48 protein-coding genes (1 of these 48 running past the window's edge) are annotated in these 57,671 nt (G+C 52.9%); 14 read left to right on the top strand and 34 right to left on the bottom strand.

Annotated elements, in window-relative coordinates; translation table 11 throughout:
• Positions 1–1,153: the 3' portion of a CapA family protein gene (locus AC0YOB_RS25815; RefSeq protein ID WP_475795206.1), read on the top strand. Its footprint begins 182 nt before the window's first position; only the last 1,153 of its 1,335 coding nucleotides appear in the window; its start codon lies beyond the left edge, outside the window; it ends in the stop codon at positions 1,151–1,153.
• A 137-nt stretch (positions 1,154–1,290) separates the two neighbouring features.
• On the opposite strand, the gene AC0YOB_RS25810 is transcribed toward AC0YOB_RS25815, so the two are convergent.
• Positions 1,291–1,698 (bottom strand): MarR family winged helix-turn-helix transcriptional regulator, encoded by a 408-nt coding sequence (locus AC0YOB_RS25810; protein ID WP_210040398.1) that lies wholly within the window; start codon positions 1,696–1,698, stop codon positions 1,291–1,293.
• Between the two features lie 193 nt (positions 1,699–1,891).
• Between AC0YOB_RS25810 and AC0YOB_RS25805 the strand changes: the two genes are divergently transcribed.
• The gene (locus tag AC0YOB_RS25805) at positions 1,892–2,062 is read left to right on the top strand and encodes a hypothetical protein (RefSeq protein WP_210040396.1); all 171 of its coding nucleotides are present in this window, start codon (positions 1,892–1,894) and stop codon (positions 2,060–2,062) included.
• A gap of 6 nt (positions 2,063–2,068) precedes the next feature.
• Here the strand turns inward: AC0YOB_RS25805 and gyrA are convergent, their stop codons facing one another.
• The 16 genes from gyrA to leuC all read right to left on the bottom strand — a co-directional run bounded on the left by gyrA (position 2,069) and on the right by leuC (position 27,776).
• Positions 2,069–4,504 (bottom strand): DNA gyrase subunit A, encoded by a 2,436-nt coding sequence (gyrA, locus tag AC0YOB_RS25800; protein ID WP_475795205.1) that lies wholly within the window; start codon positions 4,502–4,504, stop codon positions 2,069–2,071.
• A gap of 89 nt (positions 4,505–4,593) precedes the next feature.
• Positions 4,594–6,570, bottom strand: a complete 1,977-nt coding sequence (gene parE, locus AC0YOB_RS25795) for a DNA topoisomerase IV subunit B (protein ID WP_210040392.1) — start codon at positions 6,568–6,570, stop codon at positions 4,594–4,596.
• A 514-nt stretch (positions 6,571–7,084) separates the two neighbouring features.
• A complete protein-coding gene (locus AC0YOB_RS25790) occupies positions 7,085–8,071 on the bottom strand; it encodes an ABC transporter permease (RefSeq protein ID WP_475795204.1) in 987 nt (328 codons plus the stop codon).
• A complete protein-coding gene (locus AC0YOB_RS25785) occupies positions 8,064–9,080 on the bottom strand; it encodes an ABC transporter ATP-binding protein (RefSeq protein ID WP_475795341.1) in 1,017 nt (338 codons plus the stop codon). Before AC0YOB_RS25785 ends, AC0YOB_RS25790 begins: the two co-directional genes overlap by 8 nt.
• A gap of 22 nt (positions 9,081–9,102) precedes the next feature.
• Complete coding sequence (locus AC0YOB_RS25780) at positions 9,103–9,927, bottom strand: GDSL-type esterase/lipase family protein (RefSeq protein WP_475795203.1); 825 nt, start codon at positions 9,925–9,927, stop codon at positions 9,103–9,105.
• 228 nt (positions 9,928–10,155) lie between these two features.
• Positions 10,156–11,337 carry a formate-dependent phosphoribosylglycinamide formyltransferase gene (gene purT / locus AC0YOB_RS25775; RefSeq protein ID WP_475795202.1) on the bottom strand — a complete coding sequence of 394 codons (1,182 nt, stop codon included), beginning with the start codon at positions 11,335–11,337 and terminating at the stop codon, positions 10,156–10,158.
• A gap of 128 nt (positions 11,338–11,465) precedes the next feature.
• On the bottom strand, positions 11,466–13,295 hold the full coding sequence (locus AC0YOB_RS25770; protein ID WP_475795201.1) for an ABC transporter ATP-binding protein: 1,830 nt from the start codon (positions 13,293–13,295) through the stop codon (positions 11,466–11,468).
• Positions 13,292–15,073 (bottom strand): ABC transporter ATP-binding protein, encoded by a 1,782-nt coding sequence (locus AC0YOB_RS25765; RefSeq protein ID WP_475795200.1) that lies wholly within the window; start codon positions 15,071–15,073, stop codon positions 13,292–13,294. The genes AC0YOB_RS25770 and AC0YOB_RS25765 overlap by 4 nt, the downstream gene beginning before the upstream one ends.
• A 306-nt stretch (positions 15,074–15,379) precedes the next feature.
• A complete protein-coding gene (locus tag AC0YOB_RS25760; RefSeq protein ID WP_475795199.1) occupies positions 15,380–19,321 on the bottom strand; it encodes a dynamin family protein in 3,942 nt (1,313 codons plus the stop codon).
• A 56-nt stretch (positions 19,322–19,377) separates the two neighbouring features.
• A complete protein-coding gene (locus tag AC0YOB_RS25755) occupies positions 19,378–19,644 on the bottom strand; it encodes an NAD/NADP transhydrogenase alpha subunit (RefSeq protein WP_210040377.1) in 267 nt (88 codons plus the stop codon).
• Between the two features lie 25 nt (positions 19,645–19,669).
• A complete protein-coding gene (gene nth, locus AC0YOB_RS25750) occupies positions 19,670–20,323 on the bottom strand; it encodes an endonuclease III (RefSeq protein WP_210040982.1) in 654 nt (217 codons plus the stop codon).
• Positions 20,324–20,644: 321 nt separating this feature from the next.
• Complete coding sequence (locus tag AC0YOB_RS25745) at positions 20,645–23,344, bottom strand: S-layer homology domain-containing protein (RefSeq protein ID WP_475795198.1); 2,700 nt, start codon at positions 23,342–23,344, stop codon at positions 20,645–20,647.
• A gap of 22 nt (positions 23,345–23,366) precedes the next feature.
• Positions 23,367–23,915, bottom strand: a complete 549-nt coding sequence (locus AC0YOB_RS25740) for a GerMN domain-containing protein (protein WP_475795197.1) — start codon at positions 23,913–23,915, stop codon at positions 23,367–23,369.
• A gap of 10 nt (positions 23,916–23,925) precedes the next feature.
• Positions 23,926–25,452 (bottom strand): N-acetylmuramoyl-L-alanine amidase, encoded by a 1,527-nt coding sequence (locus AC0YOB_RS25735; protein ID WP_475795196.1) that lies wholly within the window; start codon positions 25,450–25,452, stop codon positions 23,926–23,928.
• A 258-nt stretch (positions 25,453–25,710) separates the two neighbouring features.
• The gene (leuD, locus tag AC0YOB_RS25730) at positions 25,711–26,304 is read right to left on the bottom strand and encodes a 3-isopropylmalate dehydratase small subunit (protein ID WP_475795195.1); all 594 of its coding nucleotides are present in this window, start codon (positions 26,302–26,304) and stop codon (positions 25,711–25,713) included.
• A gap of 50 nt (positions 26,305–26,354) precedes the next feature.
• Positions 26,355–27,776 carry a 3-isopropylmalate dehydratase large subunit gene (gene leuC, locus AC0YOB_RS25725; RefSeq protein ID WP_475795194.1) on the bottom strand — a complete coding sequence of 474 codons (1,422 nt, stop codon included), beginning with the start codon at positions 27,774–27,776 and terminating at the stop codon, positions 26,355–26,357.
• 160 nt (positions 27,777–27,936) lie between these two features.
• On the opposite strand from leuC, the gene AC0YOB_RS25720 reads away from it, so the two are divergent.
• Entirely contained in the window at positions 27,937–28,839 is a 903-nt protein-coding gene (locus AC0YOB_RS25720) for a LysR family transcriptional regulator (RefSeq protein WP_475795193.1), read from the top strand.
• 7 nt (positions 28,840–28,846) lie between these two features.
• Here AC0YOB_RS25720 and AC0YOB_RS25715 read toward each other — a convergent pair whose 3' ends face one another.
• Positions 28,847–29,647: a carbon-nitrogen family hydrolase gene (locus AC0YOB_RS25715; protein ID WP_475795192.1), complete on the bottom strand. Its 801-nt coding sequence runs from the start codon at positions 29,645–29,647 to the stop codon at positions 28,847–28,849.
• 128 nt (positions 29,648–29,775) lie between these two features.
• Here AC0YOB_RS25715 and AC0YOB_RS25710 point away from each other — a divergent pair, with 128 nt between their 5' ends.
• From AC0YOB_RS25710 to AC0YOB_RS25670, 9 genes are all read left to right on the top strand, one after another.
• On the top strand, positions 29,776–30,219 hold the full coding sequence (locus AC0YOB_RS25710) for a hypothetical protein (protein WP_475795191.1): 444 nt from the start codon (positions 29,776–29,778) through the stop codon (positions 30,217–30,219).
• A 123-nt stretch (positions 30,220–30,342) separates the two neighbouring features.
• Positions 30,343–31,533 (top strand): aminotransferase class I/II-fold pyridoxal phosphate-dependent enzyme, encoded by a 1,191-nt coding sequence (locus tag AC0YOB_RS25705; protein WP_475795190.1) that lies wholly within the window; start codon positions 30,343–30,345, stop codon positions 31,531–31,533.
• Positions 31,534–31,939: 406 nt separating this feature from the next.
• The gene (gene proB, locus AC0YOB_RS25700; protein WP_475795189.1) at positions 31,940–33,055 is read left to right on the top strand and encodes a glutamate 5-kinase; all 1,116 of its coding nucleotides are present in this window, start codon (positions 31,940–31,942) and stop codon (positions 33,053–33,055) included.
• A gap of 479 nt (positions 33,056–33,534) precedes the next feature.
• The gene (locus tag AC0YOB_RS25695) at positions 33,535–34,782 is read left to right on the top strand and encodes a glutamate-5-semialdehyde dehydrogenase (protein WP_475795188.1); all 1,248 of its coding nucleotides are present in this window, start codon (positions 33,535–33,537) and stop codon (positions 34,780–34,782) included.
• 19 nt (positions 34,783–34,801) lie between these two features.
• Positions 34,802–35,686, top strand: coding sequence for a pyrroline-5-carboxylate reductase (gene proC, locus AC0YOB_RS25690; RefSeq protein ID WP_475795187.1), 885 nt, complete (start codon positions 34,802–34,804; stop codon positions 35,684–35,686).
• Positions 35,679–36,911 carry a 2,3-diketo-5-methylthiopentyl-1-phosphate enolase gene (locus AC0YOB_RS25685; protein ID WP_475795186.1) on the top strand — a complete coding sequence of 411 codons (1,233 nt, stop codon included), beginning with the start codon at positions 35,679–35,681 and terminating at the stop codon, positions 36,909–36,911. The genes proC and AC0YOB_RS25685 overlap by 8 nt, the downstream gene beginning before the upstream one ends.
• The gene (locus AC0YOB_RS25680; protein WP_475795185.1) at positions 36,908–37,606 is read left to right on the top strand and encodes a 2-hydroxy-3-keto-5-methylthiopentenyl-1-phosphate phosphatase; all 699 of its coding nucleotides are present in this window, start codon (positions 36,908–36,910) and stop codon (positions 37,604–37,606) included. The genes AC0YOB_RS25685 and AC0YOB_RS25680 overlap by 4 nt, the downstream gene beginning before the upstream one ends.
• A gap of 1 nt (position 37,607) precedes the next feature.
• Positions 37,608–38,255 carry a methylthioribulose 1-phosphate dehydratase gene (mtnB, locus tag AC0YOB_RS25675; protein ID WP_210047087.1) on the top strand — a complete coding sequence of 216 codons (648 nt, stop codon included), beginning with the start codon at positions 37,608–37,610 and terminating at the stop codon, positions 38,253–38,255.
• 107 nt (positions 38,256–38,362) lie between these two features.
• On the top strand, positions 38,363–39,493 hold the full coding sequence (locus tag AC0YOB_RS25670; RefSeq protein ID WP_475795184.1) for a MerR family transcriptional regulator: 1,131 nt from the start codon (positions 38,363–38,365) through the stop codon (positions 39,491–39,493).
• Between the two features lie 27 nt (positions 39,494–39,520).
• Here AC0YOB_RS25670 and AC0YOB_RS25665 read toward each other — a convergent pair whose 3' ends face one another.
• Positions 39,521–40,756, bottom strand: coding sequence for a DUF2515 family protein (locus AC0YOB_RS25665; RefSeq protein ID WP_475795183.1), 1,236 nt, complete (start codon positions 40,754–40,756; stop codon positions 39,521–39,523).
• A 244-nt stretch (positions 40,757–41,000) separates the two neighbouring features.
• On the opposite strand from AC0YOB_RS25665, the gene AC0YOB_RS25660 reads away from it, so the two are divergent.
• Complete coding sequence (locus AC0YOB_RS25660; RefSeq protein WP_475795182.1) at positions 41,001–41,687, top strand: SOS response-associated peptidase; 687 nt, start codon at positions 41,001–41,003, stop codon at positions 41,685–41,687.
• Between the two features lie 209 nt (positions 41,688–41,896).
• Here the strand turns inward: AC0YOB_RS25660 and AC0YOB_RS25655 are convergent, their stop codons facing one another.
• The 5 genes from AC0YOB_RS25655 to AC0YOB_RS25635 form a co-directional block, all read right to left on the bottom strand.
• Entirely contained in the window at positions 41,897–42,184 is a 288-nt protein-coding gene (locus tag AC0YOB_RS25655; protein WP_210047083.1) for a stage VI sporulation protein F, read from the bottom strand.
• A gap of 74 nt (positions 42,185–42,258) precedes the next feature.
• Positions 42,259–44,307: an ATP-dependent DNA helicase RecG gene (recG, locus tag AC0YOB_RS25650; RefSeq protein ID WP_475795340.1), complete on the bottom strand. Its 2,049-nt coding sequence runs from the start codon at positions 44,305–44,307 to the stop codon at positions 42,259–42,261.
• Positions 44,308–44,317: 10 nt separating this feature from the next.
• The gene (locus AC0YOB_RS25645) at positions 44,318–45,172 is read right to left on the bottom strand and encodes a DegV family protein (RefSeq protein WP_475795181.1); all 855 of its coding nucleotides are present in this window, start codon (positions 45,170–45,172) and stop codon (positions 44,318–44,320) included.
• 15 nt (positions 45,173–45,187) lie between these two features.
• The gene (locus AC0YOB_RS25640; RefSeq protein ID WP_475795339.1) at positions 45,188–46,960 is read right to left on the bottom strand and encodes a DAK2 domain-containing protein; all 1,773 of its coding nucleotides are present in this window, start codon (positions 46,958–46,960) and stop codon (positions 45,188–45,190) included.
• Positions 46,961–47,015: 55 nt separating this feature from the next.
• On the bottom strand, positions 47,016–47,375 hold the full coding sequence (locus AC0YOB_RS25635) for an Asp23/Gls24 family envelope stress response protein (RefSeq protein ID WP_475795180.1): 360 nt from the start codon (positions 47,373–47,375) through the stop codon (positions 47,016–47,018).
• Between the two features lie 290 nt (positions 47,376–47,665).
• Here AC0YOB_RS25635 and rpmB point away from each other — a divergent pair, with 290 nt between their 5' ends.
• Positions 47,666–47,854 (top strand): 50S ribosomal protein L28, encoded by a 189-nt coding sequence (gene rpmB / locus AC0YOB_RS25630; RefSeq protein WP_210047080.1) that lies wholly within the window; start codon positions 47,666–47,668, stop codon positions 47,852–47,854.
• A gap of 335 nt (positions 47,855–48,189) precedes the next feature.
• On the opposite strand, the gene spoVM is transcribed toward rpmB, so the two are convergent.
• From spoVM to def, 10 genes are all read right to left on the bottom strand, one after another.
• Positions 48,190–48,270 carry a stage V sporulation protein SpoVM gene (gene spoVM, locus AC0YOB_RS25625; protein WP_010345573.1) on the bottom strand — a complete coding sequence of 27 codons (81 nt, stop codon included), beginning with the start codon at positions 48,268–48,270 and terminating at the stop codon, positions 48,190–48,192.
• A gap of 269 nt (positions 48,271–48,539) precedes the next feature.
• Positions 48,540–48,806, bottom strand: a complete 267-nt coding sequence (locus tag AC0YOB_RS25620) for a hypothetical protein (protein WP_210047079.1) — start codon at positions 48,804–48,806, stop codon at positions 48,540–48,542.
• Between the two features lie 14 nt (positions 48,807–48,820).
• The gene (rpe, locus tag AC0YOB_RS25615) at positions 48,821–49,465 is read right to left on the bottom strand and encodes a ribulose-phosphate 3-epimerase (RefSeq protein WP_475795179.1); all 645 of its coding nucleotides are present in this window, start codon (positions 49,463–49,465) and stop codon (positions 48,821–48,823) included.
• A gap of 2 nt (positions 49,466–49,467) precedes the next feature.
• Positions 49,468–50,427, bottom strand: a complete 960-nt coding sequence (gene rsgA, locus AC0YOB_RS25610) for a ribosome small subunit-dependent GTPase A (protein WP_475795178.1) — start codon at positions 50,425–50,427, stop codon at positions 49,468–49,470.
• On the bottom strand, positions 50,387–52,513 hold the full coding sequence (pknB, locus tag AC0YOB_RS25605) for a Stk1 family PASTA domain-containing Ser/Thr kinase (protein WP_475795177.1): 2,127 nt from the start codon (positions 52,511–52,513) through the stop codon (positions 50,387–50,389). The genes rsgA and pknB overlap by 41 nt, the downstream gene beginning before the upstream one ends.
• 5 nt (positions 52,514–52,518) lie before the next feature.
• Positions 52,519–53,274 (bottom strand): Stp1/IreP family PP2C-type Ser/Thr phosphatase, encoded by a 756-nt coding sequence (locus AC0YOB_RS25600; RefSeq protein ID WP_475795176.1) that lies wholly within the window; start codon positions 53,272–53,274, stop codon positions 52,519–52,521.
• 4 nt (positions 53,275–53,278) lie between these two features.
• The gene (rlmN, locus tag AC0YOB_RS25595) at positions 53,279–54,325 is read right to left on the bottom strand and encodes a dual-specificity RNA methyltransferase RlmN (protein ID WP_475795338.1); all 1,047 of its coding nucleotides are present in this window, start codon (positions 54,323–54,325) and stop codon (positions 53,279–53,281) included.
• A gap of 253 nt (positions 54,326–54,578) precedes the next feature.
• Positions 54,579–56,024, bottom strand: coding sequence for a 16S rRNA (cytosine(967)-C(5))-methyltransferase RsmB (rsmB, locus tag AC0YOB_RS25590; protein ID WP_475795337.1), 1,446 nt, complete (start codon positions 56,022–56,024; stop codon positions 54,579–54,581).
• A gap of 80 nt (positions 56,025–56,104) precedes the next feature.
• Complete coding sequence (fmt, locus tag AC0YOB_RS25585) at positions 56,105–57,052, bottom strand: methionyl-tRNA formyltransferase (protein ID WP_475795175.1); 948 nt, start codon at positions 57,050–57,052, stop codon at positions 56,105–56,107.
• A gap of 4 nt (positions 57,053–57,056) precedes the next feature.
• Positions 57,057–57,545 carry a peptide deformylase gene (gene def, locus AC0YOB_RS25580; protein WP_210047073.1) on the bottom strand — a complete coding sequence of 163 codons (489 nt, stop codon included), beginning with the start codon at positions 57,543–57,545 and terminating at the stop codon, positions 57,057–57,059.
• Positions 57,546–57,671: the final 126 nt, after the last annotated feature.

The raw sequence follows: 57,671 nt of genomic DNA, 5'->3' as shown, positions 1-57,671 counted from the left end.
GAAACCTCTTGACACCGAAGGGGAGCCCGCCAACGATATCTCGAATGAACCAGCTGTTGAAGAAACGGATCCCGCAGGTAACGATGAAGTTGTTCCAGATAGCGAAGCGGTATGGATGGCGGTCGGAGACATCATGATGCATATGCCCCAGCTGCCTTCTTCCTATGACGTGAAAACGAAAAAATACAATTTCAATCCCTTTTTCACTCAAGTGAAGCCGCTGCTGGAGCAGGGCGATTGGACGCTTGGCAATCTGGAGACGCCCATCGCCGGCAAGTCGCTTGGCTATTCCGGTTTTCCGCGTTTTAATTCCCCCGTGGAACTGGCCAGCGCTCTTAAATATGCCGGCTTCAATGTGATCACCAACGCGAATAATCACGCCATGGACCGCGGAGCGCAAGGCATTGACCTGACGTTAAAGCATCTGCTGGAACAGGGCTTCATTGTCAAAGGAACGGCCAGATCGCGGGCGGAGGCGGACCACCTCACCATTGTAGAGCACAAAGGAATACGCATGGGCCTGCTGGCGTATACGTACGGCACCAATGGTATTCCGCTGCCCAAGGATAAGCCTTACGCGGTTTCTCTGATCGACGAAGAGGCCATGGTCCGCGACATCGGTCGTCTCCAAGAGGCCGGTGCGGATTTTATCACCATTGCCCTCCATTTCGGCATTGAATACCAGACGGCGCCGAATGACGAGCAAAAGGCGCTGGCCCGCAAGCTTGTTGCTGCCGGTGCGGATATTATAGCAGGGTCTCATCCCCATGTGCTGCAGCCCTATGAGACCGTAGAAACGACGGAGCCCGATGGTTCTGTAAGACGCGGTCTGATCATATACTCGATGGGTAACTTTATTTCCAACCAACGCGGCGACACCAAGGATTACGGCGTGATTTACAAGGTTATGATTCATAAAAACAATACAACCCATCGTACGACAATCGGCGAAATTCAGACGATTCCGACATGGGTCTACCGCAGCGGAAACAAGGAAGCCTATAAATATGCGGTTGTGCCTCTTGAGCAGACGATTAAGAACCGCAGCCTCAAAGGACTTGCTTCTGCGGACTATTCGCATCTTAGCAGGCAGCTGGCGCTGGTGAACAAACGATTAAATTCCATGGCGGTCCATGAGGCCATTGCCAAATAATCAGGCGAAAGCAGCTTAAAGCTGCGCGGCCAGTCAGCAAAAAACGCACATCCGATTCAACGTGAAGATGAAGTCGGATGTGCGTTTTTTTATTTTTTACTGGAGATTTACTAAGAGGCCGCCATTCACGCGCCTTATTATGAATTTGCGACTTTACCAAGCAGATAAACAAGCAGCTGCTGATTATGCGAGGAAATCCGGTCCAGCGCTTCTCCGATATACGCATCTCTTAATTCAATTCCGCGCTTCGCTTCCGACTCGCCTTTAGCGGTCACATTCACCCATACAATTCTGCGGTCATGATCATCGCGGCTGCGCGTCACCAGACCGCCTCTCTCCATCCGGTCAAGCAGGGTGGTGATCGCGGCGGGCGTCGTCGTTAGATAAGCAAGCAAATCCGAGGGCTTCATCGGCTGATGCTGAAGCAAAAGCTCCAGCACGCCCAGTTGGCCTTCCGTTAAACCCGGTGCAAGCGACTCCTCCAGATGCATTTTCCATTCCTTTGTCATCTTCATCCACAAGCGGGCAAACTCCGCAGATACCATTACCGTCACCACCTCAAGCTCTCTGTATTCTTACCTTCATTATATCATTGGCAAATGTCGGATTAAAGGTTAATGCAATTAATATTTTGCGCCATTAATCGAGTCTTTAGAGAACCTTTAGACAACATATGACATAGATTATCAATATGGGCTGTTGACCAGGATCGAATTGAAGGACAGGAGCGTGAAGAGAATGGATGAGCGTAAGCTGGCTTTGATACAGAAGTTGATTGACGCCGGAATTATATTAAAAGACCCACAATGGCTGGACCGGTTGAATGAACCGGCGCCTCTGTGGGTCGTTCTGGATATTTTGACGCAGTTTATGGAGCGCAGCGAGCCGCCTTATCAGCCGTTTGATTGAATTCTCTTATACCTTATGGAAGAAGGTTACGAGCGGGTCCTTCTTATCGACAGTGACAATGGCCTTGCCTGTCGACTTCCGGTCGCCGATAGGAGCTTTTTCCGAGGTCGTGGTGTGAGCTGCGCCCGATGCCGTGACGGCCAGCAATTCCCGCTCTTCTCTGCAGTAAATGGCTCCAATAAGCTGCTCGCCGTTCGATCTTACCCGCTTGCCTTCCTTAAACTCAAAGCTGATCATGCCCTTGCCGCCCCGTCCCTGTATAGGGTAGTCCATAAGCAGCGACCGTTTGGCAAAACCGAGCTCGGTCAGGACAAGCACTTCTCCTTCATCTCCGGATACCCATTCCGCACCCACGATTTCGTCCTCCGGACGAAGCTGGATACCACGGACCCCTGCGGCTACACGCCCCATCGCGCTCACTTCGCTCTCAATAAACCGGATGCTCATTCCAAGCTTGCTGACCAGCAGCAGTTCCTTGGTTCCATCGCTTGGCACAACCTTGAGCACTTCATCGCCTTCCGAGACTTTGATAGCCGCGATGGCGGTGGAACGCGTTGAGCGGTATTCCTTCAAGTCGGTTCGTTTAACCTGGCCGCGTTTGGTGACGAATGCCAGCGACCGGCCCTGCTCTTCAAAATCCTTTACCGGAATGATGCTTACGATGGAATCATCCTTCGGAATCGGCACCACATTGACAACCGCCGTCCCTGCATCCTTCCACTTGAATTCAGGAATAAGATGAACAGGCAGCATATAATAATGGCCTTTGCGGGTGAACAGCAGGAGCTGTTCAATCGTGTTCACATCAAGCATGGTCCGGATAAAGTCGCCTTCCTTGACCCCTGCACTGGAGAGTTCTCCGCCTGATCGTGTAAAGGAGAGCTTAGAGGTCCGTTTGATATATCCATGCAGACTGAGTGTTACATACACCTCTTCAGCAGGCACGATTACCTCGAGATTCACCTTCAGCTCGTCGACTTCACCCTGAATGCCGGAACGCCGGTCGATTCCGAAGCTGCCGCGAATATCGAGAAGCTCATCCTTAATGACCCCGATCAGCTTTTTCTCGCTGCCCAGAATGGATTTGTAATAGGCGATCCGTTTTTGAATTTCCTTCAATTCCTTCTCCAGCGAAGTGATTTCCAGATTCGTCAAACGATACAATTGGAGTGTCAGAATGGCATCCGATTGCCGTTCGGTGAAATCAAACTTCGAGACGAGATTGTTTTGCGCGTCCTGGCGGTTCTTGGAGGCTTTGATCGTGGCAATAATCTCATCCAGCAGATTCAGCGCTTTAACCAGGCCCTCCAGCACATGGGCGCGGTCCTCGGCTTTTTCCAATTCATATTTGGTGCGGAATGTAACGACTTCCCGCTGATGAGCAATATAAGCGGTGAGCATATCCTTAAGTCCCAGCTGCCTCGGGGTCTTGTTGACAATGGCCACCATGTTGAAATTATAGGTCACCTGAAGATCGGTTTTCTTGAGCAGATAGGCAAGGATCCCCTGTGCATCTACATCTTTCTTCAGCTCTACGACGATCCGCATTCCGTTTCGTCCGCTCTCGTCACGAACCTCGGCGATCCCTTCAACCTTTTTCTCGATCCGGATGTTCTCCATGGCGGTAACAAGCCGCGATTTGACGACTTGATACGGAATTTCGGTGATGACGATTTGTTGGCGTCCAGCCTTCATATCCTCAATAGCAACCTTCGAACGGATATAAATGCGGCCTTTTCCCGTTTCATAGGCTTCACGGATGCCTTCTTCCCCCATAATCAGGCCGCCAGTCGGGAAATCCGGGCCCTTCACAATGGACATCAGCTGTTCCAGATTCAGATCCGGCTGCTCCATCACCGCAATACAGGCATCAATGACTTCGATGAGGTTATGAGGCGGAATTTCCGTAGCAAAACCTGACGAAATCCCGCTTACCCCATTAACAAGCAAATTCGGGTAACGGGATGGGAGGACGACGGGCTCTTTGGTTGTATTATCAAAGTTATCCTTGAACAAAACCGTCCGTTTCTCAATATCCCGCAGAAGCTCCATCGCGATTTTCGAAAGGCGGGCCTCCGTATAACGCATGGCCGCTGCGGGATCATCATCCTGAGAACCCCAGTTGCCGTGGCCGTCAACAAGCATATGCCCCATTTTCCAGGGCTGCGCCATCCTGACCATACCTTCATAAATCGAAGAGTCGCCATGCGGATGGTAATTTCCCATTACGTCGCCGACCGTCTTGGCAGACTTGCGGTAAGGCTTGTCCGGCGTGTTGCCGGCATCGTACATGGCGTACAGAATACGCCGCTGCACCGGCTTTAATCCATCGCGGACATCGGGAATCGCGCGATCCTGGATAATATACTTTGAATAACGTCCAAATCGGTCCCCGACGACCTCCTCCAGAAACGCCGGCAGAAACTGTTCCATCATACCCATTTATGTTTAGCTCCTAACCTTTATTGCGGGGCTGGTACAGGCTGCATCGCTTGAGGGCGCGCTCCTCTCCAACCCCGCTTTATTGCGGGTTATTCTTCATACTCCGTAAAATCGACATTTTCCACGATCCATCGTTTGCGAGGATCCACCTTATCGCCCATCAGCGTCGATACACGGCGCTCGGCTTTGGCCGCGTCCTCGATCTGGACCTGAAGCAGCGTGCGGGATTCCGGATTCATGGTGGTTTCCCACAGCTGATCGGGATTCATCTCTCCAAGTCCTTTATAACGCTGAAGCTCAAACTGCTTGCCGAACTCTTTCAGATAGTTTTGCAGCTGTTCGTCGGTCCAGGCGTATCGAACCGTCTCCAGCTTGCCGGATTTGCGGGTAATCTTGTATAGCGGAGGCTGAGCGATAAATACCCGCCCCAGATCGATAAGCGGCTTCATGTACCGGTAGAAGAACGTGAGCAGCAGCACCTGGATATGGGCGCCGTCCGTATCCGCGTCGGTCATGATTATAATCTTGTTATAGTTGCATGATTCCGCATCAAACTCGGGTCCGATTCCGGCTCCGATTGCTGCGATAATCGCCTTATATTCATCGTTTTTAAGGATATCGGCGAGCTTTGACTTCTCCGGATTCATCGGCTTTCCCTTAAGCGGCAGAATCGCCTGATGCTTCGAATCCCGTCCCTGCTTGGCCGAGCCTCCGGCGGAATCCCCTTCGACGATAAAAAGCTCGTTGCGGGTATAGTCCTTGGATTGTGCGGGTGTCAGCTTACCGCCCAGATTGGAGCTCTCGCTCTTCTTCTTGCCGCTGCGAATTTCCTCGCGCGCTTTGCGCGCTGCCTCCCGCGCCCTTGATGCCTGAATCGATTTCTTCAACAGCATTTGGGCAGTTTGCGGATTTTCTTCGAGAAATACCTGCATTTTATCCGAAACAATCGCATCAACTGCGCCGCGCGCCGAGGCGCTTCCCAGCTGGTCTTTCGTCTGGCCGACAAATTCCACTTCCGACATCTTGATGTTAATGACAGCCATCATGCCTTCGCGGAGATCATTTCCCTCAAGGTTCTTGTCTTTCTCCTTGATCAGCGAATTCTTGCGTGCATAATCATTCATCACCCGCGTATAGGCCGTCTTGAACCCCGTTTCATGCGTACCGCCGCCTCGGGTCGGGATTGAATTGACGAACGAGGCCATCGTTTCCGTATATCCGTCATTGTACTGCAGCGCGACTTCGACTTCAATATCGTCCCGCTCGCCGGTAAAATGAATGACCTCATGCAGCACCGTTTTCTCTTCATTCAGAAACTGGACGAATTGACGGGCGCCGCCCTCGTAATAATAAATATCCTGTTTTCCGCTTCGCTCGTCTTTTACGGAAACCTTAAGCCCCGAATTGAGAAAGGCAATCTCCTGAAGCCGTTCGGATAAGGTATCAAAATTAATGGCGATGTTGCCGTGGAATACACGGGCATCCGGCTTGAAGGTGACCTTGGTGCCGGTGCGGTTCGTATTGCCGATAACTTCAAGTCCGGTCGTCGGCTCGCCGACATGCTCCTTGCCTTTCTTGTCGACCCAATATTCGAAGCGCTGTTTATGGATTTTACCGTCACGGAAGATTTCCACCTCCAGCCACTCGGACAGCGCGTTCGTAACCGAAGCGCCAACGCCGTGAAGACCGCCGGATTTCTTATATCCCCCGCCGCCGAATTTACCTCCTGCATGCAGCATCGTATAGACGACCTGCGGAGTCGGAATCCCGGTCTTATGCATCCCTGTCGGGATGCCCCTGCCATTATCGCGAACCATGATTGAGCCGTCATTATGGATTACGACCTCAATAACGGAGCAGAATTTTGCCAAATGCTCGTCAACCGCATTGTCGACGATCTCCCAGACGAGATGATGAAGTCCCGAGGTAGTCGTGCTCCCGATGTACATCCCGGGCCGTTTGCGAACAGCGGTTAACCCCTCCAGCACTTGTATATCGTCTGCTTCATAGTTGCGATCGGCAGCCGAAGAAGTTGCGCCCGCAAACAGATCCACCTGCTCAGTCATACACGTCCTCCTAAAAGTTTTTGCGCGGCTCTGCCTGATGGAACCAAAACATGATTCCATCAAGCAAAAACTCGCTTCGTAAGCGTTACTTAAGTTTTGTGTGATAAAACCTGATATACTTCAACACGAACACAAAACTCGCTTCGTAAGCATAATCCAAGTTTTTGCGCGGCTCTGCCTGATGCAACCAGAACATGATTCCATCAAGCAAAAACTCGCTTCGTAAGCGTTACTTAAGTTTTGTGTGATACAACTTGATGTACTTCAGTGCGAGTACAAAACTCTCTTCGTAAGCATAATCCAAGTTTTTGCGCGGCTGTGCCTGACAGAAGCAGAACCTGGTTCCATCAGGCAAAAGTTCGCTTCGCAAGCAATTTTTGAAGTCATTGTGTGGTACCACTGGTAAATCTCAGCCTCGGCTCAAAACTTGCCTTGTAAGCATAAGCTAATATTTGACGAATATGCAAGACCCTTTATGTTCTTTCGCAAATAAGCATCGCTTACCCAAGCTATTTTAATTCAAGATGTCCTGTTTCGTAAAGACGGTGAATGACACAATTAGTCCTCCGACAGCCCACGCTGCCAGGGTGAGAAGCGAAAATGTAAGGGTCATCCCTTCAATCGGAGGCGGCGAGCCCGCGAGATAGTCGGTCAGCTGCAGATTGACGGCAAAGACATACTTGGCGCTCTCCCAGGAGGAGGACATGCTGGCCAGGATTGTTCCGGCGATAACAGCCGCCATCATCGTGACAATGCTTGCCGCTGTGCTGCGGACCAGGACTGAAACCATTAAGGCCAGTATCGCCACAGTCATCGATGAGAACCAGATCAGACCCGATTGCATCAACAGGTACTGCCACTGCGGGAGCGCATGAACCAGGCTGTTGTCCACGTTTGCGCCATTCAGCACAAAGCCCGTAAATATCGGCATATTCCAGCCCTGGTAGCCAAAGAAGAGTCCTGAAATGAGATAACATAGAATACCGCTCGTGATGACGATCAGAGAGACATAAAGCGTCAGCGCCACCAGCTTGCTGAACAATATTTTCCATCTTCGTACCGGTCTTGTCAGCAGCATTTTGATCGTTCCGCTTGAACGTTCACCCGACACCAGGTCGGAAGCAATGGCCAGCACCAGCAGCGGATAGAACAAAGAGACGGAATTCTCCATAAATCCCCGTGTGAACGTTACCCCGTCAGGCGAATTCGGATTTACATCGTGATTCAAATAATACTGCAGCTGCTGCACGGCGATTTTTCGATACCGTTTCCACTCTTCCGGAATCCGTTCGCTGGAAAGCGTATTCTGATAATCATTAATTTGCTGGACGAGCTGGTTGCGCCAATCCTTGAAATTCTTTTTGTTGGTTTCGGCAATTTTCACCTGGGCATAAGTAAATACCGGAATAAGGACGAGCAGGACGAGAACGACCACGTAGAAGCGGTTTTTTTTCCAGATTTTCAGCGTCTCATTCTGTATCAGCGGCAGCAATCTATCCAATGCTCTCCCCCTCCGTCATTTTCAAAAATAGCTCCTCGAGCGTAGGTGCAACGCGCTGCACAGCCCGGACTCCGATGCCGGCCCGAACCGCTTGCTCAACGACGTACGGGATTCGTTCAAGCGGCATCGTTGTAATGACGGCCTGCTCCATTCCCGCCAATATCCCCTCATCGATCTGATGCTCGTGATCTCCGACAAAGACAATATCCGGCTCGCCTGCAAGCAGCCGTCTCCCCGCGTCAGACTGATCGAACTGCCAGACCACATAGCTGCCGGCCTGATTGACAAGCTCGTCAACCGTTCCGACGGCAAGTACGCGTCCATGGCTGATTATGGCGACGCGGTCGCACATCAATTGAATTTCGCTGAGCAGATGACTGGAAATAAACAGGCTCATTCCCTGACCTGCAAGCATTCGTACAAATTCCCGCAGCTCCTTGATTCCTTTGGGATCCAGCCCGTTTGTCGGTTCATCCAGAATCAGCAGTTTGGGCCGTCCGAGCAGTGCTTGAGCAATGCCCAGCCTTTGGCGCATACCAAGCGAATACGTTTTGACTTTATCGTGAATACGCTGGTCCAGCCCTACGACGCCGACAACCTCCTGAATGCGTTTTTCATCAATTCCGCGCTGCATCCGGGCAAAATGCTCGAGATTCTCCCACCCGCTCATATAAGTATAGACCTCGGGATTTTCAACGATACAGCCAATATGCTTAAGCGCATTCTCAGGGTCCTGGTGAACATTATGTCCACAAATGCTGATTTCACCTGAAGTCGGTTTGATCAGATCTACCAGCATCCGGATCGTAGTTGTTTTTCCGGAGCCGTTCGGCCCGAGAAATCCGAAAATTTCACCGGCGCGGACATCAAAAGAAACGTCATGAATAATCATTTTACGTCCAATTCTCTTCTTCACATCTTTGACGGACATGATAATCTCGTGATTTTCCGTTGAAACAGGCGGCTGGAGCGGTTGCAGCTTCGGATGGGGCGGTTGGGCAGCGGACATCGAACACATCGGATAAAGCCTCCTATTCCAAGGACTGGGCAATACGCGTGGCGATTTGCGCATAGCCGTCATGATTCGGGTGAAAATGATCGGAAGAAATATAGGTTTGAATGGTATTCTCAAACAAATCGAAGGTTGGGATAAGCGTTATATTGGGATATTGGTGAAGCAGCTCATAAGCCTGAGTGTTCCATTTCTGCACCTCGAGACTGCCTTCGCGCAAATCCTGCAGATCATAGAACGGGTTATAAATACCCGTATATACCACCTGTGCCGTCGGATTTATTTCATGCAGCTCTGCCACAACCGATTTCAGCCGCGCAATCCCTATAGGCAGCTCCTTCCGCAGCTTATCGAGACTGAAATTTCCGGTTGCCTCGCTTGCCTCTTCACCGGTTGCAATCTGGAACAAATCGTTTCCTCCGATGGTAAATAAAATCAAATTTGCTTGTGATATGGAATATCGGTAGCCCTTATCCGTTTTCAGCTGTTCCACAAGCTGATCGGCGCGCAGACCGTTGATGGCCAGATTATTATTCAGCTTAACAGGAATCTTGAATTTCTCCTGCAGCAGCCGGACAACCTGCTTCACGTATCCTTCGCCTGTCGCATCTCCGGTCCCCTTGGTCAACGAATCGCCAAAGGCCGTGATGCGAATTTCTTTACTTGCCGCGAGGCTCGCTGTTTTCTCCGGTTGAACGGCAGAGCTCTCGCCTTCGTATGCCTTGCCGGCCGGCCACAGCATATCTTTGACCGAGTAGCCGAATCCGAACAGGAGGAGAAGAGTGGAAGCAAGCGCGGTTATGCTAACGGCTCTCCAAAGCCCCGTCGACCGATTGCTCTTCATGTTATGTATTTCCCCCTATTACTCGAAAATGTAAAATGATGCCTGGTAAGGTTCATCAGGCTTGTATACGTTTAAAATAAAGCTTTGCCCACGAATTTGCAAATTATGACGGATTTTGGAAAACAGGTAAAAACCCGAGCGGGCGTAAGTCCGAGCCGGATCAGATCAATTACAGGACCTGACGATTCGTTTCACGCTGGCGCTCGGGCGAGATCATGATCACCACAGTCAGCTGTATTCGATTGTTAGCGATTCCGCCGCCTGCCTTGCAAGCTCGCGCGCTTGCTCGGTGTTATCTGCGGAACATAGCGCAACGGCCATACGTCGGCCCGGCTTGGTGACAGGCTTGCCGAACACACGGACTTGCGTATTCGGCAGCGAAAGCGCATCGCCAATGCCGTTGATCCGGAAGGAATCCGAATCCCGGTCCGCCTTCAGCGTGTAGGAAGCGCCAGGCGTAAGCAGCCGGATCGTGGGTACCGGAAAGCCGAGAATCGCCCGGGCGTGCAGAGCAAATTCCGATAAATCCTGCGTCGCCATCGTCACCATTCCGGTATCATGCGGTCTGGGTGATACTTCGCTGAACAAGACGCCTTCAGAGGTTAAAAACAGCTCTACCCCGTAGATGCCGTACCCGCCCAGCTCCTCCGTTACCGCTCTCGCAATCGCTTCGGCTTCGGCAATCTGCTTGTCCGCCATGGCGTGCGGCTGCCAGGATTCAATATAATCGCCGTCCTTCTGAACATGTCCAATAGGCGCACAGAATGCCGTGCCCGACACGGAACGGACCGTAAGCAGCGTGATCTCGGACTCGAAATGGATGAATCCTTCCACGATCACGCGCTGTTTCTTCGCACGTCCCCCGTCCATGGCGATCTGCCAGCAGCCTTCGATATCCGCTTCCGAGCGGCAGACGCTTTGGCCTTTGCCGGATGAGCTCATAATAGGCTTGATTACGCAGGGAGTACCCAGTTCAGCCACTGCCTGCTGCAGTTCTTCAAGCGTATCGGCAAAACGGTATGGAGCCGTGGGCAGACCCAGCGTCTCCGCAGCAAGCCGGCGGATTCCTTCGCGGTCCATGGTCAGCAGAGCGGCGCGGGCTGTCGGAATCACATGAAATCCTTCCTGCTCCAGCTCCACAAGCGCGCTTGTGGCAATCGCTTCGATTTCGGGCACAATGAGATCGGGTTTTTCTTGCAGAATAAGCTCTCTAAGCGCCGATGCATCCAGCATGTCGATCACATGGGAGCGATGGGCGACCTGCATAGCGGGAGCGTTGGCATACCGGTCTACGGCAATGGTCTCGATGCCAAGACGCTGCGCTTCCATGACAACTTCCTTGCCCAGTTCACCGGAGCCAAGGAGCATGATTTTTCGGGCATGAGGAGTAAGCGGTGATCCGTAGGACATAAAAAAAAGAACCTCCTGGAAGAAACCGATGAGAGCTAAGCTGCTGTCCTTACGTCATAATGGGACGCACAGCTCACATCGTTATCGTTTTCTTCCATTGTGGAGGTTCCTCGTCAAAAAATCAAGAATTATGCCGATAAAAAACGATATTGCGCTTCAATCAGGCCGTTATACGTGCCTCCATGCCGGATCAGCTCTTCATGACTGCCCTGTTCGACGATGACGCCATGATCCAGAACGACAATGCTGTCGGCGTTACGGATCGTCGACAAACGGTGGGCAACGATGAAGGACGTGCGCCCTGTAAGAAGCGTCTTGAGCGCCTCCTGAATTTTGAGCTCTGTCTCCGTATCGATGCTCGCCGTAGCTTCGTCGAGAATGAGCACGCGGGGATCGGCAAGCAGTGCCCGGGCGAAGGACAGCAATTGACGCTGCCCCATCGAAAGGGCATTCCCCCGCTCCTGCACCTGCGTGTCATAGCCATCAGGCAGATTCATAATAAAATCATGCGCGTCGACCGCCGTGGCTGCCTTCACCACTTCATCGTCCGTTGCATTCAGACGGCCATAGCGGATGTTATCCCGGATGCTGCCCGAGAAAATAAACGTATCCTGAAGCACGATTCCGACCTGGGACCGCAGGCTTTCGATGCTTACATTGCGGATATCAATGCCATCGACGAGAACGGCGCCCTCAACGGGATCATAGAACCGGCACAGCAGGTTCATAATCGTGCTTTTTCCTGAGCCGGTATGACCGACCAGCGCGATGGTCTGGCCCGCTTTTACGTCCAGCGTAATGCCCTTCAGAGCCGGTCTGCCCTTCTCGTATTCAAAGACGATGGAGTCGAATTTGACGTCGCCGCGAATAGCCGGGAGTTTATTGGCTTCATGCAGCTCCACAACCGTCGGTTTCTCGTCAATGAACTCGAAGATGCGCTCGGATGAAGCCATGGCGACCAGCAGCTGCGCGTACATTTGGCCCAGACGGTTGATAGGGTCCCAGAAATTCCCCACATAGTTGGCAAATCCGACCAGCACGCCGACTGTTATGACGTTGGCCTGGATGAGATGCGAGCCGTACCAGAACAGTATCAGCGTCCCGATTGCAGAGGTGATTTCGATAATCGGACCGAATGCCTGATTGAGCGCTGACGCCCGGTTCCAGGCTTTGATATTCGTATTATTGATATGATTGAAGAATGAAAAATTCGCTTTTTCCTGCGTATAGGCTTGGGTAATCTTCATCCCCTGGATCGCTTCATTCAAATGGGCGTTAATCCGTGACTGCTTCATCCGGACATCCTGCCAGGCAAAACGAATCCGTCTGCGAAGCGCTCCCGATACGATGAACATCAGCGGCACCGTTATCATAACGGCTGCGCCCAGCTTGAAATTCCACAGCAGGAGGATGATAATAATACCAATAAGCTGCACGCAGTCCATCAGCAGGTTGACGACGCCGTTCGTGAATAAATCCTGCAGGGCATTGACGTCATTGGTTACCCGGACAAGCACCGAGCCGGCCGGCCGTTTGTCGAAGAAGCGGAAAGAAAGCTTCTGGATATGGCGGAACAAATCCTGGCGCAGGTCATAAATAACCCTTTGTCCAATCAAACTCGTGTACTTGATCCGGTACGTGTTGGCTGCCCACTGAATAATATAGAGCAGCAGCATCAGCCCTGCGTACATATATAGCTTGGGCAGGCTGGTTTCGCCGCTCTTGGGCGCAATGGCTTCATCAATGGCCACAATGATGATGGCCGGAACGGCAAGTCTCGTCGCGGTTCCCAAAATCATCGTCACGATGACCAAAGGAAGCAGCTGCTTGCTGTACGGCTTCATATACTGGAACAGCCTGCTCAGCTGCGACCAGTTAAAGGGCTTTTCAATCAGTTCGTCATCCTTGTAAATAAACCGTTCGCGATTATCGCCGCGAGCCGTCTTCTGCTCACTCACTGGGCGACCCTTCTTTCTGCTGCTGCCGGCTCTGCTACAGTTACTTGCGGCCGGTCGGCATATTGAATATTGTACGTATCCAGATAAGGGCCCGGAACCCGTATTAAATCCTGATGTTTGCCGCGCTGTACAATGTGTCCTTTGTCCATGACAAGAATCTCGTCCGCATGGCGCAAAGAAGAAATCCGGTGGGCGATTATGAAAGTCGTCCGACCTGCCATAACCTCTTTGAAGCCCGCTTGAATCTCATGCTCTGTCTCCATATCAACCGCACTGGTGGAATCATCGAGAACAAGAACCTTGGGATTCTTGATCAGCGCCCTGGCAATGGCAATACGCTGCTTTTGCCCGCCGGACAGTCCCATCCCCCGCTCTCCGACAATGGTATCATAGCCCTCGGGCAGCTCCATAATGAAATCATGGGCCTTGGACAGCTTAGCCGCCTGGATAATCTGCTCCTCCGTCACTTGATTAATGCCGTAGGCAATATTGTCCCGGATCGAACAGGAGAACAGGAAGGTCTCCTGAAATACGATCGCAATATGTGAACGCAAGCTTTCGAGCGTAAGATCATTAATATTAAAGCCGTCTATCGTGATCGTGCCCTTCTTGATATTATAGGCGCGCATCAGCAGCTGAATGATGGTGGATTTGCCTGAGCCCGTTCCGCCCAGCAAGCCGATAACGGTTCCCGGAGGCGCTTCGATGTTCAGATTCGTCACAGCGGGGGCTTTATCCGGATAGTTAAATGTTACTCCGCTGAAACGGACATGCCCTTCTACGATGTTGTCCTCCAGAACAACAGGCTCTTCGCTGGTTTTAACATGGACATACTGGTTTAATAACTCGGTAAGACGCTCTCCGGAAGCTTTGGACTGCGTGTAGTTGTTGATCAGAAATCCGATATTCCACATCGGTCCGATAATGTACCATACCATACTGAAGAAGGCGACCAGCGAACCAAGGGTCAAGGACCCGTTAATCACCAGAGTACCGCCCGCCACGAGCAGGATAACGACACAACAGCTGGCCAGAAGCTCCATGACAGGGAAGAATTTGGACCATAACAGGGATGCGCCGATCTGATTTTCTTTATACAAATCGCTGCGTTTGGAGAACTTATCGATTTCATGTGGCTCGCGGGCAAACGATTTCACCGTTCTCATGCCGGTGATATTCTCTTGAACCGTCGTCGTCAGATTGCTCATCGCCAGCCGCATTTCCCGGAAGGCCGGATGGATCTGTTTCTCAAACCGGACTGCCGCGAATGCCAGAAACGGCATGGTCACCAAGGTGATCAATGTAAGCTGCCAGTGGATGTAAAACATCATAGTCGCCCCGAATACGATCATCAGAATCATGTTCAAAATTTGCGCAAACCCGAAAGCGATAAAGTTCCGCACCGCCTCCAGATCAGCTGTCAGACGGGACATCAGGTCTCCCGTCTTGGCCGTATCATAATATTGATACGATAATTTCTGCAGCTTCTCGTAACATGCGTTCCTCAGCCGGAATGCCACCCGGTTGCCGAGCTGGCCGGCAAAATAACCGTGTAAAAACTGCAGGCATCCTTTCAAACTAACAATGCCCACTACGGTTAGCGATAGCGCAGGCACCCACTTGAAATCACGAGGCTTGATGACATCGTCAATCAAGATTCGCAGCATGTTGGGGTACACAAGCCCTAGCGCTGTTGCACAGATCAGAAACGTGATCGATGCAATCATTTTCTTGCGTTCGACCCAATAATACTCTTTGAGTTGCCTAAAGACGTCCAATGGGTTTTCCTCTCCTTGTTCCTTGCTTTTTTTTATTGAATATGAATGAATATTAACAGCATCATTCCGACACGGCAAACAGAGCTTCGACGCATATAGATGGCAGAATCCGCTTTCTCTTCCATATTGACGATTTGTTAGGGGGTATTCTTCGATATCGTCGCAAATCATGACCAACATGCACACATTGCTCCGTTTTTGCATAATTAGTCTTTGTTTTTGCAAATTAATTTTTCACAGCAAAGAACCTTGCTTCATCCACAGGGATGATTGGCAAGGTTCTTCTTCTTATTTTCAGCTGGGTCTTTATAAAATCATCAATTGATTCTGGAGCTGTTTGAGCTTCTCCAGATCGGTATTTCCCCTGATCGAGGAAAGCTTGCCTGAAACAAACGACTCCAGATCCGCCAAAAGAACCCCGATGACAGCCTGCGCCGCCATTTGCCAGAAGCCGTCATAGCGCACCCCCCACTGAAGCTCTGCCTGGGCAATCCAGCTTTGCAGCGGCTGCGTCAATTCGGCCTCCAGGGCGCTGCGCAGCGCCCCCTTGCCCTCCCCTTCGAAGAAGTGGCGCGGCGATTTGAAGCGGCTCCACAGCCATTTGGAATCGATGGCATTCGCCTGCCAGGGAGGCTGCTCCTCCGGTGAAGGGATCTCCAGCGGTTTAAACGCAGAAGCGTGAAAGCCCTGGAGAGTCTCTGCCACCTCTTGGGCCAGATCAGCAAACTGCTTGGCGGCCAACCGGTTAAGCGTATTGTCCAGGCGAAGCGAAGTGGCCTGAAGCTCCTGGGCCAGCTCGATTTGCAGCAGCCGCTGGAGCTCCAGCCAGGCAGTCCATATTGCTTTGCGCAGATCCCGGCCGTCATCCTGCAGAACAGCCGGATTAAAGGCAAAATTAAAGTGCTCGCCGAAGCGCAGCTGCACACGCTGCAGAACATAAAACAGCAGCTCCTTAAGCTCCTGCTCCAGCTGGGGATTGCCTCTGGATAAAGGCTGCTCCATCTCGTGAATTCTGCCGCGCGCAATATCGGCGCTTGCGAGTAGTTCTTCCCCCGCTTTCGAGCGTGAGACCGCATCGCCCGATGCCGCATCAATCCAGTCGGCCAGCGTGCGTCTGGCCCGCTCCAGCTCCAGCTCCGCCGAGGCAACAGCCAGTCGGCCCAGATCATCGCGGGTGAAGGAGAGAAACGCCTCTTCGAAGGCCTCGATGCCCGAACCGTTGATTAACGTCAGGTCGCTGCGCAGCTTGCCGTCCAATGCCTGCAGGCTGGATAACGGGAAGATTCGCGGAAAGCGGATGCCCTGCTGCTGCAAATTTTGCTGCACATGGGCGAGCACGCTCTCCAGCTCCTCGCTGTCGGCCGCGAGATCCGCAGCATTGACGATGAAGAACATTTTATCCAGCTCGAACTGGTCCTTGACACGGCCCAGCTGCAGCAGAAACTGGCGGTCCGCCTGCGAGAAGGCGTGATTATAATAGGTTACAAACAGAATGGCGTCGGCATTCTTAATATAATTGAAGGCGACGCCCGTATGCCTTGCGTTGACGGAATCGGCGCCCGGCGTATCTACAAGAACAATTCCCTGCGCTGTCAGCGGATTATGGTGGTAGAGCTCAATCTCACGGACAAAACAGGACTTTGCCTCTTCGGCCACATAGCGGCGATAGGCTGCGCTGTCCACATGCAGCTCGCTGCCAAGCAGAGATTCATGCTCCTGCCAGCCTTGGTAAGCGGCTTTGAGGAAGCTGTAATGCGGCCTGCCGCCGGCATGCACCCCGTCAGGAGACAGCTTGGCGATGCTCTGCATCAGTTGATCGGATGTCAGGCGCTCAGCCGCTTCTCCAAGCAGGGATAAGGAATAGCGAAGATCGTCGAGCATTTCTTCCCGCGTTTTCAATAGTACGCTCGCGGTGCCGTGGACCTTCTCCCCTGCCGGAGCGACAATACGGTTGACAGCTGCCGTTGTCGGATTCGGCGACACCGGCAGGACGGAATCGCCCAGGAGCGCATTCGCCAGCGAGGATTTGCCCGCGCTGAATGCTCCGAACAGGGCAATGGTGAAACGGCTGCCCTGAAGACGGCCCGCTTTGTCGCGCATTGCCTGCACGGCGGATGAGAAGTCCTCGTTGGGCGCAAGCAAATCCGCGGCGCGGTACAGCCGCTCGGCAGCCTGGCGCTGCGGGCCAAGCGCGCCGCTGTTTGGTTCGGATGGCGGCGCCACGCTTGGAGCCCCCTGCCGGCGGTCACTGTCGGCGGCGGGCGGCGGCGAATTGCTGCCGGAGCCCGACTTATTATTCGGCGCGTCGTCTGGCTGCGCCGCGCGGTCTTCTAGGTGCCCGATACCGGCGATGTCATCCGGCAGCGGCTCAATCCTGTTGCCGGAGGAGAGAAGCGGAGCTGAATCGGGCTCTTCGGGAGCGTCGTTGTCCGCGACGGCTATGCCATCCGGACGCGGCTTGGATGTATTGCCGGCGGCGGGCGTTTGGTCCGCAGCCGTATTGGCGCCAGGAGCACCGGCGTTGATCGCGCCGGTGCTGCCGTTATTCGCGGGGGTATTCCCGCGAAGCATGCGCGCTGCGGAATCGCCCGGAGTTCCCGGCGATTGCGCGGCCTGCGGCACCGGCAGCGCCGGGCGCTCCGGCGCTGGCGGCAGCAGCGCCGCCAGGCGCGCCATATGCCCGCTCGCGCGCTCCGCCAGCGCGGCAAGCTGCGCCAGCGCCCCGGCCTGGGCGGCAAGCACGCCCAGCCGCTCGCGCACAGGAGCGGCTGCAGCTTCGCCGGCCGCCGCTGCCCGCTGCCCAAGCGTGTCGATCCACTCCATCGCCCGCTTGCGGTAAATCCCCTTCACAGCCGCGGCAAGCTCGCGGCAGTAGTTCATCGTGTACTCACTGCCGAAGACGGCGCCGGCTTTCACGTGATTAATGAGCCACTGCGCTTCCACCGGTCCGGCAATCGCCGCGACCAGCTGCTGCTCCATCGCTTCCCCGCGCCATCCGATTTCATCGGCAGCCTTGCGGAGCAAGTCCAGCAAATGCCATTCAATCCCGGCTTTCACCAGGGATTCAAAATCCGCTTGAAAGGCCGCAAGGCGCCGCTCCTGCTCCGCGGCCGTTTTACCGCCGGAAAAGAGCAGCCCCATCTTAAAGCCGGGCTTACGGCTCTCCAGAAACGACTGCGCCAGATCACGCGTCGGAGCCGGCGTCACATTCGCATTGTCGAGCAGGCGCTGCATCTCGAGGCGCAGGCGGACGGGAAGACCGTCAGACAGCGCCTCCAGCTCTGCCAGCTGAGCTTTTAACCCGGACAGTTCCTCAGCAGCCTGCTGCGACCCTTCTTCCCCGCCGGCTGCCGCCAATAATTGCTCCCGCTCGGGCTCTGCAAGCTCATCCAGCACTTTGCCGTGGGAACGGATCAAGTGCCGCGCTGAAGCATCTACGCTGCAGAGAGCCAGAGGACCGCGCAGCCCGGCGAGCTCCGTCAGCAGCCCCTCAAGCTTCGCCCACTCCGAATAGGGATGCCCGGGCTCCCGGAGCGACAAATAAACGATCCCGCTCGGCTCCAGATGCCAGTTGGCGAACGCTTCATCCACGCTTTGACGATAAGCCTCAAAACTCAGCTCGCTGTCGCGGTGCTTGTCGATTTGATTGACGATCAGATAGAGCGGCTTGCCCCAGTCCTTCAACTGCTTGGCGAAGGAAAAATTGATTTCCGACTGTACGTGGTTATAGTCCATAACGTAAAAAACGACGTCTGCCAAATGCAGCGCCGATTCGGTCGCCATCCGGTGAGCGTCATCTGTCGAGTCGATGCCGGGCGTATCCAGAAGTACAGTGTGACCGCCAAGCCGTGGAATCGGATAAGACAAGGAAATGGATTGAACCCCTTCCCCATCCTTGCAGTAATCATCCAGAAGCTCCAGAGCAACGTCCAGCGTCTCTTCTCTGCCGCCCCGCATACGGGTGATGGTTGCTTTGGGCTCCCCGCTTTGGATTGTAACCACATTGGCGCTTGTCGGGATCGGACTTGAAGGCAGCAGCTCCGTTCCACAGAGCTTGTTTACCAGCGTCGATTTGCCTGCGGAGAAATGCCCGCAGAATGCGGCTGCAAGCTGCCCGGCATGTAATTTGCCGCGCAGCTCCAGCAGCCGATCCGCATTCCGCTTGTCGCCGGCCTCGGCCATGAGGGACCCTATTTGTTTAAGAGCGGCGTCAAGCGGATGAACAGCAGTTGCACTAAGTTGATTCATTTCTCTCTCTCCCATTATCCATAACCCTACCAATTCGCTATGTCAGTGGTCTATGATTAAGCTGTTTGCTCGGACGGCAAACAAATTTCAAATACTTCGCCATGCTGCAGGATCGTTACGCTGCGTTCCTTTTCTTTCATCACGACAACCTCGGGCTTCACGCGCATGCGCTCAATATATTGATCCGGAACATCCCCTGCTCCGCTGACTGTAACGCCTTCGATGATGACTTCTTCGTTTTCTTCCGGAGGTGCTTCCATGATTTGCTCGTAAATATCGGAAAACAAAGCAAAGTCCTTCGTGTACACAGAAATGCATTTCATTCTTAATCATCCTCTTCTCTAAAATTTAATTAGCCTTTGCCTTCCGGCTTGTGTTCATCTTCATGCGCTGCTGGCCTTCCTTGCACAGATCAAGCAGCGGGCATACAGGGCACTGCGGATTTTGAGCTTTACAATGATACCTTCCGAAAAAAATAAGCCGGTGATGTGTATCGGTCCACTGCTCGCGCGGAACAAGCTTCATCAGCTTCTTCTCTACCTCGAGCACGCTATCGTCCGCTTTGGCGATACCAAGCCGCTTGGACACCCGTTCAACATGCGTATCAACCGCAATCGCCGGAACGCCAAAAGCATTGGATACGACGACATTAGCCGTCTTGCGTCCGACACCGGGCAACCTGGTCAAATCCTCATGCCGCCGGGGCACTTCTCCACCGTATTCGTCCAGCAGCATGCGGCAAAGCTTCTGGATATGGGAGGCTTTGTTGCGATACAGCCCGATCCGGCGGATATCCTGCTCCAGCTCTTCAAGCGGAACTGCCAAATAATCGGCTGGTGTCTCATATTTCTTGAATAGGTCGGCTGTCACTTTATTAACCGTTTCATCCGTACACTGTGCCGAAAGAAGAACGGCTATGGTCAGTTCAAACGGATTTCGGTGGTTCAGCTCACAGTGAGCATCCGGAAACATCTCGCCAATGACCCGCAAGATATAAGCCATCTTATCCTTAGCTTTCAACTGTCTCTCTCCCCTATTTGGGCTATCGAATCAAAGTGTAGCGAAAAATGTCACAATAAGCAACCGTAAACAGGGGCTTCCTGCGACTTTTTCAAGAGATTTTCATAAAATTATTTAATTTAGCCGCAATTCCATAAGAATAACCTGTCCCTTCCAAAAATTAGCGCAATCCTCCCAAAATGAATTTGTAAAAAAGATTCAAATGTTTTTACATCATGATCACCCTCTCCTGGAGGTGAAAATGGCCATAAGGTTTAAAAAAGCGCTGTGGGATGATCCCGCAGCGCTTTGTATAAACCTGATTTAACTCTTTTTCACAACTTCCAGCAGCTCGCCTTGAACGATGTAAAGGGTAATGCTGTCTCCTTCTTTTAAATCCGACCACTGAATAGCCGCATCGCCTTGGGACAACTTGGTCCTGGATGTAACCTTGAAGGTGTAATTATTATCCGTAAGTCCTGTTCGCTTAACGGAAAGCAGGCCTGCCGAGCTGTCAAACTTCCAGAAGCTTCTTGCTGTACCGCTGTTTACCGTTATCAGAGTCTGTTCTGCGGCATCCTTGCGGACCTCGATCCGGTCACCTGCCTGCAGCACAGCTGCGGAGCTGCCGGACACTCCATTTTTGATAACCGTATAGGCTGTACCAAGCGGAACTTCAGTGGAAACACCGTTATAGTCGACGATGGTCACTTTATCGGCGGCAACCGCCGACACCCTGCCTGATGCAACTGCGACCTTCTTGAACGACGACGGCGTGGAACCTGTAAAGGTGATATTGCCCACTTGACCGGCTGTCAAGCCGGAAAGCGTAATAAGCTCTCCGCTCTCATTGTAGAAGCTCCAGCCGCTGACTGTCCATTCATTGGTCGTCTGGTCGGCATTTTTAACCTTCAGCTTCTGGCTGTTCACGTCAACCGAGACAACTTCGACCTGTTTGGCGGAATGAATCTGAAGAGTGACGGCCTTATCCTGAGTGGTGTTCAATAGCAGGGTGACCACATCACCCGCCTTCACATCTGCGAGTGTAGCGTTCTTGCCAAGCACCTCCACTCCCAGCGCATCAAATCCGATTGTGAACGGAGAACCGCCGGTCAGCGTCATATTCAACTGCCTGGAGGTTTGATTAATCGATACAACCGTACCGGTGTACTTATAAACGAACTGTATGGATATCGCTTTGTCATCCGTATAGCCAATGGTAACCTTGCGGTCCTTGATCAGCATCGTTGCAGCACTTGTCAGCGGAATTGCTGTTCCGTTCATATCGATCTTCGTGCTGTCCGTCAAATAGATCGGAATTAATTTCGTGCCATTTTTGACGACCAGTGCTTTGAGCTCAGGCTCATAGCTAACGATTACCGCGCCATTGATTGTCTCAACCTTGCGGTTCAGGACTTTAATGGCGCTGACTTGATCCTTCTCGTTTAACGTCAGCTCGAGACGGTCACCTTTGACCAGATCAACGAGGCTCGTGGACGTTAGACCCTCGATCGTTACATTAATGGAATCCGCTACGAATTTGGCTTCCAGCTGCGTTCCGCCATCCCGAATATAATTGATGGTTTTATTGTCACTGCTTGCGGAATAGAACTCGCCCTGCACCGACTTCGCTGATGTTTGCTGAACGGTAATCTTCGTCACAATGCTGTTCTGTACCTCATAGGTCAGGGAGTCTCCGGCTCGAACCCCGGCAAGGCCGCCCTGCAAAATACTTCCCTGCCACAAGATAACCGCTTGCGGCGAGACGCTCAGCTGCTCCTCGGCATTTGATGTCGAATTGATGACTCTGATCGTGGAGGCTGCGGCATCTACAGCTTTTACGAGACCGCTGCCCGTTTTATTGATTGGCGCGGATTGCACAGCGATCGAAAGTACACGCGGCACTTCGCGATAGGTGTCACGGGTGATCGTAAGCGTGCTGTCCTTGACCAGCGAAGCTACCGGAATCACAGAGCCGGCGGCATCCTTGACCGTTACAGAACTGTCGTAGGCCACTGCAACCGGAGTATCGTTCACCCATATCCACAGCTTGTTCTCAGCAGGAACTGCGCGGTCGAAGGTACCTGTAATTGTCTCCACCAGCTGCTTGTCATCGAGCTGTTCCACATATAATGCTTGATCCCCGTAGGTGATAACGGTCACATTCGTATTTGGCACAAGCTGATCCAGGCCTACAGACTTCTCGGAGTCAAAGCGGTATACATTCGTATCCGGCGACAAGAGCAGCGTTTGATCGCCTTGCGGCTTGTACAATTGGATAGAAGTGTCCGACTTCGCGGATAAAATGCCTGTCTCCTGACCCGGAAAAGCAACGGGGAACTGGCTTTCCGCCCGGCTCAGCAGGGTTGCCATAGCTGCCCTTGTTATCGCGCCTTTCGGCTCGAATTTGTCGGCCGTCACACCATTGACCAGTTTCAGGGAAACGGCCGCATTCACATAACCGGCAAAACCTTCGCTCACGCTGTTCCTGTCAGAGAAGGCCACAGGCGTGGAAGCCAGTTCAGCGGCTGCGGACTGTTTGCCGATCGCATTGACGACAAGCTTGGTGATCCATTCCCGTGTTGCTTTTTTGGCCCCCCATGTGACGGCCTCATTCTCTTCCGCCAGTTTGAATTCTTCATCCCGGTCAAGCAGGCCCTTCTGAAAAGCAAGTGCGACATAAGGCTTGAAATAATCGTTTACCTTGAATGCGCTGGAGAAGACGACAGCCTGATCTTCCTTGACTTCATTCTCAATGCCGATAAAACGGATAGCCATCGTGACCGCTTCCTGCTGGCTGACATTGTCATTTGGCTTGAAGGCGCCGTTGTCGCCCTTGACAATACCCTGAAGAGCCAGCTTGGTAATATGCTTCTGCGCCCAATGTGCGGCTGGAACGTCACTGAATTTCGTAACTGCAGAGGAATCCGCAAAAACAGCTCCACCAGTTATGGTGAAGCTTGAGAGTACGGAGAATACAACAAGCGATGAGACCCCTTTTAACCATTTGTTTGCTTTGAACATACCGGCGAACTCCCCCTAATGACTATTGTTGCTTAACGATTGGATGATCGAGCTCCACATGACCCATTAAACTTTCTTCTTTCTCGCCGTCAACAAGAATATCAAGAGAAGTCACATCTTCGAATTGAAACATGGTCTTCTGGACAGCATCAACCGCCATCTGTTCGCCCGGACCTCCTAAGCGCGCTTCATCGTTGATATGAATATCCAGCGTTACCGCGCCGTTCTCCACCTTGGCGCTGAGCAGGTCGATATGCTTCCATAGCGACAAGCCTCCGTCTTTGCCATCCTGTTGAAGTGCTTTATAAGCATTTTCAATTTTTTCCCTGGTGTCCGCGTACTGAATATCTGCCTGCTGCTCCTGCAGCTCCGTCATTTCCTCATCGGTATAGTAAACCTTGATCGTCTCGCTCTTCTTCTCTACTACCGGGACCGGCTCCGGAGGCGTCTGCACCTGACCGGAACTTCCCCCTTGCGTGTTATCCGGCCTGCTCCCGCATGCACTCATGGTCAGTATGGCTGCGGCAGCGATCAGGACAAGCAGTATGCGTGAAGCAGCTGGTTGTTTCATCGGCTTCCCCCTAGGTAATATTCAAGTATTCTTTAATTCCGGCTACAACCTGAGCTGCAATGGCATCCTGTCTTGCCGGATCGAAGAGTGCCGCGGCATCGCCTTTGTTGGAGAGATATCCCGCTTCCAGAAGAATGGCCGGCATCGTCGTTTTCTTGATAACCACAAAGCTGGCTTGATGGACCTTCCGGTCGGGAAGAGCGGTCCCTGCCACGAGATGCTTATGTATCACATTCGCAAGCGCGAGACTGCTGGCACGGTTATAATACGTTTCCGAACCTGATGCTGACGAGCTTGTAGCCGAGTTCGCATGGAAGGAAATGAATATATCCGCATTCATATCATTGGCGATTTTGGCTCTGTCATCCAGCTCGACGAAGGTATCGTCCGACCGGGTCAGGTAAGCTTTAATTTTCGGTTCATTATCCAGCAGCGCCTTCACTTTAAGCGTGATGGACAGATTGTATTCTTTTTCGTGCTTGCCGTTAACGGCAGGCGCACCTGGATCTTTGCCTCCGTGACCGGCATCCAGAACGATTTTGTATACGCCAGGATCTGCCTGATCAACATTACCTGGAATCCCTGGATCAACATTAACAGGATCGGTCGGGGCTACAACATCCTTAGGCTCCAGAACGTCAATGCGGATCACCTTGTCCTCACGGGCAATATTGATAGGCGTCGGCGCTGTCAAATCCAGTACGACTCTTACCGTTGAAGGCTTGTCCTTAAACAAGGAATAACGCACACTTACGAGCGACGGATGATTATCCATCGAAAATTGTCCGGAATAGCCGTTTGATAGATTTGCCATAAACGTAGACGAGAAGGCCGTGTATGGAAAATCTATAGCGATTTTCTGCTGAATTTCTCCGCTTCCCGCAATCGTTTCTTGTACCAGATCGCCTATTTCGCCGTCATACCTTACATAGATGCTTCCTATACCGTCATATTCAATGGTGTTGATCGTTCCGGTAGTTTCCGCCGACGGCGAATCATCGCTTCCGGTTTCCGTTCCGTCCTGTCCGGGGATTGTCCCGTCTCCAGTACCAGCGTTGCCATCCTCTTCACCTGGAAGCACTACTGGCGGTTTCTCGACTTCTTGTCTGGACTTGTCAAACATCTGGACCGTTCTTGTGGCGGTGTCCCAGGATACCTCGAGCCCAAACTGCTCTCCGACAAATCGAAGCGGCACCAGGGTAGTATTCTTCGATATGTATGCAGGCACGTCCAGAGAAACTTTCTGCCCATTCACCAATGCAGTTTTACTGCTGATCGTCAGGACCATAATCGTTTCCCCATTGGATATATTGACGTTCGGGGAAGACCATGCCACATCAAAACCCAGTTCTTCCGTTACTGTTCGCAGCGGCACCATCGTCGTTTGTTTGACTATTTGCGGCGCTGCAGGCGATTGTAGTAGTTTGCCGTTCAAATAAAGCTTGGGAACAGGCACAGCGGCGGCAGCTCCCACCAGACCAGGGAACATAGAGACGAACAACGTTAATAACATTATAGCGGTTACAAACTTCTTCATCTTTCACCTCGATGACTTGATTTTCGCCTCCGAGCAGAGCGAACAGGCCGATGCTTACAGACATTTATTAGACGCAGTTTGTCAGAAAAAGTTGCGTATTCAGGAAAATTGTAACTCTATCGCCAATGAAAGAAGAAACGGCTTGACGCGCACCAAAATAAACGGAATCTGAAAGTTTATGATATTTGAAATGCAAAAGGCCCCCGGCAAGACCGGAGGCCTGGATCAAAATCTATTGTTTTGTAACTTCATCAAAAATTAATAGGCAACCCGGCTTGCTTCATAGGCTGAAATCGCCTCTTCATGCTGAAGGGTAAGACCAATATCATCCAGCCCTTGCAGCAGGAATTGACGGCGGTGCTCATCCAGATCGAAGGAAATTTCAAGCCCTGCGCCGTCAGTGAGTTTCTTGTTCACCAGATCAACCGTCAGCTTGTAGCCTTCTTCAGCCGCAGTGCGTTGGAACAGACCATCCACCTGCTCTTCGCTCAAGCGAATCGGCAGAATACCGTTCTTGAAGCAGTTATTGTAGAAAATATCTGCAAAAGAAGGTGCAATAATGACTTTAAAGCCATAATCAAGAATGGCCCAGGGCGCATGCTCACGCGAAGAGCCGCAGCCGAAGTTGGCACGGGAGATCAACACCGAAGCGCCTTGATAACGCGGCTGGTTCAGGCTGAATTCAGGAATAACGTCACCCTTCTCATCCCAGCGCCACTCAAAAAAGAGGAATTGGCCAAAGCCGCTCCGTTCAATACGTTTAAGAAATTGTTTTGGAATAATGGCGTCCGTATCCACATTGACGCGGTCCACAGGGGCAACTAGCCCCGTCAGCTCTTTAAACTCTTCCATCTATGGTAACCCCTTTCGAATCTTGTTTCATGAAGTCAGGTCCGTCAAAATTAGCTCAGTACTTCGGATTTGATTTTCCAGTCGCGAACATCGGTGAATTTGCCCATAATGGCGGCAGCTGCTGCCATTGCCGGGGATACGAGATGCGTGCGTCCTCCGCGTCCCTGACGGCCTTCGAAGTTCCTGTTGGATGTTGATGCGCAGCGCTGTCCAGGCTGCAGAACATCGGGATTCATAGCCAGACACATGGAGCAGCCCGCATCGCGCCATTCGAATCCGGCGTCCGTGAAGATTTGATCCAGACCTTCCTGCTCGGCTTGAATTTTGACACGGCCCGATCCTGGAACCACAATGGCCGTAACACGGTCGCTGACCTTGTAGCCTTTGGCAATTTCAGCCGCAGCGCGCAGATCCTCAATCCGTCCATTCGTACAGGAGCCGATGAAAACATAATCAATCGGGATTTCATTCATAGGAGTTCCTGGTGTCAGACCCATATACTCCAATGCTTTCTCTGCCGCTTTGCGTTCATTCTCCGTAGGAAGCTCAGCCGGTACTGGCACTTTCGACGTAATGTCTGTTCCCATACCAGGGCTTGTGCCCCAGGTCACTTGAGGAATCAGGGAATCTACATTAAATTCCAGCACTTTATCATAAGAGGCGCCGTCGTCCGTGGCCAGATCCGTCCAAATCCGGACAGCGCGGTCAAAGGCTTCTCCCTGCGGCGAATACTCACGGCCGCGCAGGTAATTAAACGTGGTTTCGTCAGGAGCGATCAAGCCTGCACGCGCACCTGCTTCAATCGACATATTGCAAACGGTCATCCGCTCTTCCATAGACAGGGAACGAATAGCCTCGCCCGTAAATTCCATAACATAACCGGTACCGAAATCGGTTCCGTATTTGGCGATGACGCCAAGAATCATATCCTTCGCGGTCACACCAGGTTTGCGGCTGCCGACAAAGCGGATTTCCATCGTTTTGGGCTTCGATTGCTGCAGACATTGTGTGGCCAGAACATGCTCCACTTCGGATGTGCCGATACCGAACGCCAATGCGCCAAAAGCGCCATGAGTCGAAGTGTGGCTGTCGCCGCAGACAATGGTTTTACCCGGATGAGTCAGTCCCAGCTCGGGTCCCATAACGTGAACAACCCCTTGATCGAGACTGTCCAGATCAAACAGCTTTACGCCAAAATCCTCGCAGTTTTGAGTCAATGTGTCAATTTGCTGCTTGGAGATCGGGTCCGTGATATTGAAGCGGTCCTTCGTCGGTACATTGTGGTCCATCGTTGCAAAAGTCAAATCCGGGCGGCGTACCTTGCGGCCCGTCAAACGGAGTCCTTCAAAGGCCTGCGGGGATGTAACCTCATGCACCAGCTGCAAATCGATATACAAAACACTTGGTTTGCCCTCTTCGGCATGAATGACATGATTGTCCCAAATCTTCTCTACCATTGTTCTTTTTGCCATTGTTTTCACCTCATAAGTTCAATAATTCGTTCTATTTTTATCGATGACAGTATCATAGCATTTCTTTCTTCATTGATCCAAGATATAATATCTATAACATCAATAGGTTTCGCCTATGGCACCCGTGTAACGAAAATATCGCTGAAGGAGTGTCATCATCTTGGAATTCCGCCAACTGCAATATGTCATTCAAATCGCCAAAGAAAAAAACTTTTCCCGCGCCGCGGAAAAGCTTCATATCGCCCAGCCTTCCCTCAGCCAGCAGCTGTCGAAGCTGGAGAAGGAAATCGGTGTTCTGCTGTTTCGACGGACCACTAATTCTGTCGAGATGACCCATGCCGGCTCCGTATTTGTGGACAAGGCGCAGAATATTCTCGACAGCATCGAACAGCTGAAGCAGGAGCTGGACGATATCGCTCATATGCGTAAAGGCAAGCTGGTTGTCGGCAGCCTGCCCATTACCGGCTCTCACGTTCTGCCGCTCGTGCTTCCGGTATTCGGCAGACGGTATCCGGAAATCGAAGTCGCGCTTGTCGAGGACAGCTCGTTCCGGCTGGAGCAGCTGACCGCAAGCGGACAAACGGACTTGAGTCTGCTGTCGCTGCCGCTTCACGAACCCTCTCTAGCCTGGGAGCCCTTGATCGAGGAGGAAATCTGTCTGGCCGTGCCTCCCGAGCATCCGCTTGCCCTTAAGAACGAGGCTGTAAACATCCAAGACCTCGAACAAGAGCCCTTCGTACTGCTCAAGAAAGGACAAGGCTTCAGGCAAATCGCTATCGAGCTTTGCGAGAAAGCCGGATTTCAGCCCCGAATTGTATTCGAGAGCGGAAATATTGAAACCGTGCAATCGCTCGTCGCCGCCGGAATGGGCATCGCTTTTGTTCCCAAGATGGTGGCAAGGGCCAAATGGTACGAATTCGCGCCTGTCTATTTGCCTTTTGCCGAGCCTGCGCCTTCGCGTACGCTTGTCATTGCAAGCCGCAAGGGACGGTATCTTTCGAAAGCGGCGGAGGCCTTCATCGAGACAATGAAATCAACAATCGAAAGCCATTTTCATTCTTGAACTTCGTTTAGTAAAGCGATGGACGGCGATCCTCAAAAACCGGAATTCTTCCGCGTATTTCATCGACGAGCCCCAGATCGATTTCTGCCCGCAGAATGGTTTCTTCCTCCCCGGCTTCAGCGATGATTTCTCCCCATGGATCAATGATCAGCGAGTGACCGAAAAAGGAGCTTGTGCCGCTTGTGCCGCAGCGGTTGCAGGCGACCACGAACATCTGGTTCTCAATTGCGCGCGCCATAAGCAGCGTACGCCAGTGGTGCATTCGGGGATTCGGCCACTGTGCGGGAACAAACAACAGCTTCGCCCCATCCAGCGCCAGCTTCCGGGCCAGCTCCGGAAACCGGATGTCATAGCAGATCATCATACCGGCATCCGCTCCGGACACGCGCAAGCTGCCCACTTTCTCCCCCGGCTGCAGATGCTTCTCTTCATTCATCAGACGGAACAAATGGATTTTCGAATACTGCGCCTCCACTTCGCCCTGAGCATTAAACACATAAGTCGTATTATAAACGCCTTCGTCCCTGCCCTCGGCAATGGAGCCTCCCACTATTTGAATACCATGCCCGCGGCTGAACGCAGAGAGCAGCGCTTTCGTCCGCTCACCCCCGCGGTCCGCAATTTCACTGATTTCTTCAAGCGCATACCCGGTATTCCACATTTCAGGCAGCATAATCAAATGCGGCTTTTCATTGCCCGCGGCCGCCTTCTCCAGCATGACTTCCAACTTCTTGAAATTCTCATCCGGATGCCCGGCCTCAACATCCATCTGAACCAGAGCAATTCGCAGTTTATTCTTCGTAGTCATAGCTTGTGTCCACCTTTCTGTTCGGGCAGCATTTTCTTTTCCCTAATGATACCGCCTCATGGTTCTCTGTCAAGATGGGCATCGTAACAAGGTAACCATCTAACATGAATCGTAAAGGAGAAATGAAAATGAAAGTAAGTGCCAAGCTGATTTCTCTTCTGATGCTTGTTTTCTGTTTAATGATACCGGCTGTTGCCAGCGCCCGGTTGGCTGACGACGGAACCGCTTCTCAGAGGCCGGTTCAGGCCTTTGATATCGAAGCCGGAAAAGTCGTTAAATCCGTTCCGAACAGCAAGGAATTCCAAACCTATGCCATCAATTGGCTGGGCTCGGTTACAGGTCTGGCCCCGCAGACCAAGCCGGATGACAAATGCGGCTATGTCTTCCGCATTCCGCTGAACGAGCCGGCAGTGGTCCAAACCGGTTCGGTTACCGTGCGTACGGCAGATGTGTTTCTTTTTTATTGTCCCGGCAAGCCTCAGATTCTGCTCATCTTCGACGAGAACAGAAAACCGTATTTGCTGCAGTTTAAAGCGGATACCAAGCCTTTCCTGGCTCAAATGGGGCTTTAATGTGATTGGTGGCCAGCAGCAGTCCCGGCCTTTCGTCAGCCACTTTGCTCGACACCTCTTCCTATAATATGCTAAATTAGGCTTAGGTTTTAGGTACGCAGCAAATTAGTGGAGTGATCAACGATGAAGGATATCAAATCTTTTCCAATAAGTCCGGCAGACCGGATGTCCGGCTTGCCGGCGCAATTTTTTGCAGCGCTGGTAGGCAAGGCGGGAGCCCAGGCAGCCAAAGGTCGAGACGTTATCAATCTGGGGCAGGGCAATCCGGATCAACCTACCCCTGCGCATATTGTTGCGGCTCTGCAGGAAGCGGCACCCAATCCGGAATTTCACCGCTACCCGCCCTTCAAAGGCTTTCCTTTCCTCAAGGAAGCCGTTGCCCTGCGCTATAAGGAAGACTATGGCGTTACCTTGGATCCTGAGAAGGAAGTTGCCATCTTGTTCGGCGGCAAAACCGGCCTGATCGAAATCAGCCAATGCCTGCTCAATCCAGGTGATATCTGTCTGGTTCCGGACCCGGGTTACCCCGATTACTGGTCGGGTGTCGCGCTTGCAGGCGGACGGATGGAATATATGCCGCTAACGGCAGACAACCAATTTCTCCCTGACTATGACGCCATACATAACGACATCGCAGACCAGGCCAAGCTGATGTTCATCAATTACCCGAACAATCCCACAGGAGCTGTGGCCGGACCTGAATTTTATGAGCATACGGTTGAATTTGCCGCGCGCCACGGCATTGTGGTGGCAAGTGATTTTGCATACGGAGCGATTGGCTTTGACGGCAACCAGCCGGTCAGCTTTTTGCAGACCCCCGGAGCCAAGGAAGTCGGGATCGAATTCTATACCTTATCCAAAACCTATAATATGGCAGGCTGGCGGGTTGGTTTTGCGCTTGGGAATCCGGAAATTATTTCGCTTATTAATTTGATTCAGGATCATTATTACTGCAGTCTTTTCGGAGGCATACAAGCCGCAGCCGCTGTTGCGCTAACCGGTCCCCAGGATTGCGTGGCCGAGCTCCGCACAACGTACGAAAGCCGCAGGAACGCTCTCTACAATGCTATGGGCAGGATCGGCTGGGAAGCTCCCAAGCCCGGAGGCTCCTTCTTCTGCTGGCTGCCGGTGCCTAAAGGATATACCTCGGCCTCATTTGCCGATCTGGTCCTCGAGCGGGCTGATGTTGTCATCGCCCCGGGGATCGGCTTCGGGAGCTATGGCGAGCATTATGTCAGGCTGGGGCTGCTTGCTCCGGAAACGCGCCTCGAAGAAGCGGTGGCACGGATCGGCAGGCTCGGTCTCTTCGGGTAGTTTGCCCCATATTCTTGGTTCTTCATCAGGTGCAGGATGAGGTTCAGGAATGACCCCTGTCCACTGCCTTTACAGGTCATGTCAGATCGTGATATGCTTGATTTAATTGAACACGAACGTTGTGATGGGGAACAGTACGCAGGTTTGAGTCGTGCACAGAGAGTAAATTCGTCAGCTGCGAGAATTTACCCGACCAATGCAGAAATCCCGCCCCGGAACGGCCGGCGATGAGCCGGACAGCACCTGCTGTTATCAGGCTTGATGAAGCGAATGCGGCTTGTTTTCCTTTTAGGAGTACAAGACCGTTTTAATTAAGGTGGTACCGCGGAGGTTATACTTTCGTCCTTTCTATTTATGTAGAGGGCGGAAGTTTTTTTATTTTATTCAGGGGAAAGGATTTGCGATAATGACGGAACGAATCGTGGTCAAAATCGGCAGCAGCTCGCTGACATCGGATGAAGGCGGCTTGAACCGGGAACGGATTGCTTTCTTCTCCCGTGAACTGGCTTCGCTGTATGATGCCGGATATCAGGTGCTGCTCGTCACCTCCGGCGCAGTGGCTGCGGGTTTCCGCAAAATTGGGTACCGGTCGCGTCCAAAGCTTGTTCATGAAAAGCAGGCAGCTGCAGCTGTAGGCCAGGCTCTGCTGATGCAGGCCTATCAGGAGGCCTTCTCAGCCTACGGTACAAACGGCGGAATCGGTGTTGCGCAAATCCTGCTCACCCGTGCCGACTTTTCCAACCGCAGGCGAATCCAGAATGCATTAATGACCATTGAGGAGCTTCTGGAACAGCGGACCGTACCGGTCGTCAACGAGAATGACACGGTTGCAACGGACGAATTGAAATTCGGGGACAATGACACCCTCTCCGCGCTGGTCGCCAATCTTGTAAAAGCCAAGCGGCTGCTCATCTTAACCGATACGGACGGCCTGTACACAGAGGATCCCAGAATCAACCCCGAGGCGATCCGGATTGACCGGGTAGAGGTTATTTCCGAAGAGCTCGTCAAGCTTGCCGGCGGCTCAGGATCTTCCGTTGGCACAGGCGGCATGCGCTCGAAAATTGAAGCCGCCCGGATTGCCATGCGCGGAGGCGTGCCTGCCTTTATCGGCCGGGTTCTTGAGCCCGGAGATATGCAGCTTGCAGTTGAAGGGGGCGGAAAAGGCACTTATTTTGATACAAGTCTGCATAATCTGCCGATGAAAAAGCAATGGGTTGGCTTCCACTCGCATACCCAGGGACGGATTATCGTGGATGAAGGTGCCGAGAAAGCCCTTCTGCAGGGCGGAAAAAGCTTGCTTCCTGCGGGGATCCGGGAGATCGAAGGCGAGTTTCATCCCGGCGACGTCGTGGAAGTCGTTAATCTGCAGCAGCAGACCATCGGCCGCGGTGTCGTGAACTATGCCGCATGGCAAATCCAGGCCGTAGCCGGGCTCAGCACGCAGGAGGTCCGCCGGCGGGTTGAAGTCAACCGGATTGAAGTCATACACCGCGATGAATGGGTATCGTTCAGCGGATAGATGGATCACGGTAAAACTCTAAAGCTTTCGCTTTCGAAGTGAGTTTTCCTGTTCAACGAAGAAGTATAACCCGATGGATCACAGTAAAACTCTAATCTTATGCTTTCGAAGTGAGTTTTCCTGTTCAACGAAGAAGTATAACCCATGATGGATCACAGTAAAACTCTAAGCTTATGCTTTCGAAGTGAGTTTTCTTGTTCAACGAAGAAGTATAACCCGTGATGGATCACAGTAAAACTCTAAGCTTATGCTTCCGAAGTGAGTTTTCCTGTTCAACGAAGAAGTATAACCCGTGATGGATCACAGTAAAACTCTAAGCTTATGCTTCCGAAGTGAGTTTTCCTGTTCAACGAAGAAGTATATTCCATGATGGATCACAGTAAAACTCTAAGCTTATGCTTCCGAAGTGAGTTTTCCTGTTCAACGAAGAAGTATATTCCATGATGGATCACAGTAAAACTCTTAGGAGGGAACTATATATGAGCGAAGTACGCGAGAAGGCGGCCCTTGCCAAGCAAGCGGCTGCCATAATGAACCGGATGACAACAGAGCAAAAAAATGCTGCCCTGCTGGCCATGGCCGATGCGCTCGTTCGCGAGCATGCCTCGATCACTGCGGCTAACGGGCTTGATATCAACCGCGGGCGAGAGAACGGAACGAGTGAATCATTGCTGGACCGGCTTAAGCTGAACGAGCAGCGGGTTGCGGCAATAGCAGACGCGCTTCGTCTCGTTGCCGGGCTGCCGGATCCGGCCGGTCAGGTTCTGGAAGCCTTCGACCGTCCCAACGGCCTGCAGATTACCAAAATCTCCGTGCCGCTTGGTGTAATCGGCATGATTTACGAAGCGCGTCCGAATGTCACGGTAGACGCCGCAGGCCTTTGCCTCAAAACAGGCAATACCGTTGTCCTGCGCGGCGGCTCGGCTGCCATCGAATCGAACCGGAGGATCATTGAAGTACTGCGCGGCGCACTGGAGGGGACTGCGCTGCCCCCTGACGCGATTCAGCTGATAGAGGATCCCAACCGCTCATCTGTGGATGAAATGCTTAAACTAAACGGCCTGCTCGACGTGGTTATTCCCCGCGGCGGCGCTTCCCTGATTCGCAATGTAGTGGACAATGCGACTGTCCCGGTTATAGAAACGGGCGCCGGAATCTGTCATACTTTCGTCGATGAGAGCGCCGATCCGCAAATGGCCTCCGATATTGCCTTCAATGCGAAGGTTCAGCGCCCATCCGTATGCAATTCGATGGAAACCTTGCTCGTGCATGAAGCGTTCGCCTCAGATCATCTGCGGTTGATTGCTGACCGGCTATTAGCCGCCAATGTCGAAATTCGCGGATGCGAACGGACCTCCGCACTTATTCCTGAGGCCAAAGCGGTAACCGAAGAGGATTATGCCACTGAATACAATGATTACATTCTAAACATCAAAATAGTAAATAATCTGGACGAGGCGCTTGCTCATATCGGGAAATATGGAACCATGCACTCGGAGTGCATCGTCACCGGGAATCAAGCGAATGCCGCGCTTTTTCTCCAGGAGATAGACGCTGCAGCTGTCTATCATAATGCATCCACGCGCTTCACAGATGGCTTTGAATTTGGCTATGGCGCCGAGATCGGCATCAGCACGCAGAAGCTGCATGCGCGTGGTCCAATGGGCCTTCCGGCGCTGACGACAACAAAATTCCTAATTTCCGGCAGCGGGCAAATCAGAGGTTGATGAGGAGGTTATCTTTAAAATGTCACAATTATTCTCTGCCGGTGTTTCTCCGCAGATCAGTTCGCTCCGGTTGTGCTTTTACGGTGCGGGATCGATGGCGGAAGCGATTGTTCGCGGCCTGCTGGACCAGGGGCTGACCGCACCCGGACAGATCGGTATGATCAATCGCCAGAATGCTGCCCGGCTTGACGAGCTTGCCGCGCGTTACGGCGTTCAGGCCGCGTTTGATAATGAAACCAAAACAACCATGATCGGCGGAGCCGATATCTTATTTCTGGCAATAAAACCCAAGGATGCCGCTGAGGCGTTGAAGCAGCTGCGCCATGTGCTTCGCCCCGATCAATTGATCGTCTCGGTTATCGCCGGCTTGTCGATTCATACGATGGAAACACTGCTGGGCCAGCCGATGAACATTGTCCGCACGATGCCCAATACGTCAAGCACAATCGGTCTTGGCGCGACGGGCATCAGCTTCTCCTCCACGGTCTCCGAGGGGCAGCGAAGCCTCGCAGAGGCCATGTTCAAATCCGTCGGCATGACGGCAGTCGTCGAGGAGCATCTTCTGGATGTAGTGACAGGTCTCTCGGGCAGCGGTCCCGCTTATATTTATTATGTCATGGAAGCAATGATCGAAGCCGGCCGGGGCCGCGGTCTCAGCGAGGAGGCTTCCCGCGAATTAACAATCCAGACCGTTCTGGGCGCCGCCCATATGGTCAAGGCGACCCATGAGCATCCGGCGGAGCTGAGAAGAAAAGTGACTTCTCCCAACGGAACGACACAAGCCGCAATAGAGACGCTTGACGCGCATGGCTTTACCCAAGCCCTCATCCATGCGATAGGGCGGGCCACCGACCGTGCCGCCGAAATGGGCAAAGACATCGAGAGGAGTGCAACTCATGAGTGATCAGGTATGCATCGCGACTTACCGCTGTTATGACGATAAAGCTGATTTTCACAAGAAAGCCCAGGGCATTGCTGTCGGGCTGACCGTCGGCAGCTGGACCGACTTGCCCGAAGCCCGCAAGGCGGAGATGGAAAAGCATCTTGGGCGTGTCATAGCCGTCACCGTTCATGAGCCGGAAGGTGCGGTGCCCGGCGAGCGGTTTGCCGACCTCCAGATCGCGTATCCAGACATTAATTTCAGCCGCGATCTCCCTGCCCTGCTCGTCACCGTATTCGGCAAGCTGTCGATGGATGGCAAAATCAAGCTGCTGGATCTTCAATTTTCCTCAGCCTTCACTTCGGCATTTCCCGGCCCCAAATTCGGTATTGCCGGGGTAAGGAAGCTCCTTGGCGTCCACGACCGCCCTCTGCTGATGAGCATATTCAAATCCGTCATCGGCCATGACCTGACCAATTTGCGGGAGCAATTTTGTCAGCAGGCCCTGGGCGGAGTCGATTTGATCAAGGATGACGAAATTCTCTTCGAGAACCCGTTGACTCCATTGGAGAAACGGGTAGAGGTTTGCATGGATGCCGCGCGTCAGGCGGAACGCGAAACCGGACAGAAGCTGCTGTATGCAGTCAATCTGACGGGGCCGACCTCACAGCTTGCCGCTAATGCCAAACGGGCAATACGTGCAGGCGCTAATGCGCTCCTGTTCAATGTATTGGCGTATGGCTACGATGCCCTGCATGAATTGAGCTGCAACCCGGACATCACCGTCCCGATCGCCGCCCATCCCGCCATGGCAGGCGCTTTCTATCCGTCGCCGCATTATGGGATCTCCGCCCCGCTGCTGCTGGGCAAGCTGATGCGTCTTGCCGGGGCCGATCTGGTGCTCTTCCCTTCGCCTTACGGCTCTGTTGTTATGCCTAGAGAAGAGAACCTCGCTGTCCAGGCAGCTCTCGTCGATCCCGGTCTTCCCGTTTCTTCCAGCTTTCCCGTCCCTTCAGCGGGAATACATCCCGGACTGGTTCCGCTTATTTTGCGCGACTTTGGACAGGAGGTTGTTGTCAACGCGGGCGGCGGCATTCATGGCCATCCCATGGGGACAGCGGCGGGCGGACAAGCTTTCCGTCAGGCCATAGCGGCAACGCTTGCCGGAATTTCACTGCCAACGGCAGCGGAGCAGCCGGGACAAGAAGCTTTGAAAGCGGCCATCGCCAGCTGGGGGTATAAGGAATGAGCCTGGAAATAACGAATCCGGTATCGGCCAGAGGGAAAAAGCGCATCATTTTTTGCGATTTTGACGGGACTATTACCGAGAACGACAATATCGTGGCCATCGTGCGGCATTTCAATCCGCCGGGCTGGGAGCAGATCGTCGAAGATGTCGTGTCACAGCGCAAATCCATCCGCGAGGGTGTCGGCGAGATGTTCCGCCTGCTCCCGGCAGCGCGAAAAAAAGAGGTTGTGGAATACGCGATCAGCAATGCGCGCATTCGTGCCGGCTTCAGCGAACTGCTGGCATACAGCGAAGCCCATGATATTGAATTTTATGTAACGAGCGGCGGAATTGATTTTTTTGTATATCCCCTGCTTGCTCCCTTTGGCATTGCCGAGGACCATATATACTGCAACGGCAGCGATTTTACAGGAGAGCGGATCGAAATCACCTGGCCTCATCCCTGCGACGGAAACTGCAGCAACGACTGCGGCATGTGCAAAACGACCATCATCAGGCGCTTTCCTTCTGAGGCGTACACGCGGATATTGATAGGCGACAGCGTAACGGATTTTGAAGGGGCCAAGCTGGCTGATGTCGTATTTGCCCGTTCCCACCTGATCAGCAAATGCGAGGAGCTTGGACTGCCTTATAATGAATTTGAGACGTTTCATGATGTGATTGCCGTTCTTAAACATGAGGAGGATTCCCATTAACATGATGTTCGCAGACATTGCTACAGAAGAGAAACAACGGGTTCTGGCCGAGCTTGGCGAGGTCAAACGTTTATTCGCTTCCCGCGGCTGGTTCGCCGGAACAAGCGGCAATCTGTCCATCCGGGCAGGAGAGTTTGCATCCGATTCATTCAACTTTGCCATAACGGCAAGCGGGAAAGACAAGTCGCTCTCAACGCCGGAGGATTTTCTGTTCGTCGATCAGAACGGGTCGCCCAGCGAAACCACCAGGTTAAAGCCATCCGCAGAAACCCTGATTCACTGCGAGATTTACAAGCTAACCGGATGCGGAGCCATCTTCCATGTCCACACCGTTATGAATAATGTGATATCAGAGCTGTTCTGGGACCGCAAATCGATCCCCGTTGACGGCGTAGAGCTGATCAAGGCTTTTAATATCTGGGAGGAAGAAGCCCATATTGAAATTCCCATTGTCTCAAATTTCGCTCACATTCCAAGCATCGTTCCAGAGATCACTGACCGGCTGGATCCGCGAATTCCCGGCATCATGCTGCGCAAGCACGGCATCTATGCCTGGGGCGCTAATGCTTTTGAAGCCAAGCGGCATTTGGAGGCATTCGAGTTTCTGTTTGAATATGTATACCGCTGGGAGCTGCTGCAGCGAAAATAAGGAATCATTCCGCAGCATACTTCATCCGGTGGATTGGGCGGCGTAGATGGCGCTTGACCTTCACGCAGGGTCAACGTTTACAATCGGACATGAAGGAGATGGTTCATATGCCGCTGCACATCCATGAAACCGCAAAATGGCTCGGGACTACGCCCCGGGCCATTCGTTTATATGAAGAAAAAGGATTGATCGCGCCGGACAAATCCCCCGTGAACGGATATCGCATCTATAGGAAGCAGGACCTTGAGCGTCTGCGGTGGATTATTGCGCTGCGGGAGCTGGGGTTATCCCTGGCTGCGATCAGCGACATGATTCCCGCCGCCCGGCCATTTCTCCGGGCAGATGAAGATTCGGATTCCATGGATTCCACAGACATCCCGAATCATGCTCCCGGCATATCCTCGCATACCCGGAAAGCTGCCTCTCTCGCGCTTCTTGGAAAGCTGGATGAAGCCAGAAAAGCGATCTACGAGGAATGGTCCCGTCTCTCGCAAGCGCTGCAGGCCTTGGATAGTATGCTTACATCAGGATTTGTCCGGCAGGATCTGACTTTAACGGAGCTTGAATCAGCCGCCGCCGAAATTAGGCAATTATCAGCCGTAAGAAGCTCCTGGCATGATCAATGGGATTATGACCGTCTGGCCGCGAGCCATCGCGAGCTGGCCGTTCTTCTGGCGCTTCACCCGCTGGTGAATGAACAAAGCTATCAGCTTGCACATGATGCTATTGCGCAGTGGATCGATCCTGTCTCTGGCGATCGCGGGATTGACCTCGCCGCGGGAACCGGCAGTCTGACTGCCCGTCTGGCCCGGTCGGGAGCTGTATTAACGGCGGTAGAGCAATCCGTGGAAATGCTCGCCCTTCTGCGCAAAAGCCTGCCTGAAATCGAAGCAAAGCAAGGAAATCTGCTCGCGCTGCCCTTCCAGGGAGCGGCATTTGATTTTGCCTCATGCGCATTTGCCATGCACTATCTGGATGAGCGTCAGCAGCAGCTGGCTCTGGCCGAAATGGATCGTATACTGCTGCCTCTCGGACGTCTCTGTCTGGCGGGTGTTGTAATTGAATCATCCCCCGCGGATCCTCCAGCGAAATCGCCAGCACAATATCCAACCGACCCCAAGCAGGTGGCCGCATGGCTCGGTCAGCTTGGCTATGAAACCATTATGCCGACACTCACGCCCTCGCTGTGGATCATTTTTGCCCACAAGCAAAGACGGAAACCCAACATGAATGGTTAAACTGCCATTTTAAGCAGCCTCGAATTATCACGGCATCCCGGATTGGAGACGCTCCGCCCCCATCACCGCCAATTCAACTTTGTTAATGCCCAGGCAGTGTTCATTCGTAATTTCAAAAATCGGCGGCAATGGCAGGCTTTCAAAATATTGCTCGATCCCCCCTGCCCACTGCATCCAATCCTCACCGCCCGCCCGTTCGAAGGGCTCGTCGGCCCAGGCTGCCTCGAGCACCGGGCTGTAAAGCGGCTTGGCGCCGTTAATGAGTCCGCATCCATTCAGACGCTCGGAATATCGCTTGGGCTGCCGGCCGCCGCTTCTCCTGGAAGCAAACAAATGCGGAGCGTAATCGGCCCTGGAGCCCGTATGGGGAACCGCCCTCACAAAAGCGAGCACGCCTTCGAATACCTCCGGCACTCCGAATAGAATCGCATACAACCGTTTACCGAATTCAATCCGCTCCTGCAGGCTGCTGAAATCTTCAAGCACAAGCCCGGCAAGCTTCATCTGCCCAGCCACCGGCGAACCGTAGGGCATAAATACCGCATTGGTCTGAAGCGGGGATTGCAGCTGAAAAACAAGCTTGCTCAGCACATGCTCCTTGTAGAAAGGCTGCTCCACCACACGCTTTTCGATGAAATGCTGTTCGTTCACGATGAGCGCCGTCGTCAGCAGCGCTGTCTCTTTACGCTGCCAGAATTGAGCCCATACACAGCTCATGAAGCTGGATACACCCAGCTCCGGGAGGAGATGCGAGTAATTCATGCCGTTCCTTTTCCCTGCCTCATACAGCAGCAGCTGGGGATAGGCATCCGAGAAAATCAGAGCATTCGCCCGCTCCAGCAGGAGAAAGTCTGACCGCCGCTGCTCTTCAGGGAGCAGTCTTGGCAGCAAATCCCCCTGCAGATCAGTCATGTTCCAGCCGCCATTGCGGGAAACCATATGAGCAAGCAGCGCCCAATGCAGCTCCGGACAGCGAAAATAAATGGCTCGGTAAGCCTCTGTGCGCGTAATATTGTTGCGGTTGGCCCGCTCGGCGTCAAGCTGTATCCGATAAAGCAAAGTGCGCTCCGCCTTGTTGATTTCCTTGTGTATGCCTGAATGCTCCGCCCGATCCGATTCTGCAGCTTTATTCATCTCCGTCCAGGCTGTATGAAGCCTGCGTACCGAATCCTCGTGCAGACGGGGAAGCTTGGCCGTATCAGCCAGGCGCCGCGACAGCTTCCGGGCATTTATCTTCTCCTCCAACAACCGGATAGCTTTCATAGGGAGCTTTATTATGTTTTTGATTGTTTGGTATACTCGTTTTAGTAATGAATGCTGATCCGCCAAATTCCCAGTCCCCATCCTGCCGCCCCTTTACACTGCTATTATTCATCAGTATAGGCAAGCCGGGGCGCTGTTAGCCATTCAGGAGGCTCCCTTCTTGAAGGACTGCGGCTTACGGCAAACGGAGCAGGATCATTTGTCATCTAAACTGATTTTATTGAATAAGGAGGCGCATTGGCTTATGTGCGGACGCTATACCATAACGGTATCCATTGAGGAGTTAATGCTGCGCTACTGGAATCTTGATACGGCCATTCCCTTTCACCATCCCAAGTACAACGTCGCTCCGGGACAGATGGTGACCGCCATCATTCACGACGGCAAGAAGAACCGGCTGGGCGAGCTGAAATGGGGGCTGGTTCCTTCATGGGCGGATGATCCGAAGATGGGCGGCAAGCTGCTGAATGCACGTTCCGAGACCGTATGGGACAAGCCGGCCTTCAAAAAACTCATTCAGCGGAAAAGGTGCATCCTGCCTGCCGACGGCTTCTATGAATGGCGCAAGGATGCGGCGGGCAAGCAGCCGATGCGGATCGTTCTCCGCAATTCCAGCCTGTTCAGCATGGCCGGCCTGTACGATACATGGCTTTATCCCGATGGGCAGAAGCTGAGCACCTGTACAATTCTGACGACGGATGCCAACGAGCTGATGCAGCCTATCCACCACCGGATGCCGGTCATCCTGAAACAGGAGGATGAGCAGGCTTGGCTGGACCGGACGTTTCAGGACCGTGAACGGCTGAGCCAAATGTTGATGCCTTTTCCAGCGGACGAGCTCCGCGCTTATCCTGTTACTACGGACGTAGGCCGGGTATCCTTCGATGAGCCCGCCTGCATTGAGCCATTGGCCGACGACAGTACGCCTTGATACCTGAAAATAGATGGATAAGCTCCATTGCTGCTGCGCGGGGGCGCTCCACCGATTCGATAATTCCAGGAACAGCATAAAACCGCTCCTTTGTGATGGGAGCGGCTTTTTGCTTCTGATGCATTTTTTTGCGTACTTCTTGGCAGTGGTTAGAACATACATGATCGCATTCCAGGTTACGCACTGACCCGGTCGCCAGGCTTGCCGGGCTAACGGAACATCGCCCATAATTTAATCAGATGAATCGTATTCTTAGGATCTATGCGCTGTCCCAGGACAAATGAAATCATCTGATCCTCCTGTACCTGCGTTAGCGGCTCCTGTAAAATTCCCGCCGTGGTACGGACCAGCTTCCGCACCTTCGTCCGGTCCTGCAAATCTGATTTGCTCAAACCATCCAGCGCTTTCTTGACACGATCCTTGGTAGCTTGGTTTTTCATTTTCACTTTGACGCGCTCGACCAATTCGGGCCGAATCCCGTATTTTGTGTAGCTCATCAGCAGTTTAGCACCTCCGTCCGGCTTTGAAAAGCCAATCGTAGTACTATATGCCATAGACGGGCTGAAAAAAACTAGTCCAACAATTCGCCCTGAAAAAGTTGATCCTGCTTGAGCACCACGCGCAGCCTTTCGTATGCCGCCGCCGTCCAGAAATCCGCCTGCCCCGTCAAGTCAGCGGCATCGTCACGGGCCATCTCCAGCACCTCGAAATCCGCCGCCATATCGGCCAGCTTGAAGTCGGGAACGCCGCTTTGCTTGGTTCCAAAAAAATCGCCGGGTCCGCGCAAATCCAAATCGCGCCGGGCCACTTCAAATCCGTCGTCCGTCTCCGTCATGACCTTCATCCGTTCACGGCCTGTCTCCGATTTGGGATCGGCAATGAGGACGCAGTACGATTGATGGCCGCCACGGCCCACACGGCCGCGGAGCTGATGGAGCTGGGATAGTCCGAAGCGTTCGGCATCCATGATGATCATGAGCGTCGCATTCGGTACATCCACACCGACCTCGACAACCGTCGTGGCCACGAGCACATGGATGTGGTTATCGCTGAATGAGCGCATAACCTCGTCTTTCTCCGCTGCCGGCAGTCTGCCATGGAGCAAACCGATTGCCAAATCGGGAAATGCCTGCTGCAGCTGGACATGCAGATCGATGGCGTTTTGCACGTCAAGCTTCTCCGATTCCTCTATGAGCGGACATATAAAATAACACTGCCTCCCGGCATCTACCTCACGCCTGATAAACCCGAACACGCGCTCCAGCATCCCGTGCTTTACCCAATAGGTCTGGATCGACTTCCTGCCTTGAGGCCGCTCGCGCAGCGTGGAGACATCCAGATCGCCAAAGGCCGTAATCGCCAGCGTCCGCGGAATCGGCGTAGCCGTCATCGTCAGCACATCGGGGTTCAGGCCCTTCCTGCGGAGAATGCTCCGCTGGTTGACGCCGAACCGGTGCTGCTCATCCGTTACCACAAGACCCAGACTGCGGAAATTGACGCCTTCCTGAATGATGGCGTGGGTCCCGACGACAATATCGGTTAAGCCCATTTGCAGACTGGCGACGGCATCCTTTTTCTTGCGGTCGGTCAAACTGCCGGTTAATAAACCCACTTCCATCCCCACCGGTTCAAATAAACGCTGCAGGGAACGAAGATGCTGCTCGGCCAATATCTCGGTCGGCACCATAAGCGCCCCCTGATGACCGGCTTTGACTGCTGCGAAGAGCGCAATGGCGGCGACCACCGTTTTTCCGGAGCCTACATCGCCCTGCAGTAAACGGTTCATACAGGAAGGCTGCCGCATATCGGTCAGGATCTCATTGACGACCTTCTTCTGCGAATCTGTCAGCTCGAAGGGCAGCGTCTGGGCGAACATCCGGATGGATTCCGCGTCGACGACATGCGCGATTCCGTCCATCCGCTTCCGGTTTAATGAGCGGTAGGCCTGCAGCTTCATCTGAAAGAGGAATAATTCTTCATATACCAGTCTGCGCCTGGCCGCCTGCCCTTCCGATGTATCATCCGGATGGTGGATGCGCTGCACCGCCTCCCGCCGCGGCATCAGACGATGCTTGTCCACCAGCACATGCGGCAGCACCTCCTCAATCATCGCCCCATACTGCTCCAGCGCCTGTTTAATGGTTTTCCTGATCCAGGGCTGGGTAATGCTGCCCCCGACGGAATAGACCGGCTGGAGCGTTCCTGAACGCGCTGTGCCCTTATCCGGAAATTCCGAGTCGGAGACCGTAAGCTGCAACCTGCGCTGCTCCCATTTTCCCGTTAAGATGATTTCCCGGCCCGGAGTCAGCTGATCCTGCAGAAACTGCCGGTTAAACCACACCGCCGTCACCAGCAGGCCGTCCACCATCACCTTGCAGGTCAAGCGCGATTTGGAACGCCCGTAACGCTGCAGCGAGGGAACGCTCATAATTTTCCCTTGAACGGTGCCTTTCTCTCCGTCCTTCGTTTCCGCCAGCCCTTTGATCCGGTAGTCCTCATACCGGAAAGGGAAATAATCCAACAAGTCGGCAATCGTATGGACGCCAAAGGCGTGAAGCTCCTGTTCCTTTTGAGCGCTCACGCCTTTGGCCTGCCGAACCGCTATCTGATCAAGCCTCATCATACTATTTTCACACCCGATTTATGAATAATGCGGCGGTCCCAGGACCGACATGCGTCCCAATGACAGCGCCGATCTCCGTTTGCTTGACATTGCGCACATTCAATTGTGCCTGGGCAAGCGCTGCAAGCTCCAGTGCGTTATCGCTTTTGTAGGCCCAGGCGACCATGATTTCAATGGGGTCACTGCCGAAATCCTGCTTGAACAGATCGATGACCCGCTGCATCGCTTTTTTTTGTCCCCGGACCTTATCGATCGCAGTCACTTCGCCGCTGTCATCCAGAGACAGGATCGGCTTCACATTCAAGATCGATCCGAACAGCGCTGCCGCTTTACCGATTCTTCCGCCTCTTTTGAGATATTCCAGCGTATCCACCAGAAAATATAATCGCCTGTCCTTGGCCAGACGGTCAATTTCCGCCAGGATCTCTTCCTTGGAGCTCCCCGCCGCCGCCATCTCCGCCGCTTTTACGACAAGCATTCCAAATCCATAGGAGGCCGACTTGGAGTCGATTATCGTGATATCGCCTTCCTCTTCGAGCAGGGACGCCCCCAGAGAAGCGGATTGATAAGTGCCGCTGACCGCGGATGACAAATGAATGGAAATGACCGATACGCCAGGCAGCTGCTTGGTCAAGCGGCTGTAAACCTCCATAAACTCAACAGGAGAAGGCTGTGAAGTTGTGGGCAAGGACTGCGAAGCAGCCATTTTCTCATAAAATTCATTATTTCCGATCGAGACGGCATCCTGATAGGTCTGCTCACCGAACATGACCTTCAGCGGCACCATATCGATGCCAAGCTGCTCCCGGACCCGCCTGGGAATATCCGCCGTACTGTCTGTCACAATTTTGACCGTGCCCATATCCAGTTCTACCCCCTACTCAACTGCAAATAGATAAGGATAAAGCGGTTGTCCGCCCTCATGCACCTCAAGCTCGGCATCCGGATAGGTTTCCCGCACCCAGGCTTCCAGTTCCGAAGTCTCTGCCTTGTCAGCCGGTTCTCCCGTCAATACCGTGATCAGCTCACCGCCGTTCTCCAGCATCAACGTGAGAAGCTCCCTGCAGGTCAACTGCAGGTTGGGTGTGGCGCTGACGATCGCTTTTTCGAAAATACCCAAATAGTCCCCTTCGCGTATTTCGATGCCGTCAATGGTCGTATCCCTGATGGAATGCGTGACTTGTCCCGAGCGCACCTGAAGGGCGGCCTCCGCCATCGCTTCCCCGTTCACAGCGGCGGAATGCTCATCTCGGAAAGCCAGCATAGCTGCAAGACCCTGCAAAATCGTTCTCGTTGGCACGACCGTCACATTTCTTCCGGATAACTCCGCTGCCTGCTCCGCTGCCAGAATGACATTCCCGTTATTGGGCAGCAGATAAATTTGGTCTGCGGACAGCGACTCGATCGCTTTTACAAAATCCTCCGTCGAAGGATTCATGGTTTGTCCGCCTGTCAACACGATATCGACATTGTTTTCAAGGAAAATCGAATTGATCCCTTCCCCCATGGCAACGGCGATAATTCCGTACGGGGCCCATTCATGAGCCTGCTCAACAGGTACGGAATCAACGGGCGCGCCGGTCAAGACCTCGGGGACGGCAAGTCCAAGCGCTGCATCCTCGACGCTTATGGACTCGCTCGCCACCGCTCCCTGCCAGGCATCTGCATGGATCTCTGCGGTCTCACCGGCCTTCATCAGCTCCCGGTGCTGCTCGCGCATATTGAGAATATGAATATCCATAAGCTCGCCGTAAGGTAAAGCATAATTGAGCACATCTCCAGGCTTGCGCGTGTGCACGTGGACCTTGATCACCTCGTCATCGGTGATAACCAGGAGAGAGTCGCCATCCCGGGAAAGCAGCCGCTTGAACGCGGTCTCGTCGAATCGCCGAACACCAGGTCCGGCAAGCTTGCGGTTGATGAAAAATTCCATATCGTATAAGAATTCAATGGTTTCCGTTGATAGACGCGACTGGGCGCTTGCCGGCTGCTGCTTCTGCAATACCGGCGCCGCAGGCCGCTGTACTTCGTAATAATCAGACCGGATTCTTTGAAAATCATTATCCTTCGATTGTTCAGCCAATGCATCCAAAAATCCTTCATAAATATAAACAAGTCCCTGTCCGCCCGAATCCACGACGCCTACCTGCTTCAGCACAGGCAGCTGATCCGGCGTACGCGACAGCGCCTCGTCAGCTTTGCTATGAAGCTCGCGGATCAGATCAATCATATCGTTTGAACGCCTGGCGTAGGCAACCGCATGCTTCGCCGCTTCTTTCGCAACGGTCAGGATCGTTCCTTCAACCGGCTTTGCCACAGCGCGATAGGCCATATCTACACCGCTTTGCAAAGCGGCGGCGAACTGCACGGTGTTCACCTCTTCCAGAGCCGATACGCTCTTCGCAAAACCACGAAACAACTGCGATAAAATAACGCCGGAATTGCCCCTGGCGCCCATAAGCAGCCCTTTGGAAAGCGCTTCCGCAACTTTGCCCACAGCCGGTGAAGGTTTATTTTGTAGTTCATTCGTTCCGGAGGTCATCGTTAAATTCATATTGGTGCCGGTATCTCCATCGGGTACCGGAAACACATTTAACGCGTTTACACGTTCCACGTTCCGCTGAAGAAATGCTGCTCCGCTGAGTACCATTTCCGAAAAGTCAGACCCGTTAATCAAGCGTTTATTCAAGTGCCCTAGCCCCTTCCTACCGAGATACACGTACGCCCTGGACAAAAATATGTACGTAGTCCACTTCCAGACCAACCACTTCGTTGAGCACATATTTTACTTTTGACTGGATGTTGTGTGCGACTTCCGAAATTTTTGTTCCGTAGCTCACGATGATGTATAAGTCGATATGTATGCGTTCGTTCTCCCGGCGGACTTCGACACCGCGGGACAGATTATCCCTGCCGAGCAATTCGGTGATCCCATCCTTAAGCTGTTTGCGCGAAGCCATGCCAACCAGTCCATAACACTCCAACGCCGCCGAGCCGGCAAGCACAGAGATTACATGATCGGTTATGAAAACTTTCCCTACTTCCGAGTTCAGCTCAAGTGGCATGGAAAATCACTCCTTCTTTAACTATTATGGACTAAACAACATTGTACTATAAATAACGACGTTTTAGAAGTATAGACCCCATTTTGCGTCAATTTTCTGCTAATTGCTCCGTCTCCCGATAGAAAATCCCCTGGGCAGGTGCTTGATGGATACTGAGGGATATGCTATTATATTTAAGTGTGTTTATTTGCAAGGAGCTAATTATTTCTTCTTGTGAACAAAAACTTAATTGTATTCTTTGAATTGTAATTCAAACAGGATCGCAAAAAATCCTGAGGAGGTGTATTTTCATGTCACGCAAATGTTTTATTACGGGCAAAAGCCCAGGAACGGGTAACCACGTTTCTCACGCCAATAATAAAAACCGCCGCACTTGGGGCGTCAACGTTCAAAAGGTTCGCATTCTTGTTGACGGCAAGCCAAAACGCGTTTATGTCAGCACTCGCGCTCTGAAAGCCGGTAAAGTAACCCGCGTATAATCGCCAAGAAGAAATAGGTGACGCCGTCCTCTGGCGGCGGAATCAGCTTTCTTCCCTCTGAAATATAAGCAAAGCGTGGAGTACGTTAACCTTTCTCATATTTCATGGAAAAGCACCCGAATCCGTTCAGGTGCTTTTTTTGTATTCCGACAGCTATGAACTTACGGTTGCCTCCAGAAGCTGCGCGACGCACAGCAGGTCGAGCCCCGGTATTCAATTCAATCCTGGTATCTCTACACAGAAAACAGCCGTCCGTGGCACGGCCGGCCTCTGCTTCCTGCGCGCTACCCGCGCACGCAAGTCCTTGCAGCGCGCTCTGCATAAGACCAGCGGGGCTAGTTTTTCTGGAACGTATTTAAGATCGCTTTGACGAATCCACCTAAAAATTTCGGCAGCTTGATTGTGTAAAATTTCATGCTCCACCCCTCCTCCAAAGCTTACAACAACAATTGCGAGTTCCTGCTGCTGTGGAAACCTGACGCACATCGTGAACCGTTCTTATCCTAGAGAAAGCCGCAGTTAACCTGTTCTCGAAAAACAGCTCTCTTCGCCTTCCCATACGCTGGGACATTACGACATAAAAAAAAGGCTACAAGAACGTTCGTTCATGTAACCATCCTATGCAATTCCGGATTGTCCTATTCCAACTTGGGGCTCCTCATGTTGTGAGCTTCCCCTTCACCAGTTAAGGTTGAATAGGATTAGCTTTCATATAGCTTACCATCGCAATGATAATGACAAACAAGAAGAAAAAGAACACCGCAAGCAGGATAAAAATAATGCGTGACCCGATTTTTGGGAATTTGCGAAAAAATAATACTCCGATCACCAGCGCAAGCAGAGAGAACACGATATTGATTCCCGACTTGAAGGTGGAAAATAAACCAAGCATCAGACCTGCTCCCAGGCTGTATATAAAGATCAGCAGGCCGTTTTTTATCCGCTCTCCCATGGATCCTGGCCCTCCTAACGCAATGCGGCTATGGCAGCCGCGCGGTCTTTCTGTGAGAACACGCTGCTTCCCGCTACCAGGACGTTGGCACCGGCTTCCTGGACGAGCGGCGATGTGTGTGCGTTTATTCCTCCGTCAACCTGCACATGAACGTCATGCAGGCCCCGGGCCAGCAGCATCGCTTTCAGCGCTTTGAGCTTGGCTACGGATTGCGGGATAAATGCCTGTCCGCCAAAACCTGGATTAACGGTCATAATCAGCACCAAATCCAGGTCGTCGAGCAGGTTCTCCAGCACATTAACGGGGGTAGAGGGGTTAAGTGCGACCCCGGCAGGCAAGCCCGCTTCTTTAATCATATGCACGACTCTGTGCAAATGAACACAAGCCTCCGCATGAATCGTAATTCGATCAGCCCCTGCCTGTACAAAGTCGGAAATATATTTCTCCGGCTGTTCAATCATCAGATGTACATCAAACGGCAGCTTTGTATATGGACGCACAGCGCTTATGACAACCGGCCCGAATGTGAGATTCGGGACAAAATGTCCATCCATCACATCAATATGGATCCAATCCGCGCCAGCCTGCTCCAGTTCTTTGATATCTTCTCCCAATGTCGCAAAGTTTGCCGACAGAATCGATGGTGCAATAAGCGACATGTCTAATACCTCCGCTTTCTCTCTTTCATTTCATTCATGAAATGCTCGTAATTTTTATGCCTGGAAGGGGCAATTTCGCCGGCCTCCAGCGCCTCCAGAACAGCGCAGCCGGGCTCATGAAGATGCGTGCAGCCGCGGAATTTGCAGGAAGGCGCAAGCTTGCGCATTTCCCGGAAGCAATCCCCCAGCTCATCAATGCCGAGCTCCGTAAAATCCAGCTGGCTAAATCCCGGTGTATCTGCCACATAACCTCTTCCTGTATGGATCAGCTCGACCTGGCGGGTTGTATGCTTGCCTCTTCCCAGCCTGGCGCTGATTGCATTGGTTTCAAGCGATAGGCCCGGAACCAGAGCATTCAGCAAAGAGGATTTGCCGACACCGGATTGACCGGCGAATACGGCGATATGACCGTGCAGCCGCTCCATCATTTCAGAGGTACCTTCGCCAAGCCTCGAACTTGTGGTGATTACATCATATCCGATCGGTTTGTATATGCGAAGCACCTCATGCATGGATTGACGCGCCTGCTCCGTTTCCTCGCCCTCCACGGTCAAATCCTGCTTGCTGAGGCACAACATGGCCTCGATTCCGGCATGCTCGATGTGGACAAGAAACTTATCGAGCAGCTGCAGATTAAGGGCAGGCTCTGTAACGGAAAAAACCAGAACGGCCAGGTCGACATTCGCCACCGGAGGGCGCGCAAGCTCCGAACTCCGGGGCAGGATCGTATCGACCGTTCCTTCGCCATTCTCCGTCCGCTCATAGAGCACCATGTCGCCGACAAGCGGCGATTCACCGCGCTTCTTGAAGATGCCGCGGGCACGGCACTGAATCGGTTTTGTCCCCGCGGCATCCTCTTCAGGAAGTACATAATAATAGCCGCTAAGCGCTTTTACAATCCGACCGACATGTTCTTCCCGCTTACTGGGGCTGGTCTGTTGTGTTCGTGCTTTGGTTGCCATTTATGTCAGTCTCCTCATTTTGGTCCGGTTGATCCACAGGCGGATCTTCCGGTGGCGGTGCCATTCCAGGTATGGTATCCGGCGTAGAATCCGCCCCCGCCTTCACTTCTTCATAGGTGCGGGCAAAAGTATCGGCAAATTGCCCGTCCCGAAATACCGAAACCATCGCTTCCGTATTCGGATCCAGGACAACTTTTACATTGAAGGTCTCAGTATCATTAATGGTTTTCTTGCCCCATTCGATATTCTCCCCGCGCGCATCGGTATATGTAATGCGCACTTCACTAGGCTGTCCTGCAATTGCTGGCGAAACCGTAATATTGAATGTGTATTCGAGTGCATCCTCAGGGTACCCGGAGCTGATCGTCAATGTGATTTCATCACCTTTGGATACAGGCGCATCCGGTTCAAACGGATACTGGGTGAGAACCGTTCCTTCTTCTTTATAGCTGCCTTCGCGGACGATATCCTTGGCTTTGACTACCAGACCTTTTGCTTCCAGCGCTGCTATTGCATCTTTCTCGCTTTTGCCCACTACATCAATCATGGGGAAGGTCTCCTTGCCCTTGCTGACCTTGAAGGCGAAGGTTGCTTTCTTCGGATCGAACTGCTGGCCGGCTGCCGGCGTCTGTTCGGTGACCGTGCCGGCTGCCTGGTCGCTGAATACATCTTCTTTGCTGATCCGCTCCTCGGAAACACCCAGTGCGATGAGCGAATCCACCACCTCTGTATAAGTCTTTCCTGAGTAATCCTCTACGCCTTCAAGCTTAGGTCCCTTGCTCACATACAGCTTGATGAAGGAGCCTACCTTAACCCTCTGGTTGACTTTGGACTGTTCGTAGACCGTTCCTTCCGGGATATCCGCCTTTTCCATGTATACAGTGGGCTCTTCGACCTTCAGGCCAGCCTGCTCGAGATTCTGGCGCGCTTCCGCCTCTGTCTTGCTGATCACGTAAGGCACGTCCACTTCATCGATATCGAACCAGCTCAGCACCGTTCTCGCGCCCCAGAAAACAAGCGCAATGACAATCAACGTTACAAATACTGTAATGACAGGCTTGACCCATCTGCGCCTGCGTTTGCTTTCGACAAGTCCTGTGGAATCCCAGCGGTTCTCCTCCGTATCGGTCGATACCGCCTTGTCGCCACGCCCATTCCCTCCAGTCGACGCCAGCGTATCGATAATGCTGCCGCGGATAGCCGGCATCACGCGCGTTTCTTCAAAATCCGAACCGCTGACAAAAGTGATCTTCGGTTCCTTCAGACGCTCGGGCTGCAGACAGGTTTCCAGATCGCGCAGCATCTCGTCTGCCGAATTATAGCGTTCACTCGGATTTTTACGCATCGCCCGTAAAATCACATTCTCAACACTTTGCGGGATATACGGATTGACCACCCTTGGCTCTTCGAATGTCTCCTGCAGATGCTTGAGCGCGACGCTGATCGGGCTCTCGCCAAGAAATGGCAGCTTGCCGGTCAGCATCTGATACAGCACAATACCCAGTGAATACAGATCCGACTTTTCTCCGGTGCTTATGCCTTTGGCATGCTCGGGTGAAAAATAATGCACCGAGCCCAGCACCGAGCCCGTTTGTGTAATCGTGGAGGAAGTAACAGCACGGGCTATGCCGAAATCGGTAACTTTCACACGTCCGTTCTTGCCTATTAATATATTATGAGGCTTGATGTCCCGATGAATAATTAGGTTATGATGGGCATGCTCCAGCGCATCGCATATCTGAATGGCTATGCGAACCGCTTCTTCGGGCTGCAGCGGCGCCCGCTCCTGAATAATTTCGTTCAGGTTGTGACCTTCAACATATTCCATAACAATATAATGGGTTTCGTCCTCTTGCCCTACATCGTAAATGCTCACCACATTGGGATGAGACAAGGCCCCTGCGGATTGGGCTTCCCGGCGGAACCGGCGGATAAACTCCTCGTCGTGCACAAACTGCTGCCTTAAAATTTTGACGGCAACTTTGCGGTTAAGCAAAATATCATGGGCTTTATATACGAGAGCCATTCCCCCGCCGCCAATGCGGGTAATGATCTCGTATCGACCGCCTAATTCATGTCCAATCATGTCGGTCACTCCTCTTGCTCTGTGTCTTCGGCATGATGCAGCAGGACGACCGTGATATTATCGTCCCCGCCGGCCAGCAGCGCCAGCTCAACGAGCTTGTCCGCTTTCCCTTCCAAGTCGAGCTCCTCCTGGAGAATCGTCTCGGCTATTTCCTGTTCGGTGACCATATTGGTAAGACCGTCGCTGCAAAGCAGAAGCAGATCGCCGGGCAGCCATGACAAGCCCTTTACATCAATCTCCACATCAGCGTCGGTGCCAAGCGCCCTGGTAAGCACATTGCGTCTGGGATGCCGGGCTGCTTCCTCCACGCTGATTTGTCCCGATTTAACAAGCTCATTGACCAGCGTATGATCTACGGTGAGTTGGGTTAATACCCCGCCTCTCCATTTGTAAGCCCGGCTATCCCCGATATGACCAATTACGCCGTTGTCCGGCTGCAGCAGCGCCGCCACCACTGTTGTTCCCATATTGTGGTATTGATCATTGCGTGAAGCCATATCAAATACAACCTCATTGGCCTGCAAAATCGCTTGGCGGATCAGCATCTTCCTCTCGTCCATCGACAGCTCCGCAGATGTTCCCTGCATGGCTTCGCGGAACGTCTCGACTGCAAGCTGGCTTGCTACATCGCCAGCCTGGTGACCGCCCATGCCGTCAGCAACAATGGCTACGGCAATGCCGGTTTCCGTCATTTCCGCATATCCCCGGTCCTCGTTCACGAGTCTTATCCGTCCGATATCACTGCGAAAAGCTATCTTCATACATTCACCCCACCGCTCCGTCCATATGTTTGGCGCGTAGTTGTCCGCAGGCTGCCGCAATATCATGACCTTGTTCTCTGCGGATCGTCACATTAATATTATTACGTTCGAGTACACGGTGAAATTCAAAAATCTGCTCGCGCGGGGTTCTGACATAATCACGCTCCGGCACGTGATTGACCGGGATCAGGTTGACATGACAGAGCATGCCTTTGAGCACATCTGCCAATTCCTGGGCATGCTCACTCTGATCGTTCACACCGCCGATAAGGGCATATTCAAACGTAATGCGCCTTCCGGTTTTGGCGATGTAATTGCGGCAGGCCTCGATGACGTCCTCAAATGGAAAACGGCGGTTGACCGGCATCAGCTTGGAGCGCAGCTTGTCATTGGGGGCATGGATGGAGATGGCCAAGTTGATCTGGGTGTTCTCTTCGGCAAACTTGTACATGCTCGGCACAATACCGCTGGTTGACACCGTAATATGGCGCTGACCAATATTGAGGCCTTTCTCATGGATCATGACCCGCAGAAATGCCATGGTCGCATCATAATTCTCGAAAGGCTCTCCGGAGCCCATAATGACGATGCTGGACACGCGCTTGTTAGTTGCATCAAGCATCTGCTGCGCTTTCACCACCTGAGCCGTGATTTCACCGGCCGTCAGGTTCCGCTTCAATCCCCCAAGCGTGGAGGCGCAGAAGGTACAGCCGATGCGGCAGCCTACCTGGGTTGTCACGCAAATACTGTTGCCGTAGCTGTGGCGCATAATAACCGTTTCTATCGCATGGTTGTCATGCAGGCCAAACAGAAACTTCACGGTTCCATCCTTGGATTCGAAGCGCGTAATTTCGGAAAGCGTCACGAATTGAAACTGATCGTCAAGCTTCTGACGCAGTCCCTTGGAGAGATTCGTCATATCCTCGAAGCTCATCACACGTTTGACATAAAGCCATTCAAAGAGCTGTGTGCCGCGAAATGCGGGTTCTCCGTTTTCTTTCATCCAATCTTGCAATTGGTCAATCGTATAGTCGTAGATGAACGGTTTCATCATTTCACACCTGTTTCTTATATTTTGGAATAGGCAGTCTTCTTGAATCATCAGAAAGGAATTTATCCAACCTGATATTACAGAGTGAAGAAACTTGACTTCGCCGCCAGAAGACGATGGGAAGTGTTTCTTCTTACCTGCCATCGCTTATTTTACCACAAACGCCCATGACAGACCACAGAGGCCGCCTTGGGCGTCATTTTCGCGCGTTTAAGCACGATTTCACAGCTGTTCTGCCGGCTTGCATACGGCTTTAATTCACCCGTTTGAACCGGGCTATAAAAAAGCCGTCGCTGCCAAAATGCTGCGGCAGCAATTGAACCGCGCCACTAAAATCCACACCGATCACGCCTGCCTCACGAAGAGGCGCAAGGACCTGCTGCGGCCAGTCGGCATCGGGAACAAAGGAAGGGTTCCTCTGCACAAATGAAGCCATTTGCGCCTCATTTTCCTCTTTTTCAATCGTGCAGGTGCTGTATACGAATGTGCCTCCGGGCTTTACAAGCTTGACCGCCTCATCCAGAAGACGCTGCTGCAGCCGGGCAATCGATTCAATATCCTCAGGCGACTTCGTCCATTTGATTTCCGGCTTGCGCCGAATGACACCAAAACCCGAGCATGGAGCATCAAGCAGCACAACATCAAAGTCAGCCCCGGGATATCGGCTCGCCAAATCGGACGCATCCCCGCTGACAGCCTCGACTACAGTGAGGCCAAGCCGCTCAGCCTGGTCTTCAATCAGCTTCCGCTTGTGGGGATGCAGGTCATTGGCGATGAGCCGCCCCGAATTGTCCATAAGCTCAGCCAGATGAGTCGTCTTGCCGCCAGGAGCGGAGCAGCAATCCAGTACGGTCATACCCGGCTTTGGCGCGCACACCTGGGCAACAAGCATCGAGCTCTCATCCTGCAAGGACCAGAGACCCTGTCCATAAGCCGCAAGCTGTGTCAAATTGCCGGCATGGCCGCTCACAACCAGTCCGCCTGCCGCAAGCTTGGACGGTGACGCCTGTATTCCTGCTTCAGCAAGAAGCTCTGCCGCTTTCTCCCCAGAAAGCCGGAGCGAGTTCACGCGCAAGCTGGCATGGGGAGTTTCATTGCCTGCCCTGCATATCTCTTCCGCGACCGCTTCTCCATAGGACTCAATCCATCTTCCGACCAGCCAGTCGGGATAGGAGTAGGTGAGGCCGATGCGCCTGACGGGATCAATCTCGTCGATCGGGAGCTTCATCTCGGCAAGCCTGCGCAGCATATTGCGCAGAACACCGTTGACCATTCCGGAAATGCCGGAGTGTCCCCGCTGCTTTGCGATCTGCACCGCCTCATTAACTGCTGCATGCGCGGGAATGCGGTCCAGATACAGAAGCTGATACGCACTCATGCGGAGCAGCTGATGAACCCATGGGGCCAGCTTGTCCAGCCCTTTGGCAACCAGCTTCTCCAGACGGTAATCAAGCGTGCGCTGCTGCTGAATGCTCCCGTAGACCAGCTCAGTCGCAAGCGCCGCATCCTGGCGCGTCAGCTGTGCGTCCTGCAGAGCGCGATTCAGCTGCAGATTGCTGTAGGCTCCGGCCTCGGCAACTTTGACAAGAGTTTGAAGCGCTATCTCCCGGGCGGTATGCGGCCTGGGCTTGCGCTGGTCCCCTCTGCTGGGGTGAGGTGATCCCGTCTTCTTTGGCCCTGAAGCTTTAACAGCATTCACTGGGCCACGGGATGATTTTTTTCGCTGCTGTGTTTTCCCGGCTTGTTCTACCTTCGCGGGATCGTTCTGATCCGGTTTATTCACAATTGGACGCCTCCAAAAACTGTACCGGCTTCAAGACGAGCGCCTTTCAGCCATTCGGATGCAGGCATGGCTTTCTTCCCTGACGGTTGAATGACAGTAAGCAGCAGCATGCCCTCACCCGTCTGCACCAATATGCCTTTTTCATCCGCCTTCATCACCATTCCCGGCTGCCCGCCGGATGCTGCGGCCGGTGGAAGCGGCCGGCAGCCCCACACTTTGAAGGTTTCCCCATTTAGAAGCGTGAAAGCGCCAGCCATCGGCGATAATCCGCGCACCTGATCATATAGACTTCCGGCTGACCGGGTCCAGTCAATCCGTTCATCTTCTCTGGTCAGGTTCGGGGCATAGGTGGCATCGTCGTGATTCTGAGGCACCGCCACTGCCGTGCCGTCGGCAAGCGATGGCAGCGTGCGCATAAGCAGCTCCGCACCGGCCTTGCTGAGCTCTTCGAACAGCTCGCCGGACGTAATCACATCGGTAATTGGCACCTCTATACGGCTGATCATATCACCGGTATCGAGTCCTTCAGCCATATACATGATGGTGACTCCCGTAGTTTTCTCTCCGTTCATGACAGCACGCTGTATCGGCGCACCTCCCCGGTATTTGGGCAGCAGGGAACCATGCACGTTAATACAGCCCAGACGCGGCGCATCAAGCACAGCCTTAGGCAAGATCTGTCCATAAGCCGCCGTCACAATGAGATCCGGTTTCAGTCCGGCAATGAGGGCAACCGTTTCAGAGGTTCTCAGCCGTTCAGGCTGCTCAACAGGCAGACCGCGCAGAAGCGCCGCATCCTTGACCGGAGGCGGCGTCAATGTTTTTTTGCGTCCTTTGGGACGGTCTGGTTGAGTGACAACAAGTACAATTTCATGCCCGGCGCCGATCAGCGCCTCTAGTGAAGGAACGGCAAATTCCGGCGTTCCCATAAATACAATACGCATAGCGTCACTCCTCGCGTGGTGGTCGCGGACGTGATGCCGCGTCATAAATCTCATCGGCAATGTCCGTAAACAGCACTCCATTCAGATGATCAATCTCGTGCAGAAACGCCCGTGCCAGAAAATCCGCCGCTTCCATTTCGAACGGCTCTCCGTTTCGGTCGAAGCCTTTTACCCGAATACGCTGGGCACGGCGGACATCTCCATTGAGATTCGGAATACTGAGGCAGCCTTCCGGACCGAACTGCTCCCCTTCGGCCTCCACAATCTCCGGATTGACCATTTCAATGAGCCCATGATCATCACCGATATCAACCACGATAACCCGCTTGGATATACCGACCTGCGGAGCGGCAAGCCCGACTCCGTCCGCGTCATACATCGTTTCCGCCATATCTCTCAGCAATTTATGCAAATTCGAATTAAATTTGGTAACAACAATCGCCTTCTCCCTCAAAACAGGATCCGGATCCTTCACAATAAGACGTATTGCCACAACCGTTCCTCCTAAAAGTTATTGCGTGGTTATACCTGAATGCTCGAGTGAACCGAGTGATTCAAGCCATAACTCACTTCGTAAGCGATACTTAAGTTATTGCGTGGTTATACCTGAATGCTCGGG

It is taken from the genome of Paenibacillus sp. JT31N17 (assembly GCF_056269255.1).
The sequence above is the reverse complement of the archived record's forward strand: the minus strand, read 5'-3'. Positions and strand labels throughout refer to the sequence as shown.

Coding starts and splice junctions, on each gene's coding strand:
- rsgA (WP_475795178.1), bottom strand. CDS start 50,427: ATGGCAACCAAAGCACGAACACAACAGACCAGCCCCAGTAAGCGGGAA.
- mtnB (WP_210047087.1), top strand. CDS start 37,608: ATGATGTTCGCAGACATTGCTACAGAAGAGAAACAACGGGTTCTGGCC.
- rlmN (WP_475795338.1), bottom strand. CDS start 54,325: ATGAAACCGTTCATCTACGACTATACGATTGACCAATTGCAAGATTGG.
- recG (WP_475795340.1), bottom strand. CDS start 44,307: ATGAGGCTTGATCAGATAGCGGTTCGGCAGGCCAAAGGCGTGAGCGCT.
- AC0YOB_RS25805 (WP_210040396.1), top strand. CDS start 1,892: ATGGATGAGCGTAAGCTGGCTTTGATACAGAAGTTGATTGACGCCGGA.
- AC0YOB_RS25620 (WP_210047079.1), bottom strand. CDS start 48,806: ATGGGAGAGCGGATAAAAAACGGCCTGCTGATCTTTATATACAGCCTG.
- pknB (WP_475795177.1), bottom strand. CDS start 52,513: ATGATTGGACATGAATTAGGCGGTCGATACGAGATCATTACCCGCATT.
- AC0YOB_RS25600 (WP_475795176.1), bottom strand. CDS start 53,274: ATGAAGATAGCTTTTCGCAGTGATATCGGACGGATAAGACTCGTGAAC.
- AC0YOB_RS25740 (WP_475795197.1), bottom strand. CDS start 23,915: ATGAAACAACCAGCTGCTTCACGCATACTGCTTGTCCTGATCGCTGCC.
- spoVM (WP_010345573.1), bottom strand. CDS start 48,270: ATGAAATTTTACACAATCAAGCTGCCGAAATTTTTAGGTGGATTCGTC.
- AC0YOB_RS25760 (WP_475795199.1), bottom strand. CDS start 19,321: ATGAATCAACTTAGTGCAACTGCTGTTCATCCGCTTGACGCCGCTCTT.
- AC0YOB_RS25695 (WP_475795188.1), top strand. CDS start 33,535: ATGAGCGAAGTACGCGAGAAGGCGGCCCTTGCCAAGCAAGCGGCTGCC.
- AC0YOB_RS25780 (WP_475795203.1), bottom strand. CDS start 9,927: ATGAAGAGCAATCGGTCGACGGGGCTTTGGAGAGCCGTTAGCATAACC.
- AC0YOB_RS25670 (WP_475795184.1), top strand. CDS start 38,363: ATGCCGCTGCACATCCATGAAACCGCAAAATGGCTCGGGACTACGCCC.
- AC0YOB_RS25715 (WP_475795192.1), bottom strand. CDS start 29,647: ATGACTACGAAGAATAAACTGCGAATTGCTCTGGTTCAGATGGATGTT.
- AC0YOB_RS25735 (WP_475795196.1), bottom strand. CDS start 25,452: ATGAAGAAGTTTGTAACCGCTATAATGTTATTAACGTTGTTCGTCTCT.
- proC (WP_475795187.1), top strand. CDS start 34,802: ATGTCACAATTATTCTCTGCCGGTGTTTCTCCGCAGATCAGTTCGCTC.
- AC0YOB_RS25785 (WP_475795341.1), bottom strand. CDS start 9,080: ATGTCCGCTGCCCAACCGCCCCATCCGAAGCTGCAACCGCTCCAGCCG.
- AC0YOB_RS25655 (WP_210047083.1), bottom strand. CDS start 42,184: ATGAGCTACACAAAATACGGGATTCGGCCCGAATTGGTCGAGCGCGTC.
- leuD (WP_475795195.1), bottom strand. CDS start 26,304: ATGGAAGAGTTTAAAGAGCTGACGGGGCTAGTTGCCCCTGTGGACCGC.
- rpe (WP_475795179.1), bottom strand. CDS start 49,465: ATGTCGCTTATTGCACCATCGATTCTGTCGGCAAACTTTGCGACATTG.
- AC0YOB_RS25705 (WP_475795190.1), top strand. CDS start 30,343: ATGAAGGATATCAAATCTTTTCCAATAAGTCCGGCAGACCGGATGTCC.
- AC0YOB_RS25680 (WP_475795185.1), top strand. CDS start 36,908: ATGAGCCTGGAAATAACGAATCCGGTATCGGCCAGAGGGAAAAAGCGC.
- AC0YOB_RS25810 (WP_210040398.1), bottom strand. CDS start 1,698: ATGGTATCTGCGGAGTTTGCCCGCTTGTGGATGAAGATGACAAAGGAA.
- AC0YOB_RS25635 (WP_475795180.1), bottom strand. CDS start 47,375: ATGCCACTTGAGCTGAACTCGGAAGTAGGGAAAGTTTTCATAACCGAT.
- AC0YOB_RS25755 (WP_210040377.1), bottom strand. CDS start 19,644: ATGAAATGCATTTCTGTGTACACGAAGGACTTTGCTTTGTTTTCCGAT.
- proB (WP_475795189.1), top strand. CDS start 31,940: ATGACGGAACGAATCGTGGTCAAAATCGGCAGCAGCTCGCTGACATCG.
- AC0YOB_RS25660 (WP_475795182.1), top strand. CDS start 41,001: ATGTGCGGACGCTATACCATAACGGTATCCATTGAGGAGTTAATGCTG.
- nth (WP_210040982.1), bottom strand. CDS start 20,323: ATGGCTTATATCTTGCGGGTCATTGGCGAGATGTTTCCGGATGCTCAC.
- purT (WP_475795202.1), bottom strand. CDS start 11,337: ATGTCCTACGGATCACCGCTTACTCCTCATGCCCGAAAAATCATGCTC.
- AC0YOB_RS25685 (WP_475795186.1), top strand. CDS start 35,679: ATGAGTGATCAGGTATGCATCGCGACTTACCGCTGTTATGACGATAAA.
- leuC (WP_475795194.1), bottom strand. CDS start 27,776: ATGGCAAAAAGAACAATGGTAGAGAAGATTTGGGACAATCATGTCATT.
- AC0YOB_RS25745 (WP_475795198.1), bottom strand. CDS start 23,344: ATGTTCAAAGCAAACAAATGGTTAAAAGGGGTCTCATCGCTTGTTGTA.
- AC0YOB_RS25640 (WP_475795339.1), bottom strand. CDS start 46,960: ATGGTACTCAGCGGAGCAGCATTTCTTCAGCGGAACGTGGAACGTGTA.
- fmt (WP_475795175.1), bottom strand. CDS start 57,052: ATGCGTATTGTATTTATGGGAACGCCGGAATTTGCCGTTCCTTCACTA.
- AC0YOB_RS25645 (WP_475795181.1), bottom strand. CDS start 45,172: ATGGGCACGGTCAAAATTGTGACAGACAGTACGGCGGATATTCCCAGG.
- gyrA (WP_475795205.1), bottom strand. CDS start 4,504: ATGGGTATGATGGAACAGTTTCTGCCGGCGTTTCTGGAGGAGGTCGTC.
- rpmB (WP_210047080.1), top strand. CDS start 47,666: ATGTCACGCAAATGTTTTATTACGGGCAAAAGCCCAGGAACGGGTAAC.
- AC0YOB_RS25665 (WP_475795183.1), bottom strand. CDS start 40,756: ATGAAAGCTATCCGGTTGTTGGAGGAGAAGATAAATGCCCGGAAGCTG.
- AC0YOB_RS25710 (WP_475795191.1), top strand. CDS start 29,776: ATGAAAGTAAGTGCCAAGCTGATTTCTCTTCTGATGCTTGTTTTCTGT.
- parE (WP_210040392.1), bottom strand. CDS start 6,570: ATGACTGAGCAGGTGGATCTGTTTGCGGGCGCAACTTCTTCGGCTGCC.